The following is a 57,671-nucleotide window of genomic DNA, read 5'->3' on the forward strand; positions in this document are numbered from 1 at the left end:
CCGGGCCGTCGCCCACGCCGCACCGCCCATCGCCGGCGGCTGAGCGGCCCGCCCCGCACGCCGGCGGGCGTCCCTACCGCCCGGTCGCGGCGTAGAAGTCGCTCGGATCGTTGGCCAGGGACGCCTTGACGTGCGCGCTCCACTCGTCGGCGAGGACCTCGATCCGGCCGGCTTCGATGCCGTCCAGCGCGCCGCGCACCACGTCGGCGGGATCCATCTTGTCGCCGTCGTAGCCGGCCATCATGTCGGTTCTCAGATCGGAGCGAGTTCCGGGATGCCGTAGTGCTGGTCGAGCACCTGCATGGCGGCGCCCGCGGCGATGACGTCCGCGCCGAGGCTGGAGAGGGCCACTTTCGTGCTGAGCCAGTCCGCGCGCGGCACGTCCGTCTGGACGGCGTCGCCGACGGCCGCGAGATAGGCCTGCGGGTGCCGGAGGAGGTCGGCGCCGGCCAGCACCACGTGGGCGAGGTCGAGGGTCTGGAGCAGGTTGACGACGCCCACCGCCACGACGCGGGCGGCGCGGGCCAGCTCCCCGGCCTCGGCGGCGTGGTGGTGCACGATCTCCAGGCATCCGTGGCGACCGCAGACGCAGCGGGGCCCGTCCAGGTCGACGACCGTGTGGCCGAATTCGCCCGCGTTGGTGTGCGCGCCCCGGTGGGCAGTGCCGCCCAGCCAGAAGCCCGCCCCGATGCCGGACTCGACCATGATGAGCGCCGCGTCACCGAACGTCGCGCCGTACCGCCAGGCCTCGGCGGTGATCCCCGCGGTGACGTCCTTGTCGAGGTGCACGGGCAGGCCCAGGTGCTGCTCGGCGACCTCGCGCAGCGGCACGTCGTGCCAGTGCCGTAGGCCGTGGGCGTCCCGGACCAGGCCGTGGGCGTGGTCCAGCGGGCCGATCATGCCGATGCCCAGCCCGGTGAGCCGGCCGCGCAGCTCGCCGATGCCGGTCAGCGCGCCGATCCCGGCGGTCAGGGCGTCGAGAAGCTGCTTCGGGGTGAAGTCGCCGGGCAGTGGGCTCACCGCCGACTGGTGCACGGTGCCGGCCAGGTCGACCAGGACCAGCCGCAACGTGCGCCGAGCCACGTGGGCGCCGATCGCGTACCGGCTGTCCGGGACGAGTTCGTAGACGACAGCGGGCTTGCCGATGCCGGGTCGTCGGACGCCGGCGGGACGGATCAGTCCGTCGGCGGTCAGCCGGGCGATGACCTTGGAGACCGCCTGCGGGGTCAGGCCGGTGGCCTCCACCACTGTCGACCGCTCGAACGATCGGACGGTCCGCCCCACGGCCATGACCAGGGCCTGGTTGTAGTCGCGGAGGAAGGTGACGTCGGCAGTGACGCGGGTCATCTCACCACCCTATTACGCAACGCTGTTGCTAAATTTTTTCGGTGATCGAGTTGAGTAGAGGTCGACGGGTGGCGGCGTTGGCCGCGCTGGCACTGGGCGGCGTCGCGGTCGGCCTGACCGAGTTCGTGGCGATGGGCCTGCTGCCGGAGATCGCCCGCAATCTGCTCCCGCACGAGTACGCCCGGTCGTCGCCGGACGCCGTCGCCCGCGCCGGCTGGATGATCACCGCGTACGCGCTCGGCGTGGTGGTGGGCGCGCCCCTGATCGCCGCGCTGAGCGCGCGGCTGCCCCGCAAGAAGCTCGTGCTCGGGCTGCTCGTGCTCTTCGCCGTCGGCACTGTCGCGTCCGCGCTCGCCCCCACCTTCGAGCTGGTGCTGGTGGCACGGTTCGCGGCCGCGCTGCCGCACGGCGCGTACTTCGGCGCGGCCGGCCTGCTCGCGGCCACCCTGTGGGGACCCGGCAACGAGGCGCGGGGTTTCGCCACAGTGCTCAGCGGCCTGACGGTGAGCAACGTGGTCGGCGTACCGCTCATCACGCGGCTCGGGCAGACGGCCGACTGGCGCGTCGCGTACCTGGTCATCGCCGGCGTCTTCCTGCTCACCCTGCTGGCCGTGTTCGCGGTCGTCCCGGAGGTCGCGGCGGCGGCGGACGGCTCGCCGGCCGCCGAGTTGAGGGCGCTGCGGACCTCCCAGGTCTGGCTGGTCGCCGCGACCGGCGCGATCGGGTTCGCCGGGTTCTTCGCGGTGGACAGCTACATCGCGCCGGTGACCACCGACGTCACCGGCCTCGCCGCCGCGACGGTGCCGTGGGCGCTGGTCGCGGTCGGTCTCGGGATGACCGTCGGCAACGCCCTGGGTGGCTGGTTCGCGGACCGTGACCTGCACCGGAGCATGGTCATCGGCTTCGTGGCGATGATCGTGAGCATCACGGCGTTCAGTCTGGCCGCGTCGACAGGCGTCGGTCTGTTCGTAGGCGCGTTCCTGGTCGGCGCGACAAGCCTCTACCTCGGTCCGGTCCTACAGGCACGCCTGATCACCGTCGCGCCGGGGGCGCAACTGATGGGTGCGGCGCTCAACCAGTCGGCCATGAACATCGCGAACAGCCTGGGCGCGGCTCTGGGCAGTGTCGCCATCGCGGCCGGACTCGGCTACCTCGCGCCGGCCCGGGTCGGCATCGTCCTGGCGGTCGTCGGGCTGGCGCTGGGACTGGTCAGCTTCGCCGCCGGACGTCGGGTCCGCGAGCGGGTCCCGGCCACCGTCGCGGGCTGATGGGGCCGGGCCGCCCAGGACCGGTGGTCAGGTGTCGTCGACGCTCACCGTCACCCGGTCGGTGCTCGACCTCCAGTTGGGCACGTTGATCGCCTGGTATCCGCCGCCGCGTTGACCCACCGTGATCCGGACCAGGCCGAGGTGTGCCGGCGTCGCGGGAATGAACAGGTCCATGCCGGTGATGAAGGTCTGGCTGAAGAACTCCGGCAACGGCGCCGTCAGGTCGGTCACGCCGTCGCTGCCGTCGTCGAAGGCGAAGATGGCGATCGTCCTCTTGGCGCGCGGCGTGTTCGCCGCGTTCAGGACGTCCCGGCCGTTGATCCAGAGCCGGTCGCCGGCGTCGCCCTGGTCGCCCCACCACTCCTTCTGGCGCTGGATCGTCAGCGCCGTGTGCCGATCGCTGCTGTCGACGAGCGCGCTGAGGCCCTCGCCGGGAAGGCTGGTGGCGAGGCGAAGGAACGAGTCCGAGCGGAGAAACGGCGAGAAGTAGAAGTGGTGCGTCGCCGCGCCGGGGCGCACGATCGCGAACTCGTAACGGGCGGTGGCGAGCACCGGGAAGGGGCCGAACGCCCCGTCGCCGGCCAGCGGCACCCGGTGCGCGGGCCGGTGTGTCAACCGGCCGCCGGTCAGGGGGTGGACCGGGTAGACCTCGACTGTCGCACCGGTGAGCCCGACGTTGCTCGGGAAGAGCACCGCGCGTCCGGAGACCCGCGCGGTGCCGAGGAGTTGGGGCACGATCCGCGTCGTGCGGGGCGGACGACCCTGGAGGAACCCGAACATCTCGCCGAACGACTCCGGCGACGACACGGTCTGGGTGTGCGACTGCTCCGGCAGGTGCACGTTCGTCGCGCCGACGACCGCGCGGGTCGGGTCGCCCTCACCCCAGATGGCGAGCGTGGGCACGCCACCTGGTGGGGCGGTCGCGGTGCGCCCGTCCAGGTTGACGTAGTGCGCCACCCGGGCGGCGCGCGCCGGCGAGCTGGCGAGGTAGCCCTGGCTGACGAAGGTGCCCAGGGAGTGCGCGACCAGGTCGACCGCGTCCGCGCCGGTCGCCGCCAGCAGGCGGGCGATCCGGGTGTCCAGGCCGGCGTACACCTGGGGCAGGATCATCGCGACGTTCGGCGAGTCGTACTCGTGGGCCTCGATGATGTCGATCGGGTAGCCGTTGCTGGCGAGCCGTTTGGCCTGGGTCTGGAACTGCGCGGCCGAGCCCGCGCTGCCGTGCACGAAGATCACCGGGCGGTACGTGGGTGTGCCGGCGGCTTCGGCGGCGCGCGTGACGGGGGCGACGGACAGGCTGGCCGCGAGGGCGACCCCGGCCAGCAGGCAGAGCAGTCTTCGGCGAGACGTGTGCATCGATCCTCCACCTTGACGACGAAGTATTTGCACTACTAGCGCAAGTATCGTGTCAGGGTGCGGCGCCGCGGTCCACACCGTGCGGTCAGTTGATCTCCCGAGCGAGCAGGTCGCCCACGGCGGCGCGGACCGGGTCGGGGTCCGACCAACTCCAGTTCGGGTGCGCGCGGTTGGTGAGCAGGGCCAGCACGAGCTTGCGGTCGGGCGCGACCAGCAGCGAGGGGCCGGCGAACCCGGTGTGGCCGAAGGTCCGGGCGGAGGCGAGCCGGCCCATGAACCAGCTCTGGTTGAGCACGACCCCGAGGCCGTGCGCGGCGGTCCGGTTGGGCCGCTCCGGGTCGATGGCCGGCTTGCCGACGTTGTGGTCGGTGAGCATCCGGCGCACCGTCGCCGCGGCGAGGATCCGCTTGCCCCCGTAGGTCCCCTCGTTGAGAAGCAGCTGACCGATGACCGCGAGGTCGGCGGCGCTGGCGAAGACGCCGGCGTGACCCGCGACGCCACCGAGGTGGTTGGCGACGTCGTCGTGGACGGTGCCCCGCAGCAGACCCCGGGACGAGCGGGCGTCGGTGGCGACCAGGCGGCTGGCCTTCGTGGCCGCCGACATCCAGCCGTCGGGGTTGAAGCCGGTGTTCCACAGGCCGAGCGGACCGGTCAGGTTGCGCTTGAGCGCCTGGTCGAGCCGCAGGCCGGTGACCTTCTCGACGATCTTGCCGGCGACCATCAGCCCGACGCTGGAGTAGCGGAACGTCGTGCCCGGCACCGCACCGGCGACCAGCGGCGTGCTGAGCACGGCGCTCCAGCGGGCCGCGTTGTCGGGCAGGCCGGTGACCTTCGCGCCGACCGGGAGGCCGCTGGTGTGGGTGAGCAGCATCTCGACAGTGACCCGCTCCTTGCCCGCGCCGGTGAAGGCGGGCAGGTAGTCGCGCACCGGCGCGCCGAGGTCGACCCGCCCCTTGTCGACCTGCTGCAACAGCAGGATGGCGGTGTACACCTTGGTGACCGAGGCGAGGTCGAAGACGGAGTCGGGGCGCATGGCGACGCGCTGGGCCGCCGGCAGCAGCTTCGGGCCCGCGCCGTAGCGCAGCGCCTCCCCGACGGCGGTGTGCACCGTCTTCTCCCCGTCGACAAGCACCAGCGCGACCGCACCGGGGAAACCCTTGTGCTGCACGGTCTGCGGGGTGGCCGGCAGGTGCTGACGCAGCAGCGCTGTCACGTCCGGCGCGTAGCGGGCCTGACCGGCCTCGACGGCACCGCCGTTCGGGGACGCGGTGGCGCTCGGCCGCCGGGGGTTTCCCGCCGAGCCGAACCCCTCCCGGTTTCCGCTGGCGCCGGTCGCGGCCATCGCCTCGCCGGGGCTGGCCGCGCCCGGGCCGGCCGCGCCGTTGTCGCCGCAGCCGGTGAGGGCGGAGGTCGCGGCGGCCAGGCCGGCACCGAGCAGGGTACGACGCGCGAGGGACATGCCGGAGAGCGTGACAGCCGCCTCCGACAACCGGCAACCGGCCCGTCCGAACGGCGGTCGGGTCGATCCCATCGTCCGACGGGTGGTCAGCTGGCGGACACAGTCGGTTGACCTTCAGCCGGTTGTGCGACGATCGGCGGGCGTCACTCCGAACGACCGTCCACCGGTCGGTCCGCGCACCCTTGGCGGGCCGACACGGGGAAGGACGCCACATCTCGTATCCCTTTGGAGAGCACGATGTCCCTCTCCCCGTCCCGGGTCTTCGCCGAGCTGAACGCCGCTCGGCCTCCGGACCAGCCTTCCCCCGTGCTGGGCACGGCCGTCGTGGTCGGCGGCAGCGTCGCGGGTCTGCTGGCCGCCCGGGTGCTGTCCGACCACGCCGACACCGTCGTCATCATCGACCGGGACGACCCGCAGGTGACCGGCGCGCGGCCGGGCGTACCCCAGGGCACCCAGCTGCACGCACTGCTGCCCGGTGGCCTCTTCCAGCTGGAGCGACTGTTCCCGGGGTTTCGCGATCAGGCCCTGGCGCGCGGGGCGATCGAGGCGCCGCCGACGGCCCGGCGCAACTACCTCGACGGCCGGCTGAAGGTCGTCGTTCCCGACGACGACGACAGCCTGGCCGGCAGCCGCCCGCTGCTGGAGGGGTTGATCCGCCAGCAGGTGCTCCGGCTGCCCAACGTCAAGACGGTCACCGCCCGGGCCACCGGTCTGGTCTTCGACGGCACCATGGTCACCGGCGTCCGCTGCGACGTCGGCGGGGTGCCCGGCGTCGAGGGCGGTGACCTCGTGGTCGACGCCATGGGGCGGTCGAGCAGACTCTCGGACTGGCTGGAGCAGGCCGGCTGGGAGCGGCCGGTCACCCGGCGGATGAGCGTGCACCTCAACTACGCCACAGCGCTGTTCCGTCGCCCGGAGGTCACTCCGCCCTCGACGGTCGTGCTCGCGCTGCACACTCCGCGGTCCGCTGTCGACGTGGCCGGCGCCGCGTTCTTCGCCATCGAGGACGGTCAGTGGATGGCGATGATGGCCGGTTACGGCGACAACCGTCCGGGCCGGACCGCTGACGACTTCGTCCGTCGGCTGCGCGAGCAGTTCCCGCCGGAGTTCGGGGAGGTCGCCGACCAGGAGATGCTCGGCGACGTGCAGACCTACCACCACGCCGACAGCCGGCGCAGAGACTTCCACGCGGTGCGGCGGTTCCCCGCCGGACTGATCAGCGTCGGGGACGCGGTCGCCTCCTTCAACCCGGTGTACGGGCAGGGCATGACGGCGGCGGCCCTGCACTCGGCCTGCCTGTCGACGTACCTGCGGTCCGGTCCGGATCTGCGGGCGCCCGCGCGGCGCTTCCTCGACCTGCAGAAGGTAGTGGTCGACGCCGCCTGGTCGATCTCGACCTCGGCGGACCTGGCGTTGCCGCACGTCGACGGTCCCTACCCGCGCGGCTACCGGCTCTCCAGCTGGGCCAGCAGGCAGATCATCACCGCGACCGTCACGGACGTGGCGACCGCGCGCCGGTTCAACGACGTCGTCTCGATGCGCGAGCACCCGAGCACGCTCGCCCAGCCCGGTGTGCTCCTGGGTGCCCTGCGCGCCAACCGACGCGCACGCTGAAGCCGGGTGCGCCTCAGCGGGGGAGCTTGCGCAGGATGTCGACGACGAAGCGGTGGTCGTCCAGCTGCGGCAGCCCGGAGACACCGACCCAGCCCACCACCCCGGTGCCGCGCACCCGCAGTGGCAGCGCGCCCCCGGCCGCCGCGTACCGCGCGGCCGGCAGCCCGTACCGCTCGGCCAGCGTCACCTGCTTGTCCTGGCACAACCGGGCCATATAGAGCGACGAGTGCTCGAAGCGCATCACCACCCGCCCCTTGCGGCGCAGCCAGGCGTCGTTGTCGGCCGTCGACCCCGGCAGGCCGCAGTGGAACAGCTGGCGACCGGCCCGCCACACGCCGACCGCCACCGGCAACCGCTGCTCACGCGCGGCGGCGACGGCGAGCATCCCCAGCTCGTACGCGTCCGTCTCGGACAGGCTGGCGAGTTCCAGTTCGCTCTCCTCGCGCAGCAGCTCGTCCAGCGTCGGCCACGGGTCACGGTCAGCTGACATGTTCTTCTCCTCGTCGTTGCGGGGCTGGTCGCCGGTCGTCGTTGCGGGCGATCACCAGGCGCAGGGCGCGTAGTCCTTCAGGAAGCAGCCGTACAGGTCCTCGCCCTGCTCGCCGCGGACGATCGGGTCGTACACCCGGGCCGCCCCGTCGACCAGGTCCAACGGCGCGTGGAAGCCCTCGTCCGCCAGCCGCATCTTCGTCGGGTGCGGGCGTTCGTCGGTGATCCAACCGGTGTCGACGCTGGTCATCAGGATGCCGTCGGTCAACATCTCCTCGGCGCTGGTGCGGGTCAGCATGTTCAACGCCGCCTTGGCCATGTTGGTGTGCGGGTGCCCCGGGCCTTTGTAGCCGCGGCCGAACTGGCCCTCCATCGCGGACACGTTCACCACGTACTTGCGGCGGGCCGGCGCCGCGGCCATCGCCGGGCGCAACCGGCTGACCAGCACGAACGGGGCGGTCACGTTGCACAGCTGCACTTCGAGCAGCTCGACCGGGTCCACCTCCTGGACCCGCTGGACCCAGCTGTTGACCGAGTCGAGGTCGGGCACGAGACCTCCGGCGTCGATGGCCGTGGACGCCGCGATCCGTTCCGGCGAGGCCGAGCCGCTGGTCAGTGCCAGCGCCGTGAGCGCATGCGGGGTGAGCGCTGTCGACTGTGGCCCGGCGGTCAGGCTACCCACCGGGCCGCCCTGCCCGTCCGGCTTGGCGAACGTGATCAGCTCCGGCAGCGGGCCGTCCGGCAGGGCCGCGGCCTCGGCGGCGATGAGCTGCGCGTACGCCCCGGGGGACCGGCGGACGGTCTGCGCCGCGTTGTTGATCAGGATGTCGAGGGGGCCCTGGCTGCTGACGTCGTCGGCGAGCGCGATCACCTGGGCGGGGTCGCGTAGGTCGATCCCGACGATGCGCAGACGGTGCAGCCAGTCGGCGCTGTCGGGCATCGCGGCGAACCTGCGTACCGCGTCGTGCGGGAACCGCGTCGTCACCGTCGTGTGCGCGCCGTCGCGCAGCAGCCGCAGCGCGATGTACATCCCGATCTTGGCGCGGCCACCGGTGAGCAGCGCGCGCCGCCCGGTCAGGTCGGTACGGGCGTCGCGCCGTTCCCGGTTGAGCGCGGCGCAGGACGGACAGAGTTGGTGGTAGAAGGCGTCCACCTCGCGGTAGCGCTGCTTGCAGACGTAGCAGCGCGCGGATTGTGTAGGAAGCCCGCCGTCTCGCCCGCGACGGAGGACGCGAGGGGGATGCCCTGGGTCTCGTCGTCGATCCGCCCGGGAGCGCCGGTGGCGGTGGCCTCCGTCACCGCCCGGTCGGCGGCGAGGATGGCGTCCCGCCGTTCCTCGCGCCGCCGCTGCTTGACCACCTTGTAGAGCCGGGCGGTGGCCCGCTGCACCCGCACCACGTCGGGGTGGTCGGAGGGCAGCGCCTCCAACGCCTCGAAGACGCTGAGGCAGGCCTCCAGCCGGTCTCGGTCAATGCCTTCTTGACCGTTTTCGGTAATGTTGTCCACCGTCATGCGTCGTCGTCTCGTCCCATATCCCGTGCCGGCTCCAGCCGGCCCGCCCCAAGTCCGACCCGAAACTGTACGCACCACGCGGCCTCCGACGCACCTCGTGGTTGTCCGGGCCTCGACGCGCCCCGGGTGCTCAGCCGACGTCGGCCTGGCCGAGACGCCAGTAGCCCATGAAGGCCACCGCCCGCCGGTCCAGCCCGCGCTCGGCGACCAGGTGTCGGCGCAGGGTGCGGATGACACCGGCCTCCCCGGCCAGCCACGCGTACAGCGGCACCGAGGCGACCACGTCGGGGACCTCCCACAGGATCTCGGCGTCCACGTCCACGTCCGGGACGGCCTGCGCGACCTCGGACGCGGCCGGGGTCAGCAGTTCCCCCGCCGCGGCGGCGACCGCCGGCACCAGCCGACTGCCCGGCCCGTGCAGCCCTCGGGGCAGCCACCGGACCTCGACGCCGGGGGGCGTGACCAGCGGCAACACGTCGTCGGCGGTGGGCACCTCGAGCAGGACCACGCCCCGGGCGTCGAGCGGGAGCCGTTCGCAGATGGCGCTGATCGCCGGAACGCAGTCTCGTCACCGGCCAGCAGCAGGCTGTCCCCCGTCGACGGTCGAAACTCGACCCCGCCGTGGTTGCCGTGGTAGCCGGCGTCCGGGCCGACGAGGGCGATCTCGTCGCCGACCCTCGCCCGCCGAGCCCAGCGCGTCGCCGGGCCGCCGTCGCCGTGCAGCACCAGGTCGACGTCGACCTCGGCCAGGTGCGGCCGGACCGCCCGCACGGTGTACGTGCGCACCGGGTTGCGCAGGTGCTCCGGCCGGGCCCGCCACGTCGGGTACCAGTCGGCGCCGCCCGGCAGGTTCACCCCGTGCTGACCGGGCAGCGGCAGCGCCAGTTTGATCCGCTGGTCGTACCCGTTGTCGGCGAAGCGGTCGAGGTCGGCGCCGGTGAAGGTCACCCGGGTGAAGGACGGGCTGAGTCGGCGTACCGCGGCGACGGTGACGGTGAACACGCGCCACGGGGCGATGGGCAGGGTCTCGGTCATGGTGCCTCTCTCGGATCGGCCGGCAGCTACCGATGAGGTTAGGCTAACCTAACGAAATGCCGGTGTGTCAAGCCGCCCGCGCTGCGGCGACCAGCTCACCGGACCGCTGACCGTCGAGGTCGTGCGCACGTGGGGGATGCTGGTTCCGTGCAGATCACCACCCTCGGTCCAGTCGCTGTCGACGGTCAGCCCGTGCGGGGTGAACGGCTCGCGGCGGTGGTCCGCGCGCTCGTCGAAGCGCGGGGACGAGCGATCTCCACGCCCCGGTTGGTGGACGCGGTGTGGGACGGCGCGCCGCCGGACGACGCGACCGGCGCCGTCCAGGCGCTGGTGTCCCGGGTACGCCGTCTCGGGTTGCCGGTGCTCGCCGTGCCGGGCGGATACCGCCTGCCCGCCGAGGAGGTCACCGTCGACGCGGTCGAGGCGCGGACGCTGGTCGACCGGGCGCGGATCGTGCTCCAGGGCGGCGACGCAGGTGCCGCCCGCGCCCTGGCCGACCAGGCGCGGGCCCTGTTTCCCGAGGTGCCGGAGCTGGTCACCACCGAGGACACCCGCCTGTTCGCGGACGTGGTCGCGCTGCGCGCCCGGGCGGCACTCGCCGGTGCGGGCCCGTTCGACGAGGTCGACCTTGGCCGGCTGGTGGCGCGTACCCCGCCGGACGAGCCGTCCGCCGCGCTGCTCGTGCGGGTGCTCGCCGCCCAGGGGCGGGAGGCCGAGCGCTGGAGGTGGTCGAGCGGCTCCGCACCGACCTCGCCGACCGGTACGGCGCCGACCCGTCACCCGTGATCACCGAGGTTCACCTGGCGCTGCTCCGCGGTGAGCTCACCGCCGCGACCGGCACGGCGCCGCCCCGGCACCCGGCACGGATCGCGCTGCCCGCCGCGTGGCGCCGCCCCCTGACCACCCTCGTCGGGCGGGAACGTGACGTCGAGACCGTCACCGACGCGCTCGCCGAGACACCAGTGGTGACGATCGTGGCGACCGGCGGGGCGGGCAAGACCCGACTCGCGGCCGAGGTGACCAGGCGCGCGGCGGCGGCCGGGCAGGCGGTCCGCGTGGTCGAACTCGCCGGCCTGCGGTCACCCCACGAGGTGCTGCCCACCGTCCTGGCCGCCCTCGGCGGGGCGGACACCACGCCGACCGGCGGCAACCTCGGTCTGGAACGGCGGGTTCTCAACCCGGAGGAGCGCCTGCGCGCGGTGGCGCCGGACCTCGACGGGCTGGTGGTGCTGGACAACTGCGAGCACGTGCTCGACGCGGTGGCCGTCGTCGTCGCGGACCTGATCGCGGTGACGAGCGCGGACGTCGCGGTGCTCGCCACGAGCCGGGCCCCGCTGGGCCTGGCCGGCGAACGGGTGCACCGACTGACCACGTTGCCGGACGCCGACGCGCTCGCCCTGATCCAGTCCCGGGCACGGGCGGGCGGCGCGGTGCCGACCTGGGACGCCGAACGGGCGCTCGCCCTGTGCCACCGGCTCGACAACCTGCCGTTGGCGCTCGAACTGGCCGCCGCGCGACTGCGCCACATGCCGATCGACGACGTGTTCGCCGGACTGATCGACCGGTTCGCCCTGCTCGACGACGCGCTACGCGGCCTGCCCGAGCGGCACGCGAGCCTGTGGACGATGGTCGACTGGAGTCGTGAACTGCTCGCGCCCGCCGACCGTGAGCTGCTCCAGCGGGTGGCGGTCATCCCCGCCGCGTTCACCGCGGACCTCGCCGCCTCGGTCGCCCGGCACCCGGACGTCCGACGCGGTCTGGCGACGCTCGTCGAACAGTCCCTGCTGACCCTGGTCGAGGGGGAGGGCCCGCCGCGCTACCGGATGCTCGAAACCGTCCGCGAGTACGGGGAGGCCCGCCTCGACCAGACCGGCGACCGGGAACCGGCCATGGCCGGCCTGGTCGACTGGGCGCGAACCGAAGCCGTGACGCTCGCCGGCCGGTTCGTCGGCCCCGGCCAGGTCGCGGCGCTCAACCGCTGTGCCGCCCAGCAGGACAACCTGGTCGCCGCGCTGCGTTGGTCGCTCGCCACCGACGACGAGCCGGGCGCGATCGACGTCGCCGCCGCGCTGTTCCACCTCTGGTCCGTGCGGGGTCTGCACCTGGAGGTCCTCGGCTGGGCGCGGGGCCTGCTGCACGTCGACGAGCCACCGCGGCGGCGACACTCGGCGATCCTGCGCGGTGGGTCCACCCGACGCCCCCTGCCGGACGCCGACCGGCTCGTGCACACCTGCCTGCTGATCGGGGTCAACGCCGGCATCAGCGGTGACCTCCGGCTCGCCGTCATCGCCCGCCGAGGGCTGCGGGCAGCCCTCGCCGAACGGTCCGGCGAGGTGTCGGCCCGGCAGTCCGCGCTCGCCACGGCGTTGCCCGGCTTCGACACGGCGGAGCCGGAGCGGTCCATGAAGGGCGCCGCCGAGCTGATCGCGCACCCGGACCCGTACGTCCAGGGGATCGGCTACTTCGCCCGCGCCGCCGTTCGGGAGAACGCCGGCTCTCCCGAGGCGTCGGTGGTCGACGCCGAGCAGGCGTACCGCCGTTTCGAGGCGGTCGGTGACCACTGGCTGATGGCGATGGCGGCGGGAGTCGTCGGGCAGTTCCTGACTCCGCGCGGCGGTGCCCGGGCGACCCACTGGTTGACCCTCAGCATCCAGCACATGGAGGTGATCGGGGCGGCGCAGGACGCCCGCTCGATCCGGATCCGGCTGGATGTGCAGCTCGCGCTGGCTGGTGACCGGGAGGCCGAGCGGCGACTCGCCGACACGGCGGTCGCGGGCGAGGCCGAGGAGATGGACATCGCGCAGGCCCGGCTCGGGCTGGCCCACCTCGCCTGGCAGCGTGAACGCTACGACGAGGCACTCGGCCACGCCGAGGGGGTGACCAGGGTGCTGGCCGGGTGGACCGGCGCGCCGCCGCAGCCGCGCGTCATCTTCCGGGTCGCGGTGGCCGTCCTACGGTTGCGGTTGGGGCAGGTGCGGCACGGGTCGGAGCCGGCCGGCCACGCCGCCGCCACCGGGTTGCTGGCGCTGGCCCGGGACGAGGCGCTCGGCTCCAACGACCTGCCGGTGATCGGGGCCTGGGCGTTGGGCGGCGCCGACCTCGCGGCGCACCGGGGCGAGGTGGCAGCCGCCCGGGAACTGTGCGTGCTCGGGTCGCGGATCGGCGGCCACGTCGGGACGTTCTTCCCACCCGGGAACGGCGAACGGCTCACCGCCGCCCTCGGCAGCGAGGAGCAGCGTGAGCCGTTGTCGGCCGCGTGGCGCGAGCGGCCGGTCGCCGTCGTGGTCGCCCGCATCCGCGAGGTGATGGACGACCTGCTGAGCTAGATCTTCCTGCGGTACGCGCGCAGCGCCAGTGGCATGAACACCGCCACGAAGCCGGCGCACCAGGCGAGCGTCCACCACACGTGCGAGTTCAGTGGTGTGCCGAGGAACAGTCCGCGCACCGATGCCACCAGGTGGGTCATCGGGTTGACGTCCACGAACGCCCGCATCCAACCAGGCAGCGTGTCGGCGGCGACGAACACGTTCGACGCGAAGCTCAGCGGCATGATCAGCGCGAACATCACGCCCTGCACGGCACCCGGGGTACGTACCTTCATCGACACGTAGACCGGCAGCCAGCTCAAACAGAGCGCGAACAGCACCGCGAGCAGACACCCGGCGACCGCCCGGAACAGGTCGGTGTCGATCCGGAAACCCATCAGATAGCCGATCGCGAGGGTGGTGACCGAGACGATCACGTACCGGACCACGTCGCCGAGGACCGCGCCGAGCAGAGGTGCGGAGCGGGGGATCGGCATCGACCGGAACCGGTCGAAGATGCCCTTGGCGATGTCGGTGTTGAGGTTGACGCCGATCGCGATGGCGCCGGTGGCGATGGTCTGCACCAGGATGCCGGGCAGCAGGAACTGAAGGTAGTCGTGTGTCGAACCGGCGACCGCGCCGCCGAAGACGTACACGAAGATGATGAGGAACAGCACCGGCTGCAACGTGACGTCGATGAGCGCCTCGGGTGTTCGCCAGGTCTTGATGAGGCTGCGCTTGGCGAGCGCCAACGAGTGCCGGACCAGCCGGAACGGCCGTGGGTTCGGCACGGAGCTGGTCAGCCCACGGCCGCTGGTCGGTGCCGCGTCGATCACTGTGCTCATGCCGCGACCTCCGTGGGGCGGGTGGTGTCGTCGTCGGATGCGGTGCGTCCGGTGAGGGTGAAGAAGACCTCGTCGAGGCTCGGCAGGTGCAGGGAGAGTTCGGTGACCGCGATGCCGGCCGTGGCGAACCGCGCGACGCTCTCGGTCAGGGCCGTGTCGTCGGTGACCGGCACCGCGAGCACACCCTTGCGGATCTCGTCGGCCTGCCCGCCGGAGCCGACCCGGGTCAGGATCTCGGCGGTTCGGGGCAGGTGCGCCGGGTCCGCCGGCCGGACCTCGAGGGTCTGCCCGCCGACCACCCGCTTGAGCCCGTCGGGGGTGTCGTGCGCGATGACCCGGCCGTGGTCGATCACCGTGATCGCGTCGGCGAGGGCGTCGGCCTCCTCCAGGTACTGCGTGGTGAGCAGCACCGTCGAGCCGTTACGGACCAGCGAGCGGACCACGTCCCACATGTCCTCGCGCTTGGCCGGGTCGAGCCCGGTCGTCGGCTCGTCCAGAAAGATCACGTCGGGAGACCCGACGAGGCTGGCGGCCAGGTCCAGCCGCCGTCGCATGCCACCGGAGTAGGTCTTGGCCGGCCGGTTCGCGGCGTCGGTCAGGTCGAACCAGTCGAGGAGTTCGGCTGCTCGTCGTCGCGCGCCAGCACGGCCCAGCTCCAGCAGGGTGCCGAACAGCTCCAGGTTCTGCCGCCCGGTCAGGTCCTCGTCGACCGAGGCGTACTGGCCGGTGAGCCCGATGCTCTGCCGAACGCGTTCGGCGTCCCGAACCACGTCGAACCCGCCGATCCGGGCGGTGCCACCGTCCGGGGTCAGGAGGGTGGAGAGGATGCGGACGGCGGTGGTCTTGCCGGCGCCATTGGGCCCGAGCACGCCGAGCACCGACCCCCGGGGGACGGCAAGGTCGACCCCCCGCAAGGCCCTCGTCCTCCCGAAGGTCTTCACCAGGCCCTCGGCCTCGATCACCAGATCAGCTGTCATGCGAACAGCCTGCACCGGTCGGCTGACACCGCCCCGACACGGCACCGACACGGGCTGACAGGTTCATGTCGGACCCTGGAACCGTCAAGCCAGGTTGAGGTGAACGCGGTAGGTATGCCTGCGGGGCATATTCATGACTCACCGGCATACCGCTCATCGGGGTGCCGCGTTCCGGTCTGTCGACTGCCCGACGCACAGATCGGCCGGGCCCTGTCCGAGGGAGTCCGGCCGGCGCGGTCAGATTGCGGGACCACCCGTGTTCCGGATCATCTGGCGGAGGACCTTCAGGGTCGTCACGTAGTCGGCGTCGTCAACGCCGTGGTGGATGCGGGCCCGGATCTCCGGGGCGTGTTGTTTGAGATCGACGCGAGCCCGCTCGCCCGCCTCGGTGATCCACAACCGCCCCTGGTCGTCTCGGGTCAGCCAACCGCGATCCAGCAGGACGCCGGCCTCGGCCTCAAGGTCGTCCTCGGACCTCAGGTAGGTGCTCGTCGCCAGCTCCAGCTCGGTCACGGTCATGCCGTGACCATCGGCGGAGATGTCGTTGCCCGAGAGGTTGCGGAGCAACCAGAACTGGGGCTGGGTGAAGTCGAACTCGACATGCCGGGCACGCGTGAAGGCGATGAGGGCCTCGTACGCCACGCCGGTCCAGTACGCGGCGGGCTGGGCCGCCAGTTCGGCGTCAGAGAGGTGCGCGGGTGCCACGGGGGATGCCTCCTCGCAGAGATTGCCGGTGATTGCCTGTGCGCGACCCTAGGACCTCAAGTCGTGTTGAGGTCAATGCGGCGGGGGTGTGGCCCCCGGTCTGTTGACCGCCGACCGGGCACAGACCGGCCGGGCTCCTCACGAGGAGCCCGGCCGGTGCGGTCGACGCCTCCGTAGCGCTGTCCGGCTCAGCGGGGGGCGTGCTGCGGCGGGAGAGGTACGAAATCGGCGCGACCGCTCTCCGCGCGGTGGTCCACCCGACCGTTCAGCCCGGCAGTCGACCCCGCGTGGAGACGAAGTGGTACGACATGACAGCGAACCCGGGGTCCTGGAGCAACCGCCGGAAGGCGCTCAGCTGGTTCGGCGACAGCCCGGCGGCGAGCAGGTCCGGCTCCAACTGCCGCGAGTTGGTCTCGTAGAGCGATGTTCCGGTCGAGCCGCCGGCCCAGCTCTGCGAGTGGGTGATGGTGTCCAGTTCGGTCAGACCGGCCAGGGCCATCTCGGTGTGCACGTCCTGCGCCCAGCCGAGGTCGGCGCCGTGGTCCTCCAGGACACCCATCATCACGTCCATCACCTGCGCGAAGAGCTTCGCGGCGTCATCGCTGGGCGCGGTCAGCACCCGCTGTGGCACTGTGCAGTCGAACTCCTCGACCACCAGCCACCCACCGGGGGCCAGCGCGCCGCTGAGGGTGCGGAGCACCCGTCGTCGATCCGGGAGGTGCAGCAGCAGCAGCCGGGCATGGATCAGGTCGAACGCGTCCCCGGGTGGCGGTTCGGTGCGCACGTCGTGCCGGCGTACGTGCAGGTTCTCCTCGGCCACCAGGTGGGTGGGGTCGATGTCGGTGGCCAGCACGTGACCCTCGTCGCCGACCGCGCGGGCGATCCGCCGGGCCATCGAGCCGCCACCCGCGCCGACCTCCCAGCAGGTCGCGCCCGCGCGCAGCACCGGGCGGGCCAGACGGCGGGTCGTGATCGGATCCAGGAAGGACTCCAGCGCGTGCATCTGGGGAACGGCGTCCGGCGCGCCGTTGTCGAACGTGTACGCGCCATCGCGCTCAACGGTTGTCATCGGTGTCTACCTCTCCGAGAAGGGTCGGGTGACTACGGGGTGTCGGCCCAGAGCCGTGGGGCCGGCTGGTCGGCCGGGGGCGGGGGGACGGCGGCGGCGACGCTCAACATCGCCGCCAGTGGGGCCGGATCGAGGCGGGCCTCGGCGGTCGGTCGGTCGTAGACGACCCGGCCGTACTCCAGCACCGCCACCCGGTCCGCGATCTCGATCGCGTGCTGGAGTTGCTGCTCCACGAGCAGCACGGTCAGGCCGTCGGCGGCGAGACCGTTCACCAGCTCACGGACCCGCGCCGCCAGGTCGGGTGAGAGCCCTTCACACGGTTCGTCGAGCAGCAGTACCCGGGGTTGGCCGAGCAGCGCCCGGGCTATCGCCAGCATCTGCTGCTCGCCGCCGGACAGCTCGCAGCCACGGTGTCGCAGCCGCACCGCCAGTCTCGGCAGCAGTTCGAGGGTCCGGTCGACCGTCCAGCCCTCGCCGCCGGAGGTGCGGGCCCGCCACGGCGCCGCCGCCAGATGCAGGTGCTCGGCCACTGTCAACCGGGAGAAGACCCGCCGGCCCTGCGGGACGAGACCGACGCCGGACTGGGCGATCCGGTGCGGCTGTCGGCCGGCCACCTGCACGCCGCCGATCTCGATGCGACCGCTGGCGGCCCGCACCAGCCCGGCGATGGTGTGCACGAGCGTGCTCTTGCCCGCGCCGTTGCGGCCCACCACGGCCTGGATGCTGCCCGGTCGCACCCGCAGGCTGACCTCGTGCAGCACGATCCCCCCGGCGTAGCCGGCGCAGAGTCGGTCCACAGACAACATCAGGCCACCCCATCGGCGTAGGCCTGCCGCACCAGCGGCGAGGTACGGATCTCGTCCGGAGTGCCGGCGGCCAACGTCTGGCCGTCGCGCAGGACGCTTACCGCGTCGGAGAGGGCGTACACCAGGTCCAGTCGATGTTCGACAAGCAGCACCGCGACCGCTCTGGGTAGCGCCTGGAGCACCTCGACCAGCCGGCCCACCTCGACGGCGGACAGCCCGGCGGCCGGTTCGTCGAGGAGCAGCAGGCGGGGGCGACCGGCGAGGGCCATCGCGATCTCCAACTGGCGTCGTTGCCCGTGTGCGAGATGCCCGGCGGGCACCGTCGCGAGGTCGGCGAGGCCCAGCTGCTCCAGCAACGCGCCCGCCCGGTGCCGCGCGGCGCGCCGACGTCGGCCCGGCCACCACCCAGGGTCCGCAGTGACCCGTGGCAGCGCGGCCACCACGACGTTCTCCGTCGCGGTGAGCGTCGGGAAGACCGCTGGCCGCTGGTGGATGCGGTTGATGCCCCGGCGGGCCCGGGCCGCCGGGCCGAGCCGGCTGACGTTCCGTCCGGCGAAGCGCACAGTGCCGCGCTGCGGCTTCGTGGCACCGGCGATCACATTGAGCAGGGTGGTCTTGCCGGCACCGTTGGGACCGATCAGGGCGTGCCGCTGACCGTCGTGGACGCACAGGTCCACGCCGTCCAGCGCGGCGAGTGAGCCGTACCGCACGGTGACCTCCTCGGCGCTCAGCAGGCAGGTCATCGGCGTAGCTCCGCGACGGTGGCCTGGTCTGGGGCGGCTGGTGCGTCCGGCCGGTGCGGTGGGCCGCTCGGACGCCACCTGCCCCGGACCCGGTCGACACCGGCCGGCAGCAGGTAGACCGTCGCCACGAACAGCACCCCGAGCACCAGCGGCGCGTGGCCGGGCAGCACCCCGAACAGCCAGTCCCGGACGGCGATGACCAGGGCCGCGCCGACCAGGGCGCCGCCCACCGAGGCGGTGCCACCGATGACGACACCGAGCAGCAGCAGCGCGGACGTGTCGAATCCGAAATCGGCAGGGGAGATGTACTGCTGGGCGACGACCAGGAGCGAGCCGGCGGCACCGGCTATCGCCCCGGCGGCGATGTGCGCGCCGGACAGGTACAGCGGCACCCGGTGACCGCTGGCGCGCAGCCGGGTCTCGTCGTCCCGGGCCGCCCGCAGCAGCAGCCCGGCCCGGGTCCGCAGCAGCACCAGCACCGCGCCGACCAGCGTGGCCACCACGACCAGGGCGTACAGGTAACGCGCCTGGTCGCTGCCGAACGCCGGGAGGCCCCAGAACGGGCGGACCGCGGGGATGCCGGCCAGCCCGTCCGTGCCCCCGGTCACCGACCGCCACCGCCCGAGGACGGTGACGACGAGTTCCCCGATGGCCAGGGTGATCATCAGGACGATGACCCCGCGGGCGTGCACGACGAGCGGCACGGTGAGCGCGGCCAGCACCGCACCGGCGCCCGCCGCGACGGCGAGCTGCACGACGCCGACGTCGGAGATCCGGCTACCGAGCACGGCGCAGGCGTAGGCGCCCGCCGCGTAGGGTGCGGTCTGGCCGAGGGTGGGCACGCCGGCGACGCCGGTCAGCAGCGCCACACTCACCCCGACCAGGGCCAGCGCCAGCGTGCGGGCGAGGAGCGCCGTGGTGTAGTCGTCGACCACCCAGGGCGCCACCACCAGGCCGGCCAGCACCAGCGCCGCGACCGCTCCTCGGGCCCACCGGACCACCCTGTCCCTCATGCCGCCCGCCAGCTGCTGGCCAGCCCTCGGGCCCGCACCGCCAGCACTGCCGCCATGGCGGCGAACAGCAGAAACGGCGCGGCGGACGGTAGCAGCGCCACTCCCAGCGTCTGGATCTCGCCGATCGCCAGCGCGGCCAACAGGGTGCCCGCCATGGATCCGAGACCACCGAGGACGACGACCACCAGGGACAGCAGCAGCACCGTGTCGGCGGTGTCCGTGCCGGGGCCGATGATGGGTGCGCCCAGGACCCCGGCCGCGCCGGCCAGCGCGCCGGCGGCGGCGAGCACACCGGCGCGGATCCGCGCCGGGCTCACGCCCAGGCAGGCGACCATCTCCGCGTCGTCGACGGCCGCCCGGACCAGCATCCCGGCCCGGGTGCGCCGCAGCACCAGGTAGAGCGTGGCGGCCAGCACCGCGGCCACGACGATGAAGACCAACCGGTACGCGGCGTAGCGGTGACCGGCGAGCACCACCGACCCCTCCAGGGCGGCGGGCACCCGCACCCGCGGGTCGTCGGGCCCGAAGCCGGCCACGAGCAGGCTGCCGCCGGCCAGTGCCACCCCGAACGTCAGCAGCGCCTGACTCAGGTGGTTGCCGGTGGCGACCGGGGTGAGCAGCCCGGCCAGCAGCACACCCGCCGCGGCGGCGGCCAGCACACCGACGGCCAGCGCCAACGCCAGGCTCGCCCAACCACCGTCGAGCAGCGCGGCGGCGGTGTATCCGCCGATCGCGTAGAGCATGCCGTGCGCCAGGTTGAGGATGTTGGCGACGCCGAAACAGAAGACCAGGCCCGACGCGGCGACGAACACGAGCAGCCCGTAGGCGACTCCGTCCAAAGCCGGAATCAGGTACGGGTCGATCCGGTTCGTACCGGCCGCCACCGTCATCATCGGCCGACGGTCGCGAGGTCACCCACGACGGTGTTGGACAGCGCCCGGCCGTCCTGACGGACCTGCCGCAGGTACCACTTCTGCACCGGCGAGTGCGTGGTGGTGGAGAACTGCCAGGTGCCGCGCGGGCTGGCGATCTGGCCGAGCTTGCCGATGGCGGTGTTGATCGCCTCCGGGGTCGGGTCGCTCCCGGCGGCGCCGATCGCCCGGTCCAGCACGGCCGCCGCGTCGTACGAGGCGAGCGCGTAGGTCGTCGGCGAACCGTCGTGCTTGCCCTTCCACGCCGCCACGAACGCGCGGTTCTCCGCGTTGTCCAGGTCGGGCGAGTAGTTGAGCACCGAGTAGATGCCCCGGGCCGCGTCGCCCTGGGCGTTGAGCACACCGCCCTCGGTGAGGAACCCGGCCGCGTACAGCGGGATGTCCTTGATCTCGGACTGCGCGTACTGCTTGACGAAGTCGACGGCGGCGCCGCCGGCGTAGAAGGTGTAGACGGCCGCCGCGCCCGAGGCCTTGATCCGGGCGAAGAACGGGGTGAAGTTGGTGGTGGCCGGGAACGGGGTGAAGGTGGTCTTGCCGTCGGCGTTCGCGAGCTTCCCGCCGATCTTGGCGAAGGCGTCGGTGAAGCCGCGCAGCTCGTCCCAGCCGCCCTGGTAGTCCGGACCGATCGCGTACACGGAACCCTTCACGTTGTCGCGGACGTGCTGGGCGATCGCCGCCCCGGGCTCGTCCGAGAGGTACGAGGTGTGCCAGACCCGGGAGACGTCCTTGAGCTCCGGTCGCCCGTTGGAGCCGACGAGCGGCACCTTGGTCTCGCTGAGCAGCGGGGTGACTCCGGCGACCGAACCGCCACCGACGATGCCGGTGAGCGCGGACACCCGGTCCTGCTTGAGCAGTTTGGTCGCCGCCGGCACCGCGGTCTGGGCGCCGTTGCCCTCGTCGGCGACGACGAGGTCGACCTGTCGACCGCCGAGCTTGCCGTCGTGGGTGTCCAGGTAGAGCTGGAAGCCGTCGCGGATCTCCGTCCCGACCGCCTGGTACGTGCCGGAGAGCGAGGCGAGCAGGCCGATCTTTATCGAGCCGCTGGCGCTGCTGCCCGGCCCGTCGTCGCCGCAGGCCGTGCTGGTGGTCAGCGCGGTCGCGAGCAGTGCGGCGATGAGGGCACGGCTGCGCCACGGGGTGGTGTGAGGCATCTCTTTACTCCAGGAAGGGGGAAGGGGCCCGGCGTGAGGTCGCCGGGGTTGTCAACGGCTGCGGGCGAGGGCCGCTCGGGCGGCGGGGGTCAGGGCGTCCCCGATCCGGTTGGCCAGCTCGGTCATCTCGTAGGAGACCTTGCCCACGTCGCACTCGGGTGCGGCGAGCACCAGCAGCGAGGCGCCGTCGTTGAAGGCCATCGAGAACATGAACCCGCCCTCGAGCTGCGTGACGTTGGAGATCACCGCACCGGCGTCGAAGAAGGCGGCCGCCCCGCGCAGCAGGCTGACCAGCCCGCTGCCCGTCGCGGCGAGTTGGTCGGCCCGGTCCGGCGGCAGGTCGCGGGTGGCGGCCACCATCAGGCCGTCGCTGGAGATCGCGATGGCATGGCTGACCTCGGTCGCGCGCGCGGCGAAGTTGTCCAGCAGCCAGCCGAGATCCTGTTGGTCGCTCACGTGCTCTCCTGTCGCGTCATTTGTTGCCGAGGTTGATCGGGGTGCGCCGCCGGTTCGCCACGCCCCGCGCGTACGCGGCCATCGCCGTCGCCACCTGCGCCGGGTCGCGGTACTCGGACCGTTGCTGCTGCTGCTGCGGCACGGTCACGCCGCCGGGCACGAGGTGCCGTTGCGGCTGCCGTTTGGGCAGGCCGGAGTTGGTGGTCGTGGCGACCTCGGGGGTGTGCGCCTGGGCGGCCGTGCGCCAGGCGTCGTCGGCGGGGCTGGACCACGCCTGCCCGTTCTGGCCGTTCTGGCCGTCGACGACGTCGGTCTGGAACCAGTGGTTGACCTGTTCGAAGATGAGCAGCTCCTCGGTCGGCGCGTCTCCCCGGTCCGGGGGCGGGGAAGCGGATCGGAACACCGGCGCGGCCGGCAGGGTTCGCTCGGGCGGGGGCCGTCCCGCGGTGGGCTCGGGGTGCGGCTGGTACGGCGGCGGAGGACTGGCCGTGCGTGCCGCCCGCCGAGAGAGCCGGCCGGGTGCGAGCAGGTACTCCTCCGGTGGCAGCGACCGGATGATCGCGGCGGGCAGGGTCGCCTCGGCGAGGATGCCGCGTCGGGGGCCGCGTCGCAGCTGGACGGTCGCGCCCAGCCGAGCGGCGAGCTGCCCCACGACGACCAGCCCCATCGCCCGTACGGCGGCCACGTCGATGGCCGGTGGGCGGGCCAGCAGGTCGTTGAGCTGCTGCATACGCTGCGGTGACAGCCCCACGCCCTCGTCGCTGATCTGGACGATGACCCGGTCACCCAGGCTCCGGCCGCTCACCCAGGTCTCGCTGCCCGGGGGCGAGTACGTCGTGGCGTTGTCCATCAGCTCGGCGAGCAGGTGCACTACCTCGTCGACGGTCTTGGCCGCCACCGCGACGTCCCCGTCGATCATGCCGAGCCGGACCCGCGCGTAGTGCTCGATCTGGGACAGCGCGGCTTGCAGCACCTGTTGCAGCGGGACGTCGCGTTGCCGTACCCGACCGACGCCGACGCCGCCGAGCACCAGCAGGCTGGCGTTGATCCGGCCCATCCGGGTGGCCAGGTTGTCCAGCGTGTACAGCTGGTCCAGCCGGTCGGGGTCGGTCTCGTCCCGCTCGACCAGGTCGACCTGGGCCAGCACCGCATCGACGAGTCGCTGTTCGCGGCGACTGAGGTGGATGAAGATGTCGGCGGTGTTGGCGCGCATCACCGCCTGCTCGGCGGCGGTCCGTACGGCGGCCTGGTGCACCGCGCTGAACGCCTGGCCCAGCTCGCCGATCTCGTCGTCGCTGGACGGTTCGAGGGCGGCGCTGGCGTGCTGGTTGGCCAGTCGGTCCGGGTCGACCGAGGCACTGCCGGGCTGCTGGAGCTGGGCCACCACGGCGGGGAGTTGTTCGAACGCCACGGCGTTTGCCGCGTCCCGCAGGCGGCGCAGCCGCCGAGTGATCTGTCGGGCGACGGCCCAGGTCACCAGCGCCGTCAGGATCAGCGCCAGGAGCACGCCGACCGCCTCGGCCACGGCCCGACGGCGCTGGTCGGCGTGCGCTGCCCGAACGTCGTCGCGGACCGCGTCGTCGACCTGCCCGCGCAGCTCGGCCAGGCGGGCGGCACGCGTCTGCGTGGTGGACACCCAGTCGGCGGTCTCCAGTTGCAGCTGCGTTCCGGGTCGGGCCCGGGACACCTCGTCCTGCATCCGTTGCAGGGCGAGCGCCTCGTTGCCGGTGCCGGCCTGCTCCCACCAGACGCCCCACTCGGGCGGGGCCAGGGCCAGGAACGACAGGCTCGACTCGGTGTAGCTGGTCCGGGCGGCGGTGATGTCCTGCTGCATGGCCGGGGTCAGTTCGCCGCCCGCCACCGCGCGCAGCACGGCGACCTGTTGCTGGCCGATGGCTTCTGCCGTCTTCGACAACGCGGCGGAGGCCCGGATGCCGTCGGCGAGCGAGGCGTCCACGACGCCGTGCGAGACGTTCTCCCGAAAGTTGATCAGGTCGGCGATCGCGATGCGGTAGCTGAAGGTCATCGCCGACACCGACGCGTGCGTCGCCGTGCGTACCTGGGTGCGCAGCGGGGCGAGACCGTTCAGGGCGTCGTCGATGCGGCGCAGCAGGGTCCGGTTGGCGTCGGCGTCGGTGGACAGCCGCTCGCGCTGCCCGCGGTAGCGGGCGACGGCGTCGTCGGTGGCGGCGACCTCCGTGCCGAAGGTGTCCTGCTGCTCCGGTCGGCCGTAGGTGAGCAGGTCGGCTGCGGCGATGCGTTCGCGTTGTAGCCGGTAGGCCAGATCGCCGGCCTCGGCGCCGACCTGGGCCAGGATCTGCAGGTCGCCGGCGCGGGCGGTGCGGCGGGCGCTTTCGGTCAGCGCGAGACCGGCGAAGCCGATCACGGCGACGAGTGGGGCCGCGACGATGAGGCGCATCCGGCCGGCAATCTTCCAACCGCGTCGACGCGTCGGGTAGGGTCTGGCCGCGTGGGACCGGGTGCTCGAGGCCAAAGTTGACTCCCACGACTCGTCGATGACGGTCTATCCCGCACGTTGCCGAATGCAAGTCCCATTCGGCCGGAAGCCGCGCTCGTAGACCAGACCTGACCGTGGTACAAACTGCCCGTACCAGCATCTGTACCCAACGTCAGCGGCCGGTGACGCCGCGAGATCGAGTGGGCTCGACGCGGTCAGCGCTGGTCGTCCTGGGGGCCGGCCGGCGGGTGTGGGCGCGGCGCGGAGCCCGGGTCGGGCGGGCTGTTGAGCACCTGGCCAATCAGCTCCCGCAGCTCGTCGATCGCGTCCACCACCGCACCCGGGTCGCGGGCGTCCCGTCGACCACGCTGCCGCGGCACCGGTCGTTCCAGCCGGGTCGGCTCCGGTGCGCGGGGGCCTCGACGACCGTCGGCGGCCAACTGCTCGGCGGCGACCTGGGGCCACAGCGCGGCCAGCCGGCCTCCGGTGCCGAGGACGTCGTCGCAGCGCAGCGCGAACTCGTGGCTGCCGAACCGTCGACCCGACTCGACCGCCGCCACCGTCTCCCGGCTGAACCGCACCAGATCCGCCAGGGCCCGCTGGGTCAGCCCCCGTCGGACGCGACAGTTGCGCAACTCCCACCGGAACCGCTGACTGGCCGCAGAGTGCGCTGAGCTCGACGGGGACGTGTGCTCCATGCGCTCACCTTCGTGGAACGGGGAATCAGCAGCGGACACCGGATGGAGATTGGCCGATGGGCTGAACATTCACAGAGGGCAATTCTTAACCCAGGACGCGATGGGTGTGAAGACGTTCACCGGCATGGATCGCCGGGCATTGCGGAAAAGGGGCGGATCGAGCGACGCCGACCCGTCCCGCAGGTGACCCCGGCCGCAGGTCAGCACCGCTGGCCGAGGTGCACCGGTCAGGCGGCGCGGACGTCGGCCGGCGTCGTGCCTCGTGTTGCGGCCACGTCGGCGGCCACCGTGTCGCCGATTGTCGCGAGCAGTGTGTGGTGCGCGCGAAACGCGATATTGGGTTTGTACGAGCGATGCTGCTCGGTCGCCAACCGAAGGTCGGGAATGGATTCGGCGAGTCGGGCGAGGGCTGTCCCCGCCTCGAGTCGTGCCAATCCCGCGCCGATGCAGAAATGTGGACCGTGGCCGAACGACAGGTGATTGCCCACGTCCGCCCGGTGCGGGTCGAACCGGTCCGGGTGGGCGAACGCCGAGGAGTCGCGATTGGCCGCACCGATCAACAGCAGGCAGCGGGCCCCGGCGGGAATCGTCACCCGACCCAGGGTGACGTCCCGGCTGGTCACCCGCAGCCACCCGTCGATGGCCGGCGCGAAGCGCAGCGTCTCGCCCACGAACGCGGGGACGACCCCCGGGTCCGCGACGATCGCCGACCACCAGCGCGGCGTGGACAGCGCCTGGTCGAGGGCGTGCGCGAGCAGCCCGGCTGTGGTCTCGTGGCCGGCGACGAGGAGATTGAACGCCAGGCTCGCCACCTCGGGCACGGTCAGCACGGTGTCATCGTCGTCCCGGTAGGTCAGGGCGCGGCTGATGAAGTCGTCACCTTCGTGCCCGCCGCGCACCCGCTGGCGGACCAGCTCCTCGCAGTAGTGCCAGAACTCCAGCAGATCCTGGGCGAGCCGGACCTGCTCGGCCGGGTCGGGCTGTCCCCAGATGAGGGCGATCTGACCGTCCGCCCAGCTCCGGATCCGCCCGATGTCGGCGTCCGGCACGCCGAGGATGTCCAGCACCACCAGCAGGGGCAGCTCGGTGGCGAACTCCTTGATCAGGTCCACCTGGTCGCCCCGCCGGGCGGCGAGACGGGACACCAACTGGTCGACCCGGCGCCGGACGATCGCACCGTACTCGGCCTCGACCCGATCGGGGGTGTTCGCGAAGGTCGCCCGGAGGGCCCGGCGGGTGCGGGGATGCGCCGGTGGGTCCGCGGCGGCCGTGGTGGGTGGCGCGTCGATCTGCATGATCACGTTCATTGCCGCCGGGCACACCTCGTAGACCGGGACGAGGGTGAGGGCGTTGGCGAACGTCGTGGCATCGGCGAGGGCGTACCGGACGTGAGCGTGCCCGCTGATCAACCACAGGCCCAGATCCTCGGCGTAGTGCACCCCGTCGGGATCGTCGAGAATGCGTCGCCACATACGTGCCGGATCGGTGAGATAGATCCCGGTGAACGGATTCAACCGCATGGAACGCCTCCTGATGCACGCGGCGCGAAACCGGCAGCGCCTCCATTTGGCGATCCACCCCAGCCGGGCCGATAATGGCGCGCATCTGCCTCTGGCTCTTTACGGTGCGCTGGCCGGCCGCACAAGTCAAGATTGGTGGTCGTCTATTTATTAGCTCGCGTAATTGCGTGTTGCAATGGCCGGTCGGACTCGGCTGGATGCAAGTTGCGGACCGGCCCTTGCCGTCCGGACGGCCGCGACGGGCTACCGGCCGGCACGGGCGGTGGAACCGACTCGCCGCTTTCCCTCATGACCGGAGAAACGACCTCCGCGACTGCCGGTGACGCGGCCGACAGCACCGCCCGAGGGGCTGGGCCTGCGACAACGCCCGCGCAGGGGCTCCAATCTGGCCGGAGCCCCCGCGCGGGCGGGTCGTGACGACCCGGGTCGCTGGATCGTCAGGGCGTCCACGGGGCGGCGACGGCCCAGGTGCTGTCGGCGGTCCACGACGTCGGCGTGTTGTACGCGTCGCCGCCGGTGCCGTTGCTGAGCCAGACCTCCGCGTTGTAGTGCCGCAGGTATTTGCCTCGGAAGTTGTACGACTCCAGGGACACACCCGCGCCGGTCAGCCCGGTGCGGGCGCACCAGGTGGCGTCGGCCCGCATCAGCGCGGAGCCGTCGTCGGGCGAGTTGCGGACCCGGGAGTTCTGGTGGCGGAGGTACTGCCCGGGAACGTTGACCGACTCGAACGAGTAACAGCCGGTGCCGGCCAGACCGGCGCGGATGGTGTACGTGGCGTCGGCCTTGAGCAGGCTGGGGCTGGCCGCGTCGACCACCTCGGTGTAGGCCAGGCCATCCTGGTGGCGCAGGTAGCGGTTGGTGTAGCCGGGCGTGGTCACCTGCAACGACCGTCGGGTGTTCACCGGCAGGGCGACGGGCGTCGAGCTGCCGAGGGTCTTCGAGGCGTTGACCAGGGCGGTGTTGGCGGCGCGGACCCGCGCCTGGTCCATCTTGACCACCTGCCGGTCGTAGGTGAGGAAGCCGTTCAGCTCGCCCTCCAGGTCGGTGATCTCGGTGTAGATCGAGGCGCTGAGCCCTTTCCCGATCATCAGGTTCTGGGTGCCCTGCACCAGCCCGACGTACCGGTCGGTGAGCGCGCTCGAACTGCTCTGCCACTCGTAGGCGAAGAAGCTGCCGTTGGGGCTGTACTCGTGGCCCGGCGTGTGCAGACCCAGACCGCCGAACTCACCGAGCACGGCGATCCGGGTGCTCGACGGCACGGGGGAGTCCGGCCCGAGGTAGACGTGCCAGTCGTCGATGTCGCCGTTGCCGGGGTTGCCGAGGGACTGGCAGCAGTTGTGACCGCTGTGCGGGTTGACCAGGCGGGTCGGGTCCTGGTTCTTGATGTTCTGCGCGACCCGCCGGGTGTCGGTGAGGGACCGCTCACCCCAGCCCTCGTTGTAGGGGGTGTAGGCGATCACGGCGGGGGAGCTGCGGTGCTCGTCGACGATCTCGCGTGCCTCGGCCTCGAACTGCGCCTGCTGCGCGTCGGTGGGGTCGACGTTCTGCGCGGTCAGCGACGGGATGTCCTGCCAGACCAGCAGGCCCAGCCGGTCCGCGTGGTAGAACCAGCGCTGCGGTTCGACCTTGATGTGCTTGCGCACCATGTTGAAGCCCAGGTCCTTGTGCTTCTGCAGGTCGAAGGCGAGGGCCGCGTCGGTCGGGGCGGTGTAGAGCCCGTCCGGCCAGAAGCCCTGGTCCAGGGTGCCGACCTGGAACACGAACTGACCGTTGAGCTTGGGGCGCAGCACTCCGTTGACCAGGCCGGTGGTGATCTCCCGCATGCCGAAGTAGTGGGTGGTCCGGTCCACGGTGGCGGACCCGGCGTTGCGCAGGGTGACCCGGAGGTTGTAGAGGAACGGGTCGTCGGGTGACCAACGCCGGGCGTTGGGCACCGGCACGCTGAAGTCGGTGAAGCCGCCGGTGGCCGAGCCGACCACTGTGCTTCCGTTGAGTGCCTCGGCGAGCACGCTGTGACCGCTCACGTCGCCCCGGGTGAAGACCCGTACCCGCAACGTGTTGTTGCCGAGGTTCGGGTAGACGTCCACGCTGCTGATCGAGGCGGTGGGCACCGGCTCCATCCACACCGTCTGCCAGATGCCGGAGCTGGGCGTGTAGAAGATCCCGCCGGGTGTCTTGGTTTGCTTGCCGATGGCGGGCAGGCTGCCGTTCTGCCGGGTGTCGGTGGGATCCCAGACCTTGACGACGATCTCGTTCGCCCCGGCGGTGAGCTGGGGGGTCACGTCGAAGGTGAAGGCGTCGTAGCCGCCGGTGTGCGCACCGACCCGGACGCCGTTGACCCAGACGGTGCTCTGCCAGTCGACGGCGCCGAAGTGCAGCAGGGTCCGCCGGCCCGACCAGTTCGCCGGGATGGTGACGGTGCGCCGGTAGAACAGGTAGTTGCGGTTGTCGTTGGCGGCCCGCTGGATGCCGGACAGCGCGCTCTCCACCGGAAAGGGCACGTTGACCCGCTCGGGCAGATTGGCGCCGAACTGCGGGGCGTCGTCGGTGGCCGACTGGCGTAGCTGCCACTCGCCGTTGAGGTTGAGCCAGTCCGGCCGGGTCATCTGCGGTCGCGGGTACTCCGGCAGTGGGGTGCCGGCCAGGGCCTGGCTGGTCCAGGGGGTGGTCAGCGGGGGCGTCTTGGCCGGCGCGGCGTGCGCCGGCGAGGCCGGCGCGGCGAGGACGCCGGCGACCAGGGTGAGGATGAGCAGCAGCGGCAGGGCGGGGCGGATGGGGACCTGACGTGTCATGCCGTCTCCGGGGGGCGATTCGCCACGGGCGGTACAGCCATGCCCGAAGCGCGTGGGTGGTGGGCATCGGGTGGTCTTTGACGAGGGCGGGCGTCAGCAACGAATGTCGGTGGGATTTCCACCGGACGACGACAGTCGACATATTGACATTCACCGTTGCCTCTATAACGTTATAGAGCCGTCTCGGGCGTCCGTCAATCCTTGTTCGTCAATGCCCTGTCGGCTCGCCGGTCGAATTCGCGAAGGATTGGTGGATGGGCGTCAACCTCAAGGACATCGCGAGGCGCGCCGGCGTGTCGCTGGCCACCGTCTCGAACGTGGTCAACGGCTATCGGCCGGTGGGGGAGCGGACCCGGCAGCGGGTGCAGCAGGCGATCGACGAACTCGGCTACAGCCCCAACCTGGGCGCCCGGCACCTCCGTCGGGGGCGCACCGGCCTGATCGCGCTGGCCATCCCCGAGCTGACCAACCCCTACTTCGCCGAGTTGGCCGAGATCGCCATCGCCGAGGCTGCCGGGCTCGGCTACACGCTCGTCATGGAGAACACCGCCGCCGACCGGGAGGCCGAACTGGCGCTCCTCGATGGCTCCCGACGGCACATCATCGACGGCCTGATCCTCAGTCCGGTGCGGATCGGCCGAGAGGAGGTGCTGGCGCGGGCCGCCACCAGCCCGCTCGTGCTGATCGGTGAGGGCGTCTACGACGTGCCGCACGACCACATCGCCATCGACAACGTGGCGGCCGGTCACGCCGCGATCCAGCACCTCGTGGCGATCGGTCGCCGCCGGATCGCGTTCGCCGGCGCCACCTCCGGCGGTGACCGGCAGTCGGCGCAGCTGCGGGTACGCGGCTACCGGGAGGCGCTCGCCGCTGCCGGCCTGCCGTACCGCCCGCAGCTGGTCGCCCGCACCGACGCGTTCGGTCGGCTCGACGGTTATCAGGCGATCCAGGCCCTGCTCGCCCTCGGCGACCCGCCGGACGCGGTGTTCGGCTACAACGACCTGGTCGCGATCGGCGCGCTGCGGGCGTTGGCCGAGGCGGGCCACCGGGTCCCCGAGGACGTCGCGGTGATCGGCATCGACGACATCGAGGAGGGGCGATTCAGCACCCCGACCCTCACCACGATCGCGCCGGACAAGCGGGAGATCGCCCGGCTGGCCGTACGCCGGCTCGTCGCCCGGATCGAGGGCGCGGAGGTCATCGGCCCGCTGAGCGTGCAGACGCCGTTCCGGCTCATCCGCCGGGAGAGCACCGGCGCGCCGCGGGGCTGACGGTCCGCGCCGGCCCCGAAGCCCGCCGCCCGATCCATAGTCCCGGTGGTAGGACCCAGAGAGGATGACCCATGAGATCCATTTCTCTCAATATGATGACCGCTATCTCGAATGCGGGTGCGCTCACGAGGCGTGCCATCCTGATGCGGAGGAATGCATGGTTCGCTGGCGTACCCTCACTGGCCTGCTGGCCACCGCGTTGGCCGCGGTGACCGCGGCCAGCCTCACCCTCGCCGCGCCGGCCGCCGCGGCCGACAACCCCGTGACGCCGAACGTCGTCGGCGGCAGCCGCGCCGCGCAGGCGAGTTCCCGTTCATGGTGCGGCTCTCGATGGGCTGCGGCGGCGCGCTGTACAGCCCCCGGCTGGTGCTCACCGCGGCCCACTGCGTGGGTGCGACCGGCACCAACACCAGCATCACCGCCACCCTCGGGGTGGTCGACCTCCAGTCGTCCAGCCGGATCACCGTCCGGTCCAACTACGTCTACCGTGCGCCCGGCTACAACGGCTCGGGCCGGGACTGGGCGCTGATCCGGCTGGCCAGCCCCGTCACCGGGCTGAGCACCCTGCCGATCGCCACCACGACCGCGTACGACAGCGGCACCTTCACCATCGCCGGCTGGGGTGCCGCGCGCGAGGGCGGCGCCCAGCAGCGGTACCAGCTCAAGGCGACGGTTCCGTTCGTGAGCGACTCCACCTGCAACTCCAACTACGGCGGCGACCTCATTCCCGCGGAGGAGATCTGCGCCGGCTACGCCAGTGGCGGCGTGGACACCTGCCAGGGTGACTCCGGTGGCCCGATGTTCCGCCGCGACGCCGCCAACGCCTGGATCCAGGTCGGCATCGTCAGCTGGGGCAACGGCTGTGCCCGGCCCAACTTCCCGGGCGTCTACACCCAGGTGAGCTACTTCGCCTCGTCGATCGCCTCGGCCGCGGCGAGCCTCGGCGGCTGACCGTACGACCGCTCGGGCGGCCCGGACGACACGGTCCGCGCGCCCGGGTCGGCACCGACGGGTGAACGGCGAGTGGGCCAGCCGACAGAAACGGCGGGCCGCGCGTACGGTGCCCGCCGCAACGGCGATGATGGGCCGGTGAAGATCCTGTCCATCCAGTCGTCGGTCGCCTACGGTCACGTCGGCAACTCGGCGGCGGCGTTTCCCCTCCAGCGCCTCGGGCACGAGGTCTGGCCGGTCCTGACCGTGCACTTCTCCAACCACACCGGGTACGGCGCGTGGCGCGGGCCGATGCTGCCGGCCGCCGACGTGGCCGAGGTGATCGCGGGCATCGCGGACCGTGGGGTCCTCGGCGACGCTGACGCGGTGCTCTCCGGTTACCAGGGCGACCCGGCCGTGGGCGCGGTGATCCTGGACGCGGTGCGGACGGTCAAGGCGGCCAACCCGGCGGCGGTGTACTGCTGCGACCCGGTGATGGGCGACGCCGGTCGCGGGATGTTCGTCCGGCCGGGCATCCCCGAGTACCTGCGGGACACCGTCGTACCCCGGGCCGACATCATCACGCCGAACCACTTCGAGCTCGACTTCCTCGCCGGCCGGACGACCACCTCGCTGGCCGAGGTGCTCGACGCGGTCGACGTCGTACGCGCGACCGGGCCACGGCACGTCCTGGTGACCAGCGTGCTCCACGGCGACCTGCCGCCGGATTCGCTGGAGGTGGTGGCCGTCTCGGACGAGGGCGCCTGGGCGGTGACCACCCCATTGCTGCCGATCAACCCGAACGGCGGGGGTGATGTCACCGCGGCGCTGTACCTCGCGCACCTCTGCACGACCGGCTCGCCCGCGACCGCGCTGGAGCGCACCATCGCCTCGGTCTTCGCCGTCCTCGAGGCGACTCTCGCGGCGGGCACCAGGGAGATCCAGCTGATCGCGGCCCAGGACGTGATCGCCGACCCGCCGACCCGGTTCACCGCCCGCCGGCTGCGCTGACGGCGGCCGAGGCACGCGAGACGGCCGTGCCGAGGGCCGGTGCCGCGTCGGCGGCCCTCGGGCACGGCCGTCTCGCCGAGCAGCGACCAGTCGGTCGGCGGCCCTCGGCACGGCCGTCTCGCCGCGTAGTGTCCGGTCGGTCAGCGGCCCTCGGGCACGGCCATCTCGCCGAGCAGCGACCAGTCGGTCTGCGGCACTGTGGCGTTCACGATGCGCGGCGTCTCGGCCAGGTGCGGCGGCAGGGTCTGCTGCGCGGCGCGGAAGTGCGCGGACCGCACGTGGGCCCCGCCGGCCTCGTCGTCGCGGAAGGCCTCGACCAGCACGTACTCGGTCGGGTCGTCGACGCTGCGGGACCAGTCGAACCACAGGCAGCCCGGCTCGGCCCGGGTCGCCTCGGTGAACTCGGCCGTGATCCGCGGCCAGTCATCGGCGTGCTCGGGCCGAACCCGGAACTTGGCGGTAATGAAGATCATGGCCTCAGGCTACCGCTCAGCGCAGCCGGCGGATGTCGCCATACGCCCGGTAGAACCCGCCCCGGCTGGACTCGCGCACCTCGGTCACCAGGTAGCGGGCGCCCGGCTCGCGGATCCCCTTGGGGAACTGCACCGACCAGTCCCGTCGGAAGCCGTCGGAGAGCACCTGCACCCGCAACCGGCCCCGGTCGTCCAGGCACTGCACCAGCACACCGCCACCCAGGTCGCTGGTCACCTCGACGATCGTCGGCTCCACCGGCCTGGGCGCCTCGCGGGGCGCCTTGATGTCGCGCACCTGCGGCACGTCGCCGGCCTGGGCCGCGCGGATCGCCGGCTCGCTCGCGTCGACGCAGGCCAGGTGGCCCCCGGTGGTGACCACGTAGAGCCGGTCGTCGTGGTACTGCATGGAATACGCCGAGCCGCAGCCGGTGCCGAGCTTCCACAGCCGGGTGCCGTCCGCGTCGAAGCAGTAGATCGAGGACTGACTGTCGCCGGCGAAGACGAACCGGCCGCCCTCGGCGGTGGCACAGGAGAAGACCGGGGCGTCGCAGCGGTAGCTGCGCTCGTGCCGGCCCGCCTTGGACAGCCGCACCACCTCGCGGGTGCCGGTGCCGGCGAACACGCTGCCGTGCTCCTGCCAGCCGAAGAGCACCGAGCCCGTCCTGGTGTGCCACAACTCGCGCCCGGTGCGCCACTCGTAGCCGGTCACACCCTGCGAATGGCCGTGGTAGACGGCGTCGGTGTCGCACCGCACCATCCAGGCCGAGCGCCCCCGCCCGGGCCTACGCCACAGGAACTCGTCCTCGTGGTCGACGGCGGTGATCCCGCCGTCGGCGTCCGAGACGCCCAGGACCCCGTCGTGGATGTCCAGCCAGTAGATGTCGATCTCCGGGGCGATCGCGTACGCCACCCGGGGCACCTTGCCGGAGAGGTCGTAGACGTTGCCGTCGTCGCAGCCGGCGTAGACCCAGGCGTCGTCGGCGACGATGCACTTCACCCCGTCGGGTAGCCGGACCTGGCTGCGCACCTGGGCGTCGTGGTCGAGCGTGGTGATCACGCCGTGCTCGTTGCCGACCATGCAGTGCTGCCCGTCGACGAAGATGCCGAAGGCGGGGGCGCCGGAGTCGTAGCGCCAGAGCACCGGGGCGGTGCGGGCGGTGGAGCGGGTGCTGACGATCTGCCGCCGGGACACGGCGCGTTTCTGTCGGACGCCGGGGACCGCCGGCGCATAGCCCTTACGGACCTTCTCCCCGATCTTCTTCGCCGCCGCGGCCCGGGCCCGGGCGTTGTCCGGATAGCCGCTCGTCTTGACCTGCCCCTGGTCGCCGATCCGGCCGTAGCGCACGGTCAGGGTGGCGTCGTCGACCACGACCTCGTAGAACTTGTGCGCACCGTCCACTTCGGACAGTTCGAGGTAGGTCGTCTCCTGGGACATGGGGGGCCTCCGAGGGGGTCAGCGATCGGCGCGGTCTGGCCGGCGCGGCGACAGTGACCACACGCTAACCACCGCCCCCGACAGAATCGGCCCGCCCAGCGGCTCGCGGGTGCCGATCACGGCTCCGGCCAGCGCAGCGCGTCGTCGCGGAGCACCGCGTGCGCACCGACGGTCTGGTTGACGATCTGCGTCACCCGCACGTCGACCGCGACGCTGGCCAGCGCCACCGCGTCCGGGCGGCTGAGGCCGTGCAACCGCTGCATGAGGGTGAGCATCGAGTCGAGTGCCAGGAACGTGGCCTCGTCGAGGGACGCGCCGACGCCCAGGGTCAGCCACCCGTCCGGGGTGCGGGCGACCGGGCCGTCGACCGGGAAATCGTCGCGGACGTCGACGGTCAGCGTCACCTCGTCCATCGGGCATTCGATGGCGGTGCCGCCGACCTCACCGTCGCCCTGCGCGGCGTGCCCGTCGCCGACGGAGAACAACGCGCCGTCGACCGGGATCGGCAGCAGGAGGGTGCTGCCGGCGGTGAGGTCCTTGCAGTCCAGGTTTCCGCCCCAGCGGCGCGGCGGGATCGTCGAGTGCCGCCCCGGTTCCGGCGGCGGCATGCCGAGCACCCCCATGAAGGGGCGCAGCGCCACGGTGTGGCCGTGCTGGTTGCGGCCGGTCATGGCTACCGGGTCCAGCGTCCAGGCGTGCACCACCGGCTGTTCCTGCACGCAGCGTTCGTTGAAACCACTCGGCCAGCCGCCGGCCACCGTGGTTCCCCAGCTGGCCGGGATGACCGCGTCGATGCGTACCGCGAGGGTGTGACCGGCGCGGGCACCGCGGACCGCGACCGGACCGACCAGGGCGTGTCCGTGGTCGGGTCAGTGCTGCGCGACCCGGGGGCGGTCCCGATTCGGGCCGCCGGTGTACGGGCCGGCCGACCACCAGCAGTCGAGGGTGCGGTAGGTGACGGTGTCGCCGGGGTCGATGGTGAGCACCGGCGGGAAATCGGGGGAGAAGTGGCCGTGCAGGCTCTCCTCGCCCGGGGTGAGGGAGTGTCGCATCAGTGCAGGCTAGCGGCGTCCGAGCCGCGGGACAGGCCGCCCGGTGCGCGGCGGGTGCCGGGCGCACCCGCCGCGCACGACTCGGTCCGGCGGGGTCAGCCGGAGGTGCAGGAGCGGATCTGCGGACGGGCGCTGCTGTTGCCGTTGGTCATCGTGGTGAAGCCGAAGGTGTTGCCGCTGCCGTTGGAGCGCATGGTCATGACGGTGCCGCTGCTGTCCCAGGTGGCGGTGCCGTTCCAGATGGTGGAGACCCGCTGCGGTGAGGTGAGGACCACGACCACGGTCCACGTGCTCGCGCCGCTGACCGTCACCGACGTGTTGTACCGGTCGCTCCAGACGTTCGTGGTCGTCGCGGTCGCGGTGCAGCTGCCGCCGGACGGGGGCGGGGTGCCACCATCGGGCGGCGGGGTGCTGCCGTCGGGCGCGACCGCCCGGCCGGTGGACGGCGAGATCATGCCGGGGCACAGGTTGCGGCTGGTCAGGTTGGCCATGATCTGGGGGATCGCGTCGCGGGTGTTCTGAATCCCGTCGTGCATGAGGATGACCTGACCGGCCTGGAGGCGGCTCGCGTTGGACACGATCTGGCTGACGCTCGCGCCGTTCCAGTCCTGGGAGTCCACGTCCCAGATCACCTGGCGCAGACCGAGCGACGACGCGACTGACTGAAGCGTCGAGTTGGTCTCCCCGTAGGGGGGCCGGAACAGCGTCGGCCGGACCCCGGTCGCCGACTGGATCGCCGAGTTGGTCTGGGACAGATCCGACTGCATCTGCGCCTGGCTCATCGAGGTCATGTGGGCGTGGTTCCAACTGTGGTTGGCGACCCACATGCCGGCGCTGACCTGTGCCTGCGCGGCCGACCTGTTGTTCTGGACGTTCTGCCCGACGTTGAACATGGTGGCCCGTACGCCGTTGGCGCGCAGCACGTTCAGCAGCGCGCTGGTGCTGCCGGTCGGGCCGTCGTCGAAGGTGAGCCCGACGTATCCGTTGCAGGCGGCGGCGCTCGACGGCGTCGAGGTGGCCGCGAGGACGACGCCGCACATCGCGACGGCGGTGGCGAGGACGGCGAGCACCGCCCGCAGCCGCCTCGACCACAGGGCCGTGCGGGGGAAGAGTCTGTTCATCTGGTGCCCCTTCTCGCAGGCCCGGACGCGCCCCGGTGGGCGGGCGGCACCGTCCGGACAGGTGTGGTGGTGGGAAGGTTCTGACCCGACGTCGATCGCATCGACCTCGATGGATCGGAGTATTACAGCGGGATTTCTCACGCGTCAACAAGTTCCGGAACTGCTCCGGAACGGATCAGGGGGAGCTGATTCGGTGCTCGTCAGGCACGAAGACCCGGTGAGGGGTGCGGGCCAATTATGTGAGCGTGAACAGTTGGCGGCCGGAGATCCGGAAAAAGACCGGAAGTGCCGGTGGCTGTTCCGAGTGTCGCGAGGGCGAATAGTAAAGGTTGTGAACAGATAGTGTTACAGTCACTTCCTTCGATGTCTGGCTGAGCTCTCGGCCGACAGGGTTCAGGAAGGAGTGATCGCATGACGAAACTGCGCGCGCTGGTCGCGCTGGCGGCACTGATCGTCGCCGGGGGACTGGTCGCGGTGATCCCGCCCACCGCCGCGTCGGCGGCGGACTGCTCGGCACCGTGGCAGGCCTCGGCCGTCTACTGGGGAGACGCACGGGTCTCCCACAGCGGCCGCAACTACCGGGCGAAGTGGTGGACCCAGAACGAGGCGCCACCGGGCACGACCGGCGTCTGGGAGGACCTGGGAGCCTGCGGGGGCGGCACCACCCCGCCCACCAACCCGGGTGGCTTCGTGGTCACCGAGGCCCAGTTCAACCAGATGTTCCCGGGCCGCAACTCCTTCTACACGTACGCCGGGCTGGTCGCCGCGCTCAGTGCCTACCCGGCCTTCGCGCGGACCGGCAGCACCACCGTGCAGCGCCAGGAGGCCGCCGCCTTCCTGGCCAACGTGTACCACGAGACCGGTGGGCTCGTGCACATCGTCGAGCAGAACACCGCCAACTACCCGCACTACTGTGACCCCGGCCAGCCCTACGGCTGTCCCGCCGGTCAGTCCGCCTACTACGGGCGCGGGCCGATCCAGCTCAGCTGGAACTTCAACTACAACGCCGCCGGCAACGCCCTCAACCTGCCGCTGCTGACCAACCCCTGGCTGGTGCAGACCGATGCCGCGGTGGCCTGGAAGACCGGCATCTGGTACTGGATGACCCAGAACGGGCCGGGCACCATGACCGCCCACAACGCGATGGTCAACGGCGCCGGGTTCGGTCAGACGATCCGCAGCATCAACGGCTCCATCGAGTGCAACGGCGGAAACCCCGCCCAGGTGCAGAGCCGCGTCACCAGGTACCAACAGTTCGTCGGCATCCTCGGGGTGTCCGCCGGAGCCAACCTCTACTGCTGATCGAGGGCCGCCTCGACGTACGCCACCGCGCGCGTCGAGGCCCGGCCGGCACCGTCGGCGCGGACGACCGGGCCGCGCAGCGACCCCGACGCGTCTACCCGTTGACACGGCGGTGGTGTGCCCGCAACTATCAGCGAACAGTTCACCGCCCCGACCCTCGTTGGCCGCCAACCGGTATGACAACGATGTCAGGGCCCGATCCGGCACCACCACACGCTCCACTCTGCCCAGACGTTCGACGCACTCGACCCGGTTCGAGTCGAAAGGCTCCGTCCCTCATGTCGCATACCCCCCTTGCGCGCCCCCTCTCTCCCCGCCTGGTCGCCGCGACCACAGCCGCCCTGCTACCGCTGGGCCTGCTCGTCGCGCGCCCCTGGCCAACGCCGCCCCCACCCCGGCAACGCCCGGCGGCTTCACCTCATCGTTCGAGTCGGCCGACCCACCAGCGGCCACCAACACCGTGCAGGTCGGCGCGAACGGCAAGCCGATCCAGGCCAACCTGAGCGGTGCGGTCACCACGCTGCCCGGCAGCCTGCTCAAGCAGGTCAGCGCGGTGACCGCGAGCGACGAGAACCAGCCGCGGGAGGTCGCCGCGAACCTCGCCGACGACGACTCGTCGACCAAGTGGCTCGTGTTCCAGCGCACCGGCTGGGTGACCTACCGGTTCGCCGAGCCCGTGACTGTCGCCCGCTACTCGTTGACCTCGGCCAACGACGCGCCGACCCGCGACCCCAGGGACTTCGTCGTGCAGGGGTCCACCGACGGCACCTCGTGGACCGACCTGGACAAGCGATCCGGCGAAAAGTTCGGCGGCCGGTTCGTCACCAACAGGTACAGCTTCACCAACCCGAACGCCTACGCCTACTACCGGCTGAACATCACCGCGAACTCCGGCGACTCCCTGTTGCAACTCGCCGACTGGAACATCAGCGACGGCTCCGACACCCGTCCGCCGGCCACGCCGATGATCAGCGAGACCGCCGCCGGCCCGAACGGTGGTTACACCACCAAGCCGGACGTCGGCTTCACCGGACTGGCCGCGCTGCGCTACTCCGGCGGGGCGGAGGGCAACGGCCGCGCGTACGCGACGAACAAGCTGTTCGACGTCAACGTGCCGGTCGGGCCGAAGACCCGACTGTCGTACAAGATCTTCCCTGAGTACACCGGTGGGGACTCCCGGTACCCGTCCACCTACGCCGCCGTCGACCTGCACTTCACCGACGGCAGCTACCTCAGCGGGCGCTCGCCGGCCGACCAGCACGGCTACCCGCTCACCGGCGCCGGTCAGGGCGCGTCGAAGGTGCTCTTCGCCGACCAGTGGAACCTGGTGCAGGCCGACCTCGGCACCGTCGCGCGGGGCAAGACGATCGACCGCATCCTGCTCTCCTACGACAACCCGCAGGCCACCGGGGAGACCCGGTTCCAGGGGTGGCTCGACGACATCGAGCTGGCGGCCACGCCACCGACGATCGACGGCTCCACGCTCACCAACTACGTCGACACCCGGCGCGGCACCAACTCGACGGGCGGTTTCTCCCGCGGCAACAACCTGCCGATCACCGCGCTGCCGAACGGCTTCAACTTCTTCACCCCGGTGACCGACGCGACCTCCGACTCCTGGGAGTACGAGTACCACCGGATCAACAACGAGGCCAACCTGCCCATGTTGCAGGGCCTTGCGATCTCCCACGAGCCGAGCCCCTGGATGGGCGACCGCAACCAGATGTCGGTCATGCCGGTCGTCGGCGACGGACCGCTCACCGGTGAACCCGCCAGCCGGGCGCTCGCCTTCCGCCACGACGACGAGACGGCACAGCCGGATCTCTACCGGGTCACGCTGCAGAACGGCCTGGTCGCGGAGATGACCCCCACCGACCACGCCGGGATCATGCGGTTCACCTTCCCGACCGGGTCGGCGACCGGAAGCCTCGTCTTCCACAACGGCACGTTCACCATCGGCCCGGACGGCACCCTCACCGGCTGGGTCGACAACGGCAGCCCGCTCTCCGCCGGCCGGAGCCGGATGTTCGTCTCCGCCGCCTTCGACCGGGCGCCGACCGCGTCCACCGCGACGACCGCCACCTTCGACACCACCACGAGCCGGGAGGTGACGCTGCGGCTCGCGACGTCGTTCCTCTCCGTCGAGCAGGCGGGCCGCAACCTCGACCTGGAGGTCACCGGCAAGAGCTTCGACCAGGTTCACGCCGCCGCCACGGCCGCGTGGCAGGACCGGCTCGGCCGGGTCGAGGTGCAGGGCGCCACCGAGGCGCAGCTGGTCTCGATGTACTCGAACCTGTACCGGCTGAACCTCTACCCGAACTCGCAGTCGGAGAACACCGGCACCGCCGCCGCACCGCGCTGGCAGTACGCGAGCCCGGTCTCCGCGCCGACCGGCGCGTCCACCCCCACCCGGACCGGCGCGAAGATCGTCGACGGCCAGATCTACGTCAACAACGGCTTCTGGGACACCTACCGCACCGTGTGGCCCGCCTACGCGCTGCTGTATCCGGACATCGCCGCCAAGATCTCCGACGGGTTCGTCCAGCACTACCGTGACGGCGGCTGGATCGCCCGCTGGTCGTCCCCCGGCTACGCCGACCTGATGACCGGCACCAGCGCCAACGTGGCGCTGGCCCAGGCGTACCTCACCGGGGTCAAGCTGCCCGACCCGCTCGCGGCGTACGACGCGGCCGTCAAGGACGCGACAGTCGCGTCCGGACGCGGCGCGGTCGGGCGCAAGGGCATCGAGACGTCCCTGTTCCTCGGCTACACGCCGACCTCCACCGGGGAGTCGGTCTCCTGGGCGCTGGAGGGCTTCATCAACGACTACGGCATCGGCAACATGGGTGCGGCCCTCGCCAAGGACCCGGCCACGCCGAAGTCGCGGCGCGCCCAACTCCAGGAGGAGTCCCGGTACTTCCTGGAACGGGCCCGCAACTACGTCCACCTCTTCGACTCGAAGACGAAGCTCTTCCAGGGCCGGAACGCGGCCGGCAGCTTCCTCGCCGGTGACCCACTGGACTGGGGTGGCGTCTACACCGAGACCAACGGGTGGAACTTCGCGTTCACCGCACAGCAGGACGGCCGGGGCCTCGCCAACCTCTACGGCGGGCAGCAGGCGCTGCGGGACAAGCTCGACACGTTCTTCAGCACCCCGGAGAACGCCGACCGCCCCGGTGGGTACGGCGGCGTCATCCACGAGATGCTCGAGGCACGCGCGGTGCGGATGGGTCAGCTCGGCATGAGCAACCAGCCGTCGCACCACATCCCGTACATGTACAACTTCGCCGCGCGCCGGCCAAGACCCAGGCGACGGTGCGGGAGATCCTGCGGCGCCTCTACGTCGGCAGCGAGATCGGCCAGGGTTACCTGGGCGACGAGGACAACGGCGAGATGTCGTCCTGGTACATCCTCAGCTCGCTGGGCATCTACCCGCTGCAGGCCGGTTCGTCGGAGTGGACCATCGGCTCGCCGCAGTTCACCAGGATGACAGTGCGGCGCAGCAGCGGCGACATCGTCGTCAACGCCCCGAACAACAGCACGACGAACGTCTACGTGCAGGACGTGAAGGTCAACGGCAAGAAGCAGCGCGGCCTCTCCCTCGACGTGGCCGCGCTCGCCAGGGGCGGCACCATCGACTTCCAGATGGGCCCCCGCCCGTCGTCCTGGGGCACCGGCAGGAACGACGCGCCACCGTCGCTGACCACTGGCGACGAGACGCCGAAGCCGTTGCAGGACGTGACCGGCCCCGGTCTCGGCACCGCGACCGCCACCGGCGGTCAGGACGCCTCGAAGCTGTTCGACGACTCGTCGACCACGCAGCTCACCTTCGCCTCGGCGACCCCGCAGGTCACCTGGGCGTCTCGCGCCGGCAAGCAGCAGCCGAGGCACTACACCGTCACGTCCGGGGCGGGCGCGGGCGATCCGGCGGACTGGCGGTTGCAGGGCTCCAACGACGGGATCACCTGGACCACCGTCGACTCCCGCGCCGACCAGGTGTTCCCGTGGCGTAACCAGACCCGGCCGTACCAGATCGACAAGCCGGGCCGGTTCGCGCAGTTCCGCCTCGCCGTCACCAGGACCGTCGGTGCCGAGCGGACCACCCTCGCCGAGGTTGAGCTGCTCGCCGGCGGTGACCTCGACCTGGGCGGCGGCGACATCGCGGTGACCGCCGCGACCGACGTGCACGCGACGAACGGCACGCCCGTCTCGGTGCCGCTGGCCACCGTCACCGGCGGCAACGCCGACGGCTACCGGGCCACCATCGACTGGGGTGACGGCACGCCGGTCACCGAGGGCACCGTGACGCCCAGCTCGCGGGCCGTCTACCAGGTCGGTGGGTCGCACACCTACGCCACGCCGGGCTACCACCAGGCGAACGTCATGGTCACCGATGGCGAGAGCCAGAGCTCCGCGACGGTCGGCGTCCAGGTGGGGTACGCCCCGACGTCCGGCCTCAGCGCCGCGTTCGACAGCGTCTGCATCGGCGACGAGAGCGTCCTCGCGGCGGACTGCGACGCCAAGACGTGGGCGTACTCGCGGGCCGCGCTGGCGGCGGCCGGCGTGACCCCGGGCCAGCAACAGCAGGTGCCGGGCACGGCGCTGCGGTTCACGCTGCCGGTGATCCCGGCCGGGCAGCCGGACAACGCCACCGGCAACGGGGCGACCGTCGCTCTCGACCTGCCGGACGACGCCACCAGCATCTCGTTCGTCGGCGCCGGAACGCAGGGCAACCAGAGCACCACCGGCACGGCGACGTTCAGCGACGGCAGCACCGCCAGCATCCCGATCGAGATGAGCGACTGGACGCTGGGCGGCAACGCCAACGGCACCCCCTCCTACGGCAACGTCATCGTCGCCAGGACGGCGTACCGGCTGCACGGCACGAGCCGCGACGGCGCGCAGCCGTTCCTGTTCGCCACCGCGCCGTACCAGATCCCGGCGGGCAAGACGCTGGTGTCGGTGACCCTGCCGACGCAGACCGGTGACCCTCGCACCGCTGGTCGGATCCACGTGTTCGCCGTGGCCAACGACGGCACGCCCGTCCCGGCGCTGACCACCGTCGCTGCGAAGGACCAGACGGCGAAGGCCGGGCAGGTGCTCACGGCGAACCTGGGCTCGGTGAACGGCGGCGTTCCCGGCACGACCGGCTACCGGGCCCGGGTCCAGTGGGGTGACGGCACGGTTCCGCAGGACGTGACGATCGGCGCGTCCGGTGCGATGAGCGGGCAGCACAGCTACCCGCGCGAGGGCACCTACACCGTGCGGGTCACCGTGTGGGACACGCTGTCGAGCAGCACCGGGTCCTTCACCGTGACTGTGGAACGCGGCGGGTCCCAGCCGGCGATCGCGCTCGCCGCGGCCGGCACCGTCCGCACCGGCGGCGCGGTCACCATCGAGGGCCGTGGGTTCGCCGCCGGCGAGCAGGTGACCGTCAGCGTCGGCACCGACCCGGGCCGGACCACGAAGGTCGTGGCCTCCGCGACGGGAACGGTCCGCGCCTCGGTGCCGACCTCCGGGAACGCGCAACCGGGCCGGTACGCCGTCACCGCGACGGGCGCTTCCTCGGGTGTCCCGGCCACGGCCACCGTGCGGGTGACCGAGCAGGTCCAGGCGCCGGCCTACCGGCCACGGATGGTGTTGACGACCACCTCGGGGCCGCGCGGAACGTCGATCACGGTGGACGGTTCCGGGTTCGCACCGAACGAGGCGGTCACGGTCGTCTTCGGCAACGGGCTGGCGGTCAGCACCGTGCGCGCGAATGGTGACGGCGTCCTCTCCGGCGCGACGGTGAGCGTTCCGGGGCCGGCGAAGCCGGGCGCGACAAGCGTCACGCTGACCGGTGCGACGTCGGCGACGAAGGTGTCCCGACCGTTCACCGTCACCGGGTAGCACCGGGGAGGTAGCAGCGCCGCCGTGGGCGGGCCGTGAACACGGCCCGCCCACGGCCGTGTCCGGGCACGAGCACGCTCCCGGCCGTCGTCAAGCCGGCGGCAGCAGTGCGTCGACCAGGTCGCGCAGTGGCCCGACGAGGTCCTGTTCGGTGGCGGAACTCAGCGGTTCCAGCTGAATCGAGGAGGACCGCAGGACCGCGGCCCCGATCGCCGCGGCGATCGCCATCTGGGCGCGCAGGAGGGTCTGTTCACTGCCCGGTTCGTCGGGACGCCACCCTCTGGCCGCGGCCAACTGTTCGCTGGACCGGCTCAGGACGCCGCGCCGGATCTCGTCGGCCGCCGCGTCGCCGGAGGAGCGCAGCAGCAGCGCGAGCTGACTGGACAGCCCCGCCGCGCCGAGGCCGGCGATGTGCCGGGCGATGGCCTCGGGCACCTGGTCGGCCGGCGTCTGGCCGGTCGTCCGGCGCAGTTCGTCGCCCGCGGCCCGCAGGCAGGCCTCGAACAGGCCCTCTTTGGAGGAGAAGTAGCGGCTGATCAGCGCCACGTTGACGCCCGCGTCGTCGGCGATGTCGCGGACGGTGGTCGCCGCGTAGCCGTCGCGGGCGAAGCGTCGGCGAGCGGCGTCGAGGAGGAGTTGCCGGGTCTGGCTGGCGTCCCGGCGTCGACGGCGGGCCGGTGCGCTGGCGGCCGGGACGGTTTCGCTGCTCACGGGGGCAGGCCGTTCTGCGGTCACGACGCGTCCTCTCCTCGCGGTGGCTTGCTGGTCACAGTGCCGCCCTCAGCCGATCAATCGGGCAGCCAGATCCGCACCTGTGAGGTATATCGCTATCCGCACCTCCAGCCGCTGATCCCGCCCCGCCGGGGAGTAAGCATACTGGGTAAGTCAGCAAGCGTTTACATCTAGCCTCGGGGATTCCATGACCCAGACCATCCAGGAGCCGGCCCACGCCGGCTCCCCGGCCAGCGCCACCCCGCGCGCCAACAGCACCCTCCTGGTGCTGTACCTGTCGCTGGGCGGCTTGGCGTTCGCGGTGCTCCAGTCGCTGGTGGCACCGGCGCTGTCGACAATCGCGAGAGACCTGGGCGTCTCCACCGGAGACATCAGCTGGGTGCTCACGGCGTACCTGTTGGCGGCCTCCGTGCTGACGCCCATCCTCGGCCGGCTCGGCGACATGGTCGGCAAACGCCGGGTCCTGATCGGCGTCCTCGCCGCCCTCGCGGCGGGAACCCTGCTCGCCGCCCTGGCCCCCAACCTGGGCGTGCTGATCGTCGCGCGGGCCCTACAGGGCGCGGCCGGAGCGATCCTGCCCCTGTCGATCGGCATCGTCCGCGACGAACTGCCCCGGGAGAAGGTGGGCGTCACCGTCGGCCTGCTCTCGGCGATCTTCGGTGTCGGCGCCGGCGTCGGCATCGTCGCCGCCGGCCCGATCGTGGAGCACCTGTCCTGGCACTGGCTGTTCTGGCTGCCGCTGGTCCTCGTCGTCGTCGCGCTGCTCGGGGCCGTCTTCGGGATGCCCGAGTCCCGGGTCCGCACGCCCGGCCGGCTCGACATGCTCGGCGCCGCCATCCTGTCGGTGTCGCTGGTGTCGCTGCTGCTGGCCGTCAGCAAGGGGCAGGGCTGGGGCTGGGTGGGGACGAGGACCATCGGTCTGTTCGTGCTCGGTGTGCTCGCGCTGGTCGCGTTCGTCCTGGTCGAGCTGCGGGTACGCGAGCCGCTCATCGACATGCGCCTGATGCGGATCCGCGGTGTCTGGGCCACCGACCTGGTCGCCCTGATCCTCGGCTTCGCGATGTTCGGCACGTTCGTGCTGGTGCCGACCCTGCTCCAACTGCCTGCGGTCACCGGGTACGGGTTCGGCAAGACGGTGTCGCAGGCGGGGCTGTTCCTGCTGCCCACCGTCCTGATGATGGTGATCTTCGGCCCCCTCGCCGGTCTGCTGGACCGTCGCTTCGGTCCCAAGGTCCCGATGTTCCTCGGCGCGGTGGCGTCGTCGTCGCGTTCGTGCTGCCGGCCCTCGCCCACGGCGCGACCTGGCAGGTGCTGCTCTCCGGAGTGCTCACCGGCGCCGGCATCGGGCTGTCGTTCGCGGCCATGTCCAACGCCATCATCGAGAGCGTCCCGGCCGGCCAGACCGGTGAGGCGAGCGGCGTCAACACCATCGCGCGGACGATCGGCAGCAGCATCGGCGCGGCCGTGGTCGCGGCCGTCATCACCTCGCACAGCACCCCTCAGGGTCTGCCCACCGACGCGGCGTTCACCACCGGGTTCTGGGTCTGCGCGGGCGTCGCCGTGTTGGCCGTCCTCGCCGCGCTCGCGCTGCCCTCGGCGCGTCGGCGTCACCAGCAGGCGGTCGCCGCCGGTGTCGACGACCTCCCGCCCGAGCCGGTCGAACTACACCTGCCGCACCGCCACCACTGAGCGGACGCTCGGGCCGCGTCCACCCATCCGGTGCGACGTGGCCCGAGCCTGACCCGCCGATTTGGCGGGGGCGGTCACCCCGCCGGCGGCGGGCTCAGTCGTAGCTGCCACCGGGCACCCTGACTGGTGAGTCGGACGATGGCCAACGGCTCCACGTCCAGCTGCCGGTACGTCGCCAACGGCAGGTCGAGGGCGTGGACCAGCGCGACCCGGATCACCAGGGGATGGGTCACCGCGATGATCCGTTGACCAGCGGCGCGCCGTTCGTCCAGCCAGCGACCGACCCGGTCCCGCACCGACGCGACGGACTCGCCGCCCGGCGGCGCGCGGTCCACGTCGGACATCCATTCGCGCAGCGCCTGCGGCTGCTCGGTGGCGATCTCCTCGAACGACCGTCCGGTCCAGTCCCCGTAGTCACAGTCGGCCAGCACCGCGTCGACGGTGGCCAGCAGGCCGAGAAGCTCTGCGGTCTGGGTGGCGGCCGCCGCCGGGCTGGATTGGACGGTGTCGTTGACGCCGAGCGGCCCACCCCGTCCCGCTCCGGCGTGGGCCTGGGCGTGGGCGGCCCGGCGGCCGCCCTCGTCCAAGCCGTCATTTGGTGCGCCGAAGCGGGCCCGGCGAAGAGCCGCGGTGTGCGCGTGGGCGACCAGCCGGAGGCTGGTCGCGGTCATGTGCTCCGCAGTGCGTCGGTGCCGGACCGGCGTCGCCACTCGCGGTGCATCAGGGCCGCGAACAGCAGGCCGATCCCGGTCCAGAGCACGACCTGGGTGCCGAGGGAGGCCAGCCGGAAGTCCCACAGCAGGGCGGCGGGGAAGTTCGCCGGAACCTCCTGGAAGGAGGGCATCACCACGTACGACACTGCCGCGACCAGCAGAAACCCGCCCACGGCTGCGGCCGCGCGCTGCCACGCTGGCGCCTGCGCGCCGACCGACCGGTAGCCCAACGAGCCCGCCCACACCGCCACCAGGCCGAGCACCACCATCAGCAGGTAGGTGACGGTCCGCTGGTTGATGGTGGCCGGGTCGCCGACCGCCGGTGGGTTCGCCGGGTACTTGAGGAACGGCACGATCACCGCGCCCAACAGCGCCGCGCCGGCCAGCGACAGGCCCGAGCGACCGTCGTCGTAGCTGCGCCGCCGACGGGACAGCAGGACGTACGCCGTGGCCAGCAGACCACCCATCGCGGCACCGAACAGCCCGGTGGCCAGGAACAGGCCGCCGCGTTGACCACTGCGGCTGACCAGGGCGTCCTCGTGGTCGTGCGCGCCGGCGGCAGGCTCGGCGTGGGTCGCCGCCTCCTCGATGGCGATGGCCGCCTCGACCCGCGGCTCGCCGGCGACATAGGCGAATGTGCCGGCGAGCAGACCGGCGACCAGACCGGCGAGCAGGCCGCGGACGAGGACAGCGAAGAACGGCGGAGCGGTGGTGGTCAGTGGCACGGAACACCCAGCAGGTGCCGACCGTCGTGCATCAGCTCGTGCAGGTACGTCCCGCTGCGCGACACCGCCCCCTGGTCGAAGGCGACGAGGTAGGCCAGCAGGGTGAGCACGGCGACGGTCGCCAGGACCGTCCACAGCAGACGGGCGGTGCCGGCGGGGTGTACCACGGGCTGGGTGGAAGCGGAGCTAGACATGATCCACGAACCTCTCCAGGGATGACGCGTCCCCATCGCAAGGCTGCGGACGACCGAGCGTCCTGGCTCGCGGCCCCATGGAGGTGCCGCTCACAGTGGCGCGACCGCGCCGGAATCAAACCGGCTTCCCTCGCGTCGCCGCAGATAGTGGCCTGACGGTATCGGTGCCGCCTCGGGCGGTCAACCCGGCCTCGCGGGCGCGTACATCTCCAATCGTCGATATCGGACGCCTCGGGTGGGATCCTCGCGGCCCGCCGCTGCCCGGCTTCGCGGCGTCGGCGTCCGCACTGTCGGTCGAATCATCAGACCAAAAGCCAGTCCTGCTGGCACCTTCCCCGCGAGGACAAGGGGGATCGGTCAGCGGTCGTGACCTGAGGAGGCCAAAAGATACGATGCCTCGGTCCCCGCCGGTGTTTCTGCGCCCCGCGGTCAACCTGTTACCGCTAACATGGTCAATCTGCCAGTCCGGGTCGGAGGCACGGGTCGTCCCGGACGTGCGACCGGTGGCTGAGCGGAGTGTCAGGTGGACGGGAACGTGCCAGGGTGGGTCCGATGACGACCGGTGCTGTCCCGTCTCGGCCCGGCATCGTCGACGCGCACCACCACCTCTGGGTCCGGGCGCGGCATCCGCAGCCGTGGATCGACCCGTCCACCATGGCCGCGATCGACAGGGATTTCACCCTTGTCGAACTCGCGCCGGAGACCCGGGCGGTCGGGGTCACCCAGACCGTCGTCGTGCAGTCCGTCGCGGTCCGCTCGGAGACATCCGAGCTGCTGGGCGTCGCCGCCGACGACCCGCTCGTCGCCGGGGTCGTCGGCTGGGTCGACCTCACCGCCCGCGATGTCGCCGAGCGCCTGGACCGGCTTCGGGAGGCGCGCGGCGGGGCATGGCTCGTCGGAATCCGTCACCTGGTCCAGTCCGAGCCCGATCCGGGGTACCTCGACCGTCCCGACGTTCGGCGGGGCATCGCCGCCGTCGGTGCCGCCGGCCTCGCCTTCGACCTGCTGGTACGCCATCAGCAGTTGCCGGCGGCCACCCGGCTGGTCCGCGACCTACCCCAGGTGCGGTTCGTCCTGGACCATCTCGGCAAGCCGCCACTCGGGCGGGCCGATCTCGGTGACTGGCCCGGTGACCTGCGGGCGCTTGCCGCCGAGCCCAACACGACCGCGAAGCTCTCCGGCCTGGTGACCGAGGTGAGCGGGGCGCCCTGGACGCCGGCGGACCTGCGGCCCGCCGTCGAGCACGCGCTCGACGTGTTCGGCCCGGACCGGCTGATGTACGGCTCGGACTGGCCGGTGTGCCTGCTCGCCACCTCGTACTCCCGCTGGCTGACCTGCCTCGCCGAGCTGCTGGGCCCGCTGGGCGAGGACGAGCGTGCGGCGATCTGGCGGGGCACTGCCGGTCGGGCGTACCGGCTGGCGGCGTCGTGACCCGGCGCGGGCTCGTGGGTTCGCCGCCGGCCGGGCGGGTGTCGCCGGGCGGGCGTCGATCCGTCGGGTGACCGGCGCGGGCGGTCGAACGTGGGCCGTCGTGGGTCGGCCCGGAGCAACCGACCGGGCCCACGGACCCCTGTGGAGGAATAGCGTGTTATCGATAACATGCTCGCGGCGGACCGGTTGCGCGGCATGCCACTTCTCGCCGGGCCAGTGTGGATCGTGGCCGGTCGGGCGTCCGCTGACCCGGCCGGACCGGACGGGCCCGGGTCGCCCGGCCGCAGTTGTGCCGGTTTGATCAGACGTATGCGTGTGGCGGCTCCGGTAACGATGACAAAACATGGTCGTAAGGCCTTGGCAACACGCGTGGATGCATGGCATGGTAACGCCTGATCAAGGGAAACATCCGATCTATCTCCATCGTGGGGCGGGTTCCCGTCCAGGGCCGTTCCCACCGAGGAGGCTCGGTTGCTCACAGGTGCTTGGCTCGCCGGCGGAGTCCCCGCCGCGCGCCGGCCCCATGCTTGGGGAGGTCAGGTCCGACGATGAGTACCGTCGAGGCACCCGCCGACGCGCAGCGCGGCGAACTCAGTGACTGGTTACGGGAACGGATCTCCCACGCCGTCTCCGAGTTCACCGCCGCCACCGCGTTGGTCGTCCTGTTCGTCGCGTTGACCTTCGCGAGTCCCTACTTCCTGACAACTGACAACCTCTTCAACATCGGCGCGCAGACGGCGGTGATCGCCATCATCGCGACCGCGCAGACGATGGTCATCATCACCAAGGGCATCGACCTGTCCGTGGGATCGGTGGCGGCGCTCGCCGGCGTGCTGGGCGCGATGGTCGTGCGCGACCTGGGCTTCCCGCTCTGGGCGGCGACGGCTGTCGCGATCGGCGTCGGCGCCCTGGCCGGGCTGTTGAACGGGTTGTTGGTGACCGCGGCGAGAATCCCGCCGTTCATCGCGACGCTGGGGACGATGTCGGTGGGCCGTGGTCTGGTCTTCATCATCACCGGGGCGGTCGGCGTCTACGGTCTGCCCCGTTCGTTCCAGCTGCTCGGCAACGGGGAGATCATGGGCATCCCGTTCGCCGTCGTGATCACCGTTCTGGTCGCCGTCGGGGTCGCCTTCCTGCTCTCCCAGACCCGCTTCGGTCAGTACACCTACGCGATGGGCTCCAACCTGGAGGCCGCCCGCCGCTCCGGCATCCGGGTGGGTCGCCACCTGACCGGGGTGTACGTGTTGGCGGGTGTGCTGGTCGGGCTCGGTGGCATGATCGCCGCCTCCCGGGTCAACTCCGGGCAGCCGAACTACGGCATCTCGCTGGAGCTCGACGTCATCGCCGCCGCGGTCATCGGCGGCGCCAGCCTGTTCGGCGGTCAGGGCCGGATCGTCGGAACGATCATCGGCGCCTTCCTCATCGCCCTGGTGCGCAACGGCGCCGTCCTGCTCGACATCAGCATCCACTACCAGCAGGTGATCGTCGGCGTGATCATCTGGGCCGCGGTCTACTTCGACCAGTACCGCCGCCGGCGGCTGGAATCACGGGGTTGACATGCCATTCCACGAGTCCGAACGAGGAAGGACACCCACCATGGCACACACCACCACCAGCCGGCGGGCGCGTAAGCCCCTCCTGCGCGCACAGGCCGTCCTGGCCGCCGTCGCGGCCACCGCTCTGCTCAGCGCCTGCGGCGGAGTCGAGGTCCGGGACGGCGGAGACGGCGCCACCAAGGAGGCGAGCGGTCAGTTGAAGCTGGCCGTCGTGCCGAAGGCCGTCGGAGCCGACTACTGGAACACGGTGAAGGCGGGCGCCGAGTGCGCCGCGCAACGCGCGGGGGACGTGACCGTCCAGTGGGACGGGGTGACCGCCGAGACCGACGTCGAGGGTCAGGTCAACCTGATCCAGAACTTCGTCACCAAGAAGGTCGACGGCATCGTCTACGCGGCGACCGACTCCAGCGCCCTGGCACCCGCCACCGACCAGGCGCTCGCCGCCAAGATCCCGGTCGCGATGATCGACTCTGGTACCAGCCCGCAGCCGTCGGGGGTGCCCCTCTTCGCCACCGACAACCGCGCGTCGGCCACCGAGGCGGCGAAGCTGCTCGCCAAGGAGCTGGGTCCGGGCAACCACGACGTGGCCCTGGTGGAGTTCCAGCCCGGATCACAGACCAACACCGAGCGGGTCGACGGCTTCAAGGCCGGCCTGGCCCAGTTCCCCAACCTGAAGCTGGTCGGCCAGCAGCCCAGCCGCAGTGACGTCAACGAGGCACGGCGGGTCACCGAGAACATCCTCACCGCCAACCCCAACCTCAAGGGCATCTTCGCGGCCAACGAGCCGAGCGTGCTCGGTGCCGCGCAGGCCATCAAGGCGGCCGGCAAGTCGGGCAAGGTGGTCATCATCGGTTGGGACGCCGCCCCGGACGAGGTGGCCGGGCTGCGCAGCGGCCAGATCTCCGCGCTGGTGGTGCAGAACCCGTTCAAGATGGGCTACTTCGGCGTCGACAAGATGGTCAAGCACCTGCGGGACAAGGCCCCGCTGGCATCGGCCGACACCGGCGTCACCTTCGTCACCAAGGAGAACATCGACTCGGCGGAGATCAAGGCGGTGCTCGAGCCCAGCTGCGCCAACCCTCCGGTGCAGTGATGGCCACCACTCCAACGGCCAGCGCCGACGTCGACGAGTCGCCGTCCGCCGGGGAACCACCGGTCCTGGAAGCCCGTGGCATCGTCAAGCGGTTCGGGCACGTCGAGGCGTTGCGCGGTGCCGACTTCACCGTTCGCCGGGGCGAGGTCGTCGCGCTGATCGGTGACAACGGCGCCGGCAAGAGCACCCTGATCAAGACGCTCTCCGGTGTGCACCCGCCGGACGAGGGCGAGATCCTGGTGGGTGGTCGGCCGGTGCGGTTCGCGACTCCGGTCGACGCCCGGCGGGCGGGGGTGGAGACCGTCTACCAGGATCTCGCCGTCGCCGACGACCTCAGTGTGGCCGCCAACCTGTATCTCGGGCGGGAGATCCTGCGCTCCGGGCCGCTCGGTCGGCTGGGGCTGTTGGACAAGCGCGCCATGCGGCAGGGCGCCGCGGCGGCCCTCGACGAGCTGGGTGTGCGGATTCCTCGGGTCACCACCCCGATCGCGATGCTCTCCGGTGGGCAACGGCAGTGTGTCGCGGTGGCCCGTGCCATCATCTGGGCGACAAACGTGGTCATCCTCGACGAGCCCACCGCGGCGCTCGGCGTCGTGCAGACCGGGCGGGTGCTCGACGTCGTCCGGCGGGCCCGCGACGCCGGCATGTCGGTGGTGCTGGTGAGCCACAACATGCCGCAGGTGCTCGAGATCGCCGACCGGGTCGAGGTGCTGCGCCTCGGCCGGCGGGCGGCCCAACTGCGCGCGGACGAGGTCAGCACCGACGACCTGGTCGCGGCGATGACCGGAAGCGCCGGCACGGATCGGGACGGGCGGTGACCGCCGTCGTCTACCGGGGCGCGCGCGATCTCGCCGTGGTGGACCGCGCCCCCGAGCCGCCCGGCCCCGGGCAGCTGCGCATCGCGGTGGCGTACACCGGGATCTGCGGCACGGACCTGCACATCTTCCACGGTGACATGGACGCCCGGGTGGGCGCGTCGGCGGTCATCGGCCACGAGATGTCCGGTCGGATCGCCGCCGTCGGTGCGGGGGTGAGCGGCTGGACGGTCGGTCAACCGGTCACTGTCATGCCGACCCGTCGGTGTGGGCGGTGTGCCGCGTGCCGGGGCGGCAACTCGCACATCTGCCATGCCATGGACTTCCTCGGCATCGACTCACCCGGCGCCATGCAGTCGTCCTGGACCGTGCCGGCGGACCTGGTCCTGGCGCTCCCCGACGACCTGCCGCTGGACCATGCCGCGCTCGTCGAGCCGGTGGCGGTCGCCGTGCACGACGTACGGCGCGGGCGGGTGGCCGCGGGCGAGCAGGTGGTGGTCGTGGGCGGCGGCCCGGTGGGCGTGTTGGTCTCCGTGGTGGCCAGGGCGGCCGGCGCCCGGGTGCTGCTGGTGGAGCCCGACGCGTTCCGCCGGTCGGTCGCGCAGCGCATCGGGATCGAGGCCCACGACCCGGGGACGACCGACGTGGTGGCGCTGGTGGAGGAACGGACCGGCGGCGCGGGTGCCGACGTGGCGTTCGAGGTGTCCGGCTCCGCGGCCGGCGTCGGCACGGCGGTCGACGTGCTGACCACCCGTGGCCGACTGGTGATGGTGGCCATCCACCCGCAACCGCGTCCGGTCAACCTGCACCGGTTCTTCTGGCGCGAGCTGGAGCTGTTGGGCGCGCGGCTGTACCAGCGCGGGGACGTCACCGAGGCGATCCGGCTGGTCGCCGCGGGGGTGGTCCCGGCCGAAGAGTTGATCTCCCGGGTGCTGCCGGTGGCGGGTGTCACCGACGCCTTCACCGCCCTGGAGGGCGGCGGCGGTGTGATGAAGGTGTTGTTGGACTGGCGGGAGGGTGCCGGATGAGCGGCCTGTTCGACCTCACCGGACGGACGGCGATGGTGACCGGCGCGCGCCTGGCCGAGCAGGTCAGCGCGGCGGGACCGGTGGACATCCTGCGGCTCGGCCGATGACGGGCCGGCACGGTCATCACCAGGCCACAGTGGACGCCGTCCGGTCGTCGCCGCGGCTCGGCCCACTGGGCTTCGGTGCCTCGCAGGGCGGCAATCTGCACCGGGCGACGTCGGACGCGGCGTTCGTCGCCGCGGTGGACACCGCCTGGGCCGGCGGCATCCGCTACTTCGACACCGCGCCGCACTACGGGCTGGGCCTGTCCGAGCGACGTCTGGGTGCCGCCCTACGCTCCCGCCCGCGTGCCGAGTACGTGGTGTCGACGAAGGTCGGCCGGCTGCTGGTGCCGTCGCCGCAGACGGCATACCTGCGGGATCCGGAGGGGTTCGACGTTCCCGCCGACCACCGACGGGTTTGGGACTTCAGCCGGGACGGCGTCCGCCGTTCGTTGGAGGCGAGCCTTCGGCGCACCGGACTGGACCGGATCGACGTGGTGTATCTGCATGATCCCGACGAGCATTGGGAGCAGGCCGTACGCGAGGCGGTGCCGGCGTTGGTCCAGCTGCGGGAGCAGGGTGTGATCGGCGCCGTGGGTGCGGGCATGAACCAGTCCGCGATGCTGGCCCGCTTCGTGGCGGAGACCGACGTGGACGTGGTGATGTGCGCCGGCCGGTACACCCTGCTGGAGCAGGGCGCGTTGACCGACCTGCTGCCGATCGCGCAGGCCCGGAACGTCGGGGTGGTGATCGCCGGGGTCTACAACTCCGGGCTGCTGGCCCGGGACACGCCGCCGAGCGACGCGACCTACAACTATCAGCAGGCGCCGACAGAGGTGATTGATCAGGCCCGGCGGATAGCGCGGGTCTGTCAGACGTACGGCGTCACGCTGCCCCAGGCGGCGTTGGCGTTCGTCCGCCGCCACCCGGCCGTGGTCTCGACGGTGGTCGGCATGCGGGACGAGGCTCAGGTGTTGGAGACGCTGGGCCGATCCGACGTCGACGTCCCGGATCAGCTCTGGGCGGCGTTGTACGACGAAGGGCTGCTCGACGTGCAGCCGTGACGGTTGGCGGTCACGACTGCACGGTCTCGATGCTCGCGTCAGCGTCGTCGGGCAACCCGTGCAACGACTCCTCCACGCCGATCAGGTGGTTGGCCATCCGGGTGCGGGCCCGCTCCGGGTCGCGCGCCACCAGGGCCTTCAGGATCGCCACGTGCTCGTCATGGGTACGCCGATCCGCGCCCTCCTCGTGCAGGCTTCGCCAGAGCCGGCCGCGGATGGTGCGCCCGGCGAACGCCTCGATCAGGCCGACCAGCACCGGATTGTCGGCGTGCACGGCGATGATCCGGTGGAAGGCGATGTCGATTTCCATGATCCGCTCGTGGTCCTGCGGCGACTGGCCGACCATCCGGGCCGCCTCGTCGAGCAGGTCCGCCGCCTGGGCCAGGGCCTCGTCGGTGATCCTGGTCGCCGCCAGCCGGGCGGCCTCGCACTCCAGCAGTCGCCGAACGGTGTGGATGTGCCGAGGGTCGCCCTGCCCCTGGAAGTCCACCACGAAGCCCATCGGGGCCAGCAGTTGCGGTGCGTCGAGGTTGGTGACGTAGGTGCCGTCACCCTGGCGGATGTTGACGATGCCGAGGATCGACAGGGCCGACATCCCCTCCCGCAGCGAGCCCCGCGAGACGCCGAGCGACTCGGCGAGGTCCTTCTCGATGGGCAGCCGGTCGCCGGGCCGGAACTTTCCTTCCAGGATCATCCGCTTGATGCCGTTGACCACTTCGTCGGTGCGAGACATGACTCCCCTAGCGGCCGGCGGATGTGGCCGTCCCACCCGCGATCACGTACGGCTCCGGAGATGACACGGTAGTCGGGTCTGCCGCCGCCCAGTAGTGGCCGTCGGGAAACCGGTAGAGCGCGATGGACTCCTGGCGCATCCGGGTGGAGTAGCCGGGCTGGCTGGGCAGGACGTAGCCGCTGCCCGAGCCGGTGTCCCGGATGACGCACGGATCGGTGAAGTGCTCGTGCAGGTGGTCGACGAACTCGGTGACCCGGTCGGTGAGGTCCCCCGAGATCGCGACGTAGTCGAGCACCGACACGTGCTGGACCATTTCGCACAGCCCGACGCCGCCGGCGTGCGGGCACACCGGCACGTCGAACTTCGCGGCGAGCAGCAGCACGGCGACGATCTCGTTGATGCTGGCCAGCCGGCCGGTGTCCAGCTGGCAGAAGTCGATGGCCTCGGCCTGGAAGAGCTGCTTGAACATCACCCGGTTGTGGCAGTGTTCGCCGGTGGCGACGCCGATCGGAGCGACGGCGCGGCGGACGGCCGCGTGGCCCAGGATGTCGTCCGGGCTGGTCGGCTCCTCGATCCACAGTGGTGTGAACCGGGCCAGGGCGGTGACCCACTCGATGGCCTGACCGACGTCCCAGACCTGGTTGGCGTCGATCATCAGGTTGCGGTCCGGGCCCAGGATCTCCCGGGCGATGGCGCATCGGCGGATGTCGTCGTCGAGGTTGGCGCCCACCTTGAGCTTGACGTAGCCGTAGCCGGAGTCCACCGCCTCCTGGCACAGCCGACGCAGCTTGTCGTCGCCGTAGCCGAGCCAGCCGGCCGAGGTGGTGTAGGCGGGGTAGCCGGTCCGGCCCAGCTCGGCGACCCGGTCGGCCTTCGTGCTCTCCTTGGCCCGCAGGATGGCCAGTGCCTCGTCCCGGGTGAGGGCGTCGGACAGGTAGCGCAGGTCGGCGATGTCGACGAGTTGCTCGGGGGACATGTCGACGAGCAGCCGCCACAGCGGTTTGTCGGCGAGTCGGGCGACCAGGTCCCACGAGGCGTTCAGCACGGCGGCGAGCGACAGGTGCACGACGCCCTTCTCGGGCCCGAGCCAGCGCAGCTGGGAGTCGGAGGTGAGCAGGCGGTAGACCGCCCCCATGTCGGCGGCCATGGTCGCCACGTCCAGACCCACCAGGAGCTGTGCCTGGTGGACGGCCGCCGCGGCGACGATGTCGTTGCCGCGACCGATGGTGAAGGTCAGGCCGTGGCCGGCGAGCGGTACGCCGGCGGTGTCCACGCCGTCGGTGTGCAGGACGACATAGGCCGCCGAGTAGTCGCCGTCCTTGTTCATGGCGTCGGACCCGTCGGCGGTCAGCGAGGTGGGGAAGCGGACGTCCTCGACGGTGACGGCAGTGATCTGCGGCATGCGCTCCTCGCCCTGCTCAGCTAAAGATCAGATGATCATTGGGAGTATACGGAGGGCCGCTCCGGCACGTCAACGACGTCGATCACCCCTCGGGGATAGACATCCAATGTTTAGCGTCAGGTGTTGACGTGCCGGCGGTGCAGGCCTCGCGTTCTGTGTGTCAGGTGACGGCCGGCGGCCGCGGCGGCCGGGGCGGTTCGCCGGCACGCTCTGCGGCCGCCTCGCTCGCCGGGAAATTGGCTGCTGGGAGGCTATTTCCGTGCGAAGTGGAGCCGCGCTGACACGCCACTGGCGGGTGGGTCACCGACTGTGGAGTCGGCCATCGACCGCCTGGACCGTCGGCACAGAGGGCAGAAGAAGGGTCCCGAAGATTAGATGTTCTTCTGCCCGGGCCGCATCGACGGCGGATTATGAGGAG

45 protein-coding genes, 5 pseudogenes and 1 riboswitch are annotated in these 57,671 nt (G+C 71.7%); of the genes and pseudogenes, 18 read left to right on the forward strand and 32 right to left on the reverse strand.

Features of this window, described 5'->3' with window-relative positions; genetic code table 11:
• Positions 1-73: 73 nt before the first annotated feature.
• Positions 74-241, reverse strand: a complete 168-nt coding sequence (locus tag JM949_RS05285; protein WP_238432629.1) for a Rossmann-fold NAD(P)-binding domain-containing protein — start codon at positions 239-241, stop codon at positions 74-76.
• 11 nt (positions 242-252) lie between these two features.
• Positions 253-1,347: an ROK family transcriptional regulator gene (locus JM949_RS05290; RefSeq protein WP_203147317.1), complete on the reverse strand. Its 1,095-nt coding sequence runs from the start codon at positions 1,345-1,347 to the stop codon at positions 253-255.
• Between the two features lie 41 nt (positions 1,348-1,388).
• Between JM949_RS05290 and JM949_RS05295 the strand changes: the two genes are divergently transcribed.
• Positions 1,389-2,615 carry an MFS transporter gene (locus tag JM949_RS05295; RefSeq protein WP_203147318.1) on the forward strand — a complete coding sequence of 409 codons (1,227 nt, stop codon included), beginning with the start codon at positions 1,389-1,391 and terminating at the stop codon, positions 2,613-2,615.
• Between the two features lie 27 nt (positions 2,616-2,642).
• Here JM949_RS05295 and JM949_RS05300 read toward each other — a convergent pair whose 3' ends face one another.
• Positions 2,643-3,971, reverse strand: coding sequence for an alpha/beta hydrolase (locus JM949_RS05300; RefSeq protein WP_203147319.1), 1,329 nt, complete (start codon positions 3,969-3,971; stop codon positions 2,643-2,645).
• 85 nt (positions 3,972-4,056) lie between these two features.
• On the reverse strand, positions 4,057-5,430 hold the full coding sequence (locus JM949_RS05305; protein ID WP_203147320.1) for a serine hydrolase domain-containing protein: 1,374 nt from the start codon (positions 5,428-5,430) through the stop codon (positions 4,057-4,059).
• 237 nt (positions 5,431-5,667) lie between these two features.
• Between JM949_RS05305 and JM949_RS05310 the strand changes: the two genes are divergently transcribed.
• Entirely contained in the window at positions 5,668-7,044 is a 1,377-nt protein-coding gene (locus JM949_RS05310) for an FAD-dependent oxidoreductase (protein ID WP_203147321.1), read from the forward strand.
• Between the two features lie 13 nt (positions 7,045-7,057).
• Here JM949_RS05310 and JM949_RS05315 read toward each other — a convergent pair whose 3' ends face one another.
• The 3 genes and pseudogenes from JM949_RS05315 to JM949_RS05325 form a co-directional block, all read right to left on the reverse strand.
• Positions 7,058-7,534 (reverse strand): heme-degrading domain-containing protein, encoded by a 477-nt coding sequence (locus JM949_RS05315; protein WP_203147322.1) that lies wholly within the window; start codon positions 7,532-7,534, stop codon positions 7,058-7,060.
• 51 nt (positions 7,535-7,585) lie between these two features.
• Positions 7,586-9,045 (reverse strand): annotated as a pseudogene (locus tag JM949_RS05320) (SDR family NAD(P)-dependent oxidoreductase).
• A gap of 130 nt (positions 9,046-9,175) precedes the next feature.
• Positions 9,176-10,080, reverse strand: a pseudogene (locus JM949_RS05325) (siderophore-interacting protein).
• A gap of 147 nt (positions 10,081-10,227) precedes the next feature.
• Here JM949_RS05325 and JM949_RS36495 point away from each other — a divergent pair.
• The gene (locus JM949_RS36495; protein ID WP_238432630.1) at positions 10,228-10,866 is read left to right on the forward strand and encodes an AfsR/SARP family transcriptional regulator; all 639 of its coding nucleotides are present in this window, start codon (positions 10,228-10,230) and stop codon (positions 10,864-10,866) included.
• Positions 10,806-13,406, forward strand: coding sequence for an ATP-binding protein (locus JM949_RS05330; RefSeq protein ID WP_238432631.1), 2,601 nt, complete (start codon positions 10,806-10,808; stop codon positions 13,404-13,406). The genes JM949_RS36495 and JM949_RS05330 overlap by 61 nt, the downstream gene beginning before the upstream one ends.
• Here the strand turns inward: JM949_RS05330 and JM949_RS05335 are convergent.
• The 14 genes and pseudogenes from JM949_RS05335 to JM949_RS05400 form a co-directional block, all read right to left on the reverse strand.
• Positions 13,403-14,230 (reverse strand): ABC transporter permease, encoded by an 828-nt coding sequence (locus tag JM949_RS05335; protein ID WP_203147323.1) that lies wholly within the window; start codon positions 14,228-14,230, stop codon positions 13,403-13,405. The two genes, JM949_RS05330 and JM949_RS05335, sit on opposite strands and share 4 nt — an antisense overlap.
• Positions 14,227-15,108: pseudogene (locus tag JM949_RS05340) on the reverse strand (ATP-binding cassette domain-containing protein); the annotation flags it as partial. The gene JM949_RS05335 and the pseudogene JM949_RS05340, both read right to left, overlap by 4 nt.
• A gap of 336 nt (positions 15,109-15,444) precedes the next feature.
• Entirely contained in the window at positions 15,445-15,912 is a 468-nt protein-coding gene (locus JM949_RS05345) for a MarR family winged helix-turn-helix transcriptional regulator (protein ID WP_203147325.1), read from the reverse strand.
• 265 nt (positions 15,913-16,177) lie between these two features.
• Positions 16,178-16,981 carry a class I SAM-dependent methyltransferase gene (locus JM949_RS05350; RefSeq protein ID WP_203147326.1) on the reverse strand — a complete coding sequence of 268 codons (804 nt, stop codon included), beginning with the start codon at positions 16,979-16,981 and terminating at the stop codon, positions 16,178-16,180.
• 32 nt (positions 16,982-17,013) lie between these two features.
• Positions 17,014-17,787, reverse strand: coding sequence for an ABC transporter ATP-binding protein (locus tag JM949_RS05355; RefSeq protein ID WP_203147327.1), 774 nt, complete (start codon positions 17,785-17,787; stop codon positions 17,014-17,016).
• Positions 17,787-18,530 (reverse strand): ABC transporter ATP-binding protein, encoded by a 744-nt coding sequence (locus JM949_RS05360; protein ID WP_203147328.1) that lies wholly within the window; start codon positions 18,528-18,530, stop codon positions 17,787-17,789. Before JM949_RS05360 ends, JM949_RS05355 begins: the two co-directional genes overlap by 1 nt.
• Positions 18,527-19,543 (reverse strand): branched-chain amino acid ABC transporter permease, encoded by a 1,017-nt coding sequence (locus JM949_RS05365; RefSeq protein WP_203147329.1) that lies wholly within the window; start codon positions 19,541-19,543, stop codon positions 18,527-18,529. Before JM949_RS05365 ends, JM949_RS05360 begins: the two co-directional genes overlap by 4 nt.
• Positions 19,540-20,436, reverse strand: a complete 897-nt coding sequence (locus JM949_RS05370; RefSeq protein WP_203147330.1) for a branched-chain amino acid ABC transporter permease — start codon at positions 20,434-20,436, stop codon at positions 19,540-19,542. Before JM949_RS05370 ends, JM949_RS05365 begins: the two co-directional genes overlap by 4 nt.
• Positions 20,433-21,626, reverse strand: coding sequence for an ABC transporter substrate-binding protein (locus JM949_RS05375; RefSeq protein ID WP_203147331.1), 1,194 nt, complete (start codon positions 21,624-21,626; stop codon positions 20,433-20,435). The genes JM949_RS05370 and JM949_RS05375 overlap by 4 nt, the downstream gene beginning before the upstream one ends.
• A 51-nt stretch (positions 21,627-21,677) precedes the next feature.
• On the reverse strand, positions 21,678-22,082 hold the full coding sequence (locus JM949_RS05380; RefSeq protein ID WP_089021419.1) for a roadblock/LC7 domain-containing protein: 405 nt from the start codon (positions 22,080-22,082) through the stop codon (positions 21,678-21,680).
• Positions 22,083-22,098: 16 nt separating this feature from the next.
• A complete protein-coding gene (locus tag JM949_RS05385) occupies positions 22,099-24,501 on the reverse strand; it encodes a sensor histidine kinase (protein WP_203147332.1) in 2,403 nt (800 codons plus the stop codon).
• A gap of 254 nt (positions 24,502-24,755) precedes the next feature.
• Complete coding sequence (locus tag JM949_RS05390; RefSeq protein ID WP_203147333.1) at positions 24,756-25,238, reverse strand: helix-turn-helix transcriptional regulator; 483 nt, start codon at positions 25,236-25,238, stop codon at positions 24,756-24,758.
• A gap of 227 nt (positions 25,239-25,465) precedes the next feature.
• Positions 25,466-26,758 carry a cytochrome P450 gene (locus JM949_RS05395; RefSeq protein WP_203147334.1) on the reverse strand — a complete coding sequence of 431 codons (1,293 nt, stop codon included), beginning with the start codon at positions 26,756-26,758 and terminating at the stop codon, positions 25,466-25,468.
• A gap of 437 nt (positions 26,759-27,195) precedes the next feature.
• On the reverse strand, positions 27,196-29,550 hold the full coding sequence (locus JM949_RS05400; protein ID WP_203147335.1) for an AbfB domain-containing protein: 2,355 nt from the start codon (positions 29,548-29,550) through the stop codon (positions 27,196-27,198).
• Between the two features lie 254 nt (positions 29,551-29,804).
• Between JM949_RS05400 and JM949_RS05405 the strand changes: the two genes are divergently transcribed.
• The 3 genes from JM949_RS05405 (at position 29,805) to pdxY (ending at position 32,762) form a co-directional block, all read left to right on the forward strand.
• A complete protein-coding gene (locus tag JM949_RS05405; protein WP_203147336.1) occupies positions 29,805-30,821 on the forward strand; it encodes a LacI family DNA-binding transcriptional regulator in 1,017 nt (338 codons plus the stop codon).
• A 315-nt stretch (positions 30,822-31,136) separates the two neighbouring features.
• A complete protein-coding gene (locus tag JM949_RS05410; protein WP_238432632.1) occupies positions 31,137-31,772 on the forward strand; it encodes a S1 family peptidase in 636 nt (211 codons plus the stop codon).
• Positions 31,773-31,910: 138 nt separating this feature from the next.
• Positions 31,911-32,762, forward strand: coding sequence for a pyridoxal kinase PdxY (pdxY, locus tag JM949_RS05415; RefSeq protein ID WP_203147337.1), 852 nt, complete (start codon positions 31,911-31,913; stop codon positions 32,760-32,762).
• A 140-nt stretch (positions 32,763-32,902) separates the two neighbouring features.
• On the opposite strand, the gene JM949_RS05420 is transcribed toward pdxY, so the two are convergent.
• The 5 genes from JM949_RS05420 to JM949_RS05440 form a co-directional block, all read right to left on the reverse strand.
• Positions 32,903-33,235, reverse strand: coding sequence for a putative quinol monooxygenase (locus tag JM949_RS05420; RefSeq protein ID WP_203147338.1), 333 nt, complete (start codon positions 33,233-33,235; stop codon positions 32,903-32,905).
• A gap of 16 nt (positions 33,236-33,251) precedes the next feature.
• On the reverse strand, positions 33,252-34,670 hold the full coding sequence (locus JM949_RS05425; protein ID WP_203147339.1) for a WGR domain-containing protein: 1,419 nt from the start codon (positions 34,668-34,670) through the stop codon (positions 33,252-33,254).
• Positions 34,671-34,786: 116 nt separating this feature from the next.
• The gene (locus JM949_RS05430; RefSeq protein ID WP_203147340.1) at positions 34,787-35,389 is read right to left on the reverse strand and encodes an acetamidase/formamidase family protein; all 603 of its coding nucleotides are present in this window, start codon (positions 35,387-35,389) and stop codon (positions 34,787-34,789) included.
• Positions 35,390-35,539: 150 nt separating this feature from the next.
• Positions 35,540-35,722, reverse strand: a complete 183-nt coding sequence (locus JM949_RS05435) for a hypothetical protein (protein WP_203147341.1) — start codon at positions 35,720-35,722, stop codon at positions 35,540-35,542.
• A gap of 95 nt (positions 35,723-35,817) precedes the next feature.
• A complete protein-coding gene (locus tag JM949_RS05440) occupies positions 35,818-36,843 on the reverse strand; it encodes a polysaccharide deacetylase family protein (RefSeq protein WP_203147342.1) in 1,026 nt (341 codons plus the stop codon).
• A gap of 411 nt (positions 36,844-37,254) precedes the next feature.
• Between JM949_RS05440 and JM949_RS05445 the strand changes: the two genes are divergently transcribed.
• The 3 genes and pseudogenes from JM949_RS05445 (at position 37,255) to JM949_RS39570 (ending at position 44,037) form a co-directional block, all read left to right on the forward strand.
• A complete protein-coding gene (locus tag JM949_RS05445) occupies positions 37,255-38,145 on the forward strand; it encodes a glycoside hydrolase family 19 protein (protein WP_203147343.1) in 891 nt (296 codons plus the stop codon).
• Positions 38,146-38,698: 553 nt separating this feature from the next.
• Positions 38,699-41,739: pseudogene (locus JM949_RS39565) on the forward strand (GH92 family glycosyl hydrolase); the annotation flags it as partial.
• A gap of 1,200 nt (positions 41,740-42,939) precedes the next feature.
• Positions 42,940-44,037 (forward strand): PKD domain-containing protein, encoded by a 1,098-nt coding sequence (locus JM949_RS39570; RefSeq protein WP_407664693.1) that lies wholly within the window; start codon positions 42,940-42,942, stop codon positions 44,035-44,037.
• A gap of 90 nt (positions 44,038-44,127) precedes the next feature.
• Here the strand turns inward: JM949_RS39570 and JM949_RS38970 are convergent, their stop codons facing one another.
• On the reverse strand, positions 44,128-44,748 hold the full coding sequence (locus tag JM949_RS38970; RefSeq protein WP_203147344.1) for a TetR family transcriptional regulator: 621 nt from the start codon (positions 44,746-44,748) through the stop codon (positions 44,128-44,130).
• 208 nt (positions 44,749-44,956) lie between these two features.
• On the opposite strand from JM949_RS38970, the pseudogene JM949_RS36510 reads away from it, so the two are divergent.
• Positions 44,957-45,502 (forward strand): annotated as a pseudogene (locus JM949_RS36510) (MFS transporter); the annotation flags it as partial.
• A gap of 590 nt (positions 45,503-46,092) precedes the next feature.
• Entirely contained in the window at positions 46,093-46,458 is a 366-nt protein-coding gene (locus JM949_RS36515) for an MFS transporter (RefSeq protein WP_407664694.1), read from the forward strand.
• 74 nt (positions 46,459-46,532) lie between these two features.
• Here JM949_RS36515 and JM949_RS05465 read toward each other — a convergent pair whose 3' ends face one another.
• The 3 genes from JM949_RS05465 to JM949_RS05475 are packed head-to-tail and all read right to left on the reverse strand — an operon-like array spanning position 46,533 to position 48,090.
• A complete protein-coding gene (locus JM949_RS05465; protein WP_203147345.1) occupies positions 46,533-47,129 on the reverse strand; it encodes a histidine phosphatase family protein in 597 nt (198 codons plus the stop codon).
• Positions 47,126-47,896: a CbtA family protein gene (locus tag JM949_RS05470; RefSeq protein ID WP_203147346.1), complete on the reverse strand. Its 771-nt coding sequence runs from the start codon at positions 47,894-47,896 to the stop codon at positions 47,126-47,128. The genes JM949_RS05465 and JM949_RS05470 overlap by 4 nt, the downstream gene beginning before the upstream one ends.
• Positions 47,887-48,090: a CbtB domain-containing protein gene (locus tag JM949_RS05475; protein ID WP_203147347.1), complete on the reverse strand. Its 204-nt coding sequence runs from the start codon at positions 48,088-48,090 to the stop codon at positions 47,887-47,889. Before JM949_RS05475 ends, JM949_RS05470 begins: the two co-directional genes overlap by 10 nt.
• 57 nt (positions 48,091-48,147) lie before the next feature.
• Positions 48,148-48,219: riboswitch (cobalamin riboswitch) on the reverse strand.
• Between the two features lie 423 nt (positions 48,220-48,642).
• On the opposite strand from JM949_RS05475, the gene JM949_RS05480 reads away from it, so the two are divergent.
• From JM949_RS05480 to JM949_RS05505, 6 genes are all read left to right on the forward strand, one after another.
• Positions 48,643-49,521 carry an amidohydrolase family protein gene (locus tag JM949_RS05480; protein ID WP_203147348.1) on the forward strand — a complete coding sequence of 293 codons (879 nt, stop codon included), beginning with the start codon at positions 48,643-48,645 and terminating at the stop codon, positions 49,519-49,521.
• Positions 49,522-50,069: 548 nt separating this feature from the next.
• Positions 50,070-51,077 (forward strand): ABC transporter permease, encoded by a 1,008-nt coding sequence (locus JM949_RS05485; RefSeq protein WP_203147349.1) that lies wholly within the window; start codon positions 50,070-50,072, stop codon positions 51,075-51,077.
• 40 nt (positions 51,078-51,117) lie between these two features.
• On the forward strand, positions 51,118-52,170 hold the full coding sequence (locus tag JM949_RS05490; RefSeq protein ID WP_203147350.1) for an ABC transporter substrate-binding protein: 1,053 nt from the start codon (positions 51,118-51,120) through the stop codon (positions 52,168-52,170).
• Positions 52,170-52,988, forward strand: a complete 819-nt coding sequence (locus JM949_RS05495; protein WP_238432633.1) for an ATP-binding cassette domain-containing protein — start codon at positions 52,170-52,172, stop codon at positions 52,986-52,988. Before JM949_RS05490 ends, JM949_RS05495 begins: the two co-directional genes overlap by 1 nt.
• Complete coding sequence (locus JM949_RS05500; RefSeq protein WP_203147351.1) at positions 52,985-54,013, forward strand: zinc-dependent alcohol dehydrogenase; 1,029 nt, start codon at positions 52,985-52,987, stop codon at positions 54,011-54,013. Before JM949_RS05495 ends, JM949_RS05500 begins: the two co-directional genes overlap by 4 nt.
• Before the next feature lie 103 nt (positions 54,014-54,116).
• The gene (locus JM949_RS05505) at positions 54,117-55,118 is read left to right on the forward strand and encodes an aldo/keto reductase (protein ID WP_203147352.1); all 1,002 of its coding nucleotides are present in this window, start codon (positions 54,117-54,119) and stop codon (positions 55,116-55,118) included.
• A gap of 10 nt (positions 55,119-55,128) precedes the next feature.
• Here JM949_RS05505 and JM949_RS05510 read toward each other — a convergent pair whose 3' ends face one another.
• Together JM949_RS05510 and JM949_RS05515 are read right to left on the reverse strand one after the other, a co-directional pair.
• The gene (locus JM949_RS05510) at positions 55,129-55,851 is read right to left on the reverse strand and encodes a FadR/GntR family transcriptional regulator (protein WP_203147353.1); all 723 of its coding nucleotides are present in this window, start codon (positions 55,849-55,851) and stop codon (positions 55,129-55,131) included.
• Positions 55,852-55,858: 7 nt separating this feature from the next.
• Positions 55,859-57,253: an enolase C-terminal domain-like protein gene (locus JM949_RS05515; protein WP_203147354.1), complete on the reverse strand. Its 1,395-nt coding sequence runs from the start codon at positions 57,251-57,253 to the stop codon at positions 55,859-55,861.
• Positions 57,254-57,671 lie beyond the last annotated feature (418 nt).

The organism is Micromonospora tarensis, assembly GCF_016803395.1.
Lineage (GTDB): Bacteria > Actinomycetota > Actinomycetes > Mycobacteriales > Micromonosporaceae > Micromonospora > Micromonospora tarensis.

Coding starts and splice junctions, on each gene's coding strand:
- JM949_RS05285 (WP_238432629.1), bottom strand. CDS start 241: ATGGCCGGCTACGACGGCGACAAGATGGATCCCGCCGACGTGGTGCGC.
- JM949_RS05290 (WP_203147317.1), bottom strand. CDS start 1,347: ATGACCCGCGTCACTGCCGACGTCACCTTCCTCCGCGACTACAACCAG.
- JM949_RS05300 (WP_203147319.1), bottom strand. CDS start 3,971: ATGCACACGTCTCGCCGAAGACTGCTCTGCCTGCTGGCCGGGGTCGCC.
- JM949_RS05305 (WP_203147320.1), bottom strand. CDS start 5,430: ATGTCCCTCGCGCGTCGTACCCTGCTCGGTGCCGGCCTGGCCGCCGCG.
- JM949_RS05310 (WP_203147321.1), top strand. CDS start 5,668: ATGTCCCTCTCCCCGTCCCGGGTCTTCGCCGAGCTGAACGCCGCTCGG.
- JM949_RS05315 (WP_203147322.1), bottom strand. CDS start 7,534: ATGTCAGCTGACCGTGACCCGTGGCCGACGCTGGACGAGCTGCTGCGC.
- JM949_RS05335 (WP_203147323.1), bottom strand. CDS start 14,230: ATGAGCACAGTGATCGACGCGGCACCGACCAGCGGCCGTGGGCTGACC.
- JM949_RS05350 (WP_203147326.1), bottom strand. CDS start 16,981: ATGACAACCGTTGAGCGCGATGGCGCGTACACGTTCGACAACGGCGCG.
- JM949_RS05355 (WP_203147327.1), bottom strand. CDS start 17,787: ATGTTGTCTGTGGACCGACTCTGCGCCGGCTACGCCGGGGGGATCGTG.
- JM949_RS05360 (WP_203147328.1), bottom strand. CDS start 18,530: ATGACCTGCCTGCTGAGCGCCGAGGAGGTCACCGTGCGGTACGGCTCA.
- JM949_RS05365 (WP_203147329.1), bottom strand. CDS start 19,543: ATGAGGGACAGGGTGGTCCGGTGGGCCCGAGGAGCGGTCGCGGCGCTG.
- JM949_RS05370 (WP_203147330.1), bottom strand. CDS start 20,436: ATGATGACGGTGGCGGCCGGTACGAACCGGATCGACCCGTACCTGATT.
- JM949_RS05375 (WP_203147331.1), bottom strand. CDS start 21,626: ATGCCTCACACCACCCCGTGGCGCAGCCGTGCCCTCATCGCCGCACTG.
- JM949_RS05385 (WP_203147332.1), bottom strand. CDS start 24,501: ATGCGCCTCATCGTCGCGGCCCCACTCGTCGCCGTGATCGGCTTCGCC.
- JM949_RS05390 (WP_203147333.1), bottom strand. CDS start 25,238: ATGGAGCACACGTCCCCGTCGAGCTCAGCGCACTCTGCGGCCAGTCAG.
- JM949_RS05395 (WP_203147334.1), bottom strand. CDS start 26,758: ATGCGGTTGAATCCGTTCACCGGGATCTATCTCACCGATCCGGCACGT.
- JM949_RS05400 (WP_203147335.1), bottom strand. CDS start 29,550: ATGACACGTCAGGTCCCCATCCGCCCCGCCCTGCCGCTGCTGCTCATC.
- JM949_RS05405 (WP_203147336.1), top strand. CDS start 29,805: ATGGGCGTCAACCTCAAGGACATCGCGAGGCGCGCCGGCGTGTCGCTG.
- JM949_RS05410 (WP_238432632.1), top strand. CDS start 31,137: ATGGTGCGGCTCTCGATGGGCTGCGGCGGCGCGCTGTACAGCCCCCGG.
- JM949_RS05420 (WP_203147338.1), bottom strand. CDS start 33,235: ATGATCTTCATTACCGCCAAGTTCCGGGTTCGGCCCGAGCACGCCGAT.
- JM949_RS05425 (WP_203147339.1), bottom strand. CDS start 34,670: ATGTCCCAGGAGACGACCTACCTCGAACTGTCCGAAGTGGACGGTGCG.
- JM949_RS05435 (WP_203147341.1), bottom strand. CDS start 35,722: ATGCGACACTCCCTCACCCCGGGCGAGGAGAGCCTGCACGGCCACTTC.
- JM949_RS05440 (WP_203147342.1), bottom strand. CDS start 36,843: ATGAACAGACTCTTCCCCCGCACGGCCCTGTGGTCGAGGCGGCTGCGG.
- JM949_RS05445 (WP_203147343.1), top strand. CDS start 37,255: ATGACGAAACTGCGCGCGCTGGTCGCGCTGGCGGCACTGATCGTCGCC.
- JM949_RS39570 (WP_407664693.1), top strand. CDS start 42,940: ATGAGCGACTGGACGCTGGGCGGCAACGCCAACGGCACCCCCTCCTAC.
- JM949_RS05465 (WP_203147345.1), bottom strand. CDS start 47,129: ATGACCGCGACCAGCCTCCGGCTGGTCGCCCACGCGCACACCGCGGCT.
- JM949_RS05475 (WP_203147347.1), bottom strand. CDS start 48,090: ATGTCTAGCTCCGCTTCCACCCAGCCCGTGGTACACCCCGCCGGCACC.
- JM949_RS05480 (WP_203147348.1), top strand. CDS start 48,643: ATGACGACCGGTGCTGTCCCGTCTCGGCCCGGCATCGTCGACGCGCAC.
- JM949_RS05485 (WP_203147349.1), top strand. CDS start 50,070: ATGAGTACCGTCGAGGCACCCGCCGACGCGCAGCGCGGCGAACTCAGT.
- JM949_RS05490 (WP_203147350.1), top strand. CDS start 51,118: ATGGCACACACCACCACCAGCCGGCGGGCGCGTAAGCCCCTCCTGCGC.
- JM949_RS05495 (WP_238432633.1), top strand. CDS start 52,170: ATGGCCACCACTCCAACGGCCAGCGCCGACGTCGACGAGTCGCCGTCC.
- JM949_RS05505 (WP_203147352.1), top strand. CDS start 54,117: ATGACGGGCCGGCACGGTCATCACCAGGCCACAGTGGACGCCGTCCGG.
- JM949_RS05510 (WP_203147353.1), bottom strand. CDS start 55,851: ATGTCTCGCACCGACGAAGTGGTCAACGGCATCAAGCGGATGATCCTG.
- JM949_RS05515 (WP_203147354.1), bottom strand. CDS start 57,253: ATGCCGCAGATCACTGCCGTCACCGTCGAGGACGTCCGCTTCCCCACC.